We start from the raw sequence: 56617 nt of genomic DNA, 5'->3' as shown, positions 1-56617 counted from the left end.
CCGAGCGCAGGCCGTTGGCGTTGAAACTGATGATGCGCATGCGCACTCCACTACGATGTGCCGGCGATCATAGCCCCTCGCGCGGCGCCGCACGGAACGGCTCGAATCGGCTCGGGGCTATCATGAACGCCATGTCCGCCGTCACCGCCCGCGTCCGCGTCGAACCGATCGTGGATCCCGATTCGCCCGCCGCGCATTCGGTGCGGGCGCTGCGCGTGGCTCCGGACCAGTATCGCTACGTCGGCGACACCGCCTTCAACCTCGGCGACACGCTGCGCGATCCGATGAGCGAGGCGATGTCGGTGATCGCCGACGACGTCGTCGTCGGCTTCTACCGGCTCGATTTCGCACCCAATGCCGTCGTCGGGCGTTCGCTCGGCGCGCCCAGCGTGGGCCTGCGTGCGTTCGTGATCGACCACCGCCACCAGGGTCGCGGCTACGGCCGCATGGCGATGGAAGCCTGCTGCGAGGACCTGCGCCGGCGCCATCCCGATCGCGAACTGCTGGTGCTGACGGTGAACTGCATCAACGCCCCGGCGATCGCCGCCTACCGCAAGGCCGGCTTCACCGACACCGGCGAGCTTTTCCACGGCGGCAGCGCCGGCCCGCAGCACGTGATGCTGCAATCCCTCCATCCGCACCCGACGACATGACCCAAGACCACCGCGCCCGATTCCTCGACCTGGCCCTGCGTGTCGATGCCCTGCGCTTCGGCGAGTTCACCCTCAAGTCGGGCCGCCAGAGCCCGTATTTCTTCAACGCCGGGCGCTTCGATTCGGGCGCCGCGCTCGCCGGGCTGGCCGCGTGCTACGCCGATGCGATCGACGCGCACGGTGTCGGCTTCGACCTGCTGTTCGGCCCGGCCTACAAGGGCATCCCGCTGGCGACCGCGCTGGCCTGCGAGTACGCGCGTCGCGGTCGCGACCTGCCGGTCGCATTCAACCGCAAGGAAGCCAAGACGCACGGCGAAGGCGGCAACCTGATCGGCGCGCCACTCGCCGGCCGGCGCGTGCTGATCGTGGACGACGTGATCACCGCCGGCACCGCGATCCGCGAGGCGCTCGGACTGATTCGTGACGCAGGTGGCGAAACGGCGGGGATCGTGATTGCGCTCGATCGGCAGGAAGCCATCGACCCGGCCAAAACCCGACGCTCAGCGGCACAATCGGTCGCGGCCGACCATGGGTTGCCGGTCATCGCGGTCGCGACCTTGGCCGACCTGCTCGCCTTCGCCGGCGGGCATCCGGAACTCGCCGCGCAGCGCGAGCGCCTGCTGGCGTATCGGCAGGCTTACGGGAGCGATGAGGCCGCCTGAGCGTGACGCAATACGCCGGCAGCGACGCTGGCGTGACTCTTGCATGTTTCTGGGGGAATTCCCGACGGCTCCTTCGGACTTTGCTGACGTCATGAACCGCACTCTGCCGCTGCTCGCCTGCACGTTGATGCTCGCCACGACCGGTGTCGCCATCGCCCAGAAGAAATCCGGCGAAGGCGCCGCCAAGAAGCTGTACTGCTGGAACGAGAACGGCGCCCGCGTGTGCGGCGATGCGCTGCCTGCCCACGCCGTGGACAACGCGCGCACCGAGATCAATGCCAGAAGCGGCCTGGCGACCAAGGAAGTGGCGCGCGCGCTGACCGCGCAGGAGCGCGCCGCGGCCGAGGCGCAGGCGAAGCTGGACAAGGAAAAGGCGGCGCTCGACGAAGCGAAGAACCGTCGCGATCGCGCCATGGCCGAGTCCTACGCGACCGAGGACGACCTGCGGCGCGCCTTCGGCGAACGCCAGGCGGTGATGGACGAATCGATCAAGGCCTCGCGCCTGGGCGTGGAAGGTCGTCGCGACACGCTCATCGCGCTGCTGCGTCGCGCCGGCGAGAACGAACTGTCCGGCAAGCCGGTGCCCAAGCCGGCGCAGCAGAACGTGCGCATCCAGCACGACCAGTTGATCCGCCAGCAGGAATTGCTCGTCCAGCAGCTGGCCGAGCGCGAGGTGATCGACGAGGAGCTCGCCGCGGCGCTGGAGCGTTATCACGCGCTCAGGCAGCCCAGGAGCTAGGAACCAGCGGAGAGGAACCAGAAACGGGAGCAGCAGGCGTCTCGCAGGACCGACCCCGAACCTGTACTGGGAACCCGGAAAACAGAAGGCCGACGGTGACAAACCGCCGGCCTTCTTCTTCGGGGCAAGGAAATCAACGAGTCCGCTGCGAACGCCTGATCGAAGCGCCCATCACCCGGTTCTCGTTCCTCTCCCCTCGTTCCTCGCTCAGAAAGGCAGTGCCAGGTCCGGCCGCAGCGCCAGCAGCTGCGTGCGGAATTCCGCCTTGATGCGCGCCAGCGCCTCCGGCGAATCCGCATCGAAGCGCATCACCAGCACCGGCGTGGTGTTGGACGCACGCACCAGGCCCCAGCCGTCCTGCCAGTCCACGCGCAGGCCGTCGATGGTCGACAGGCGCGCGCCCTCGAACTTCGCCTCGTCGCGGAACCACTCCACGAAGCTGTGCGGGTCGCCGTCCGGCGCATCGACCTTGATCTCCGGCGTGGAGATGCCGTTGGGCAGCGCGGCGAGCGTCTCGCTTGGCGAACGCGGTTGCGCGGCGAGGATCTCCAGCAGGCGTGCGGCCGAGTAAATGCCGTCGTCGAAGCCGTACCAGCGCTCCTTGAAGAAAAAGTGGCCGCTCATCTCGCCGGCCAGTTCCGCGTCGGTCTCGCGCATCTTGGCCTTGATCAACGAATGGCCCGTCTTCCACATCAGCGGGCTGCCGCCGTGGCGCAGGATGTGCCCCGGCAGGCGCCCGGTGCACTTCACGTCGAACAGGATCACCGCGCCCGGGTTGCGCTCGAGCACGTCCGCCGCGAACAGCATCAGCAGGCGGTCCGGGAAGATGTTCTCGCCCTCGCGCGTGACCACGCCCAGACGGTCGCCGTCGCCGTCGAAGGCGATGCCGACGTCGGCCTCCAGGCGCTGCACCATGCGGATCAGGTCGGTGAGGTTGTGCGGCTCGCTCGGGTCCGGATGGTGGTTCGGGAAGGTGCCATCGATGTCGCAATACAGCGGCGTCACGTCGGCGCCGATCGCCGCCAGCACGCGCGGTCCGATCTCGCCCGCCACGCCGTTGCCGGCGTCGACGACCACGCGAAGCGGACGGTCGATCTGCACGTCGGATGCGATGCGCTGGACGTAGTCCTCCGAGATGTCGCGCTGGACCAGCGACCCCAGGTCGCCCATGTGCAGGCGGTCGTCGGCGATGCGGGCGTACAGGTCGGTGATGGCGTCGCCGGAGAGCGTCTCGCCGCCGACGACGATCTTGAAGCCGTTGTAGTCCGGCGGATTGTGGCTGCCGGTCACCGAGACGCAGGAGCCGGCGCGCAGGTGATAGGCGCCGAAGTACACGACCGGCGTCGGCGCGAGGCCGATGTCGATGACGTTGCGGCCGGCCTTGCGCAGGCCGGCGATCAGGCCTTCCACCAGCGCCGGCCCGGACAGACGGCCGTCGCGGCCGACGACGATGTCGGTCAGGCCCTTCTCGTGCATCAGCGAGCCGATCGCGTGCCCGATCAGTTCCGCCACGCCCGCGTCCAGCGACTGGCCGACGACACCGCGGATGTCGTATGCGCGGAAGATGCCACGGTCGATGGTGACGGACGGGACGGGGGCAACAGGCTTCGGGGGAGTCACGGGGGCGGTTACCGGTTCAGGGGGATTGGCCTCAATGCTCTCCGCCAGCGTCTGAACGGCCCCTTCATCTTCCTGTTCAGGGAGGTTGCGCTTTGCCGCGAACTGCGGAGCACGCCACGCCAGGAACGCCAGCAGCACAAAGACCGCTGCGGCAATGAAGCACCCCAGCGCGCCAAGTCCGAACGGGCCGCCGGCCACGTCCGGCACCGCGGCGGCGACGCGCAGGTCGCTGCCCGGCACCTTCGCGGCCAGCGCCTCGGCGCCGCCGGACAGGCTCCTGTCGCCGCGCTCGATAGCGCTGAACCCACCTTGGCGCAGCGCCAGGTAGCTGTCGTCGGCGACATTCACCTGCTCCAGGCCCGCTGCGATCCGATTGATCGGCAGTCGCACGTAGGCCACGCCGACGACACGATCGGCGACGCGGGCCGGCGCGGCCAGCGCCAGCTGCGGCCCGCCGTTGTGGCGGACCAGGCCGGACACCGGGCGATTGGCCGCGATCGCCGCTTCGATCACGCCCAGCCGCCCGTAGCCGCCCTTCGGCAGCGCGGCGTACTCGGCGGTCAGGTCCAGCGGCAGCACCGCGACATCGCTCGCGCCGTTCCAGCCCTTGCCGAGTTCCTGCGCCGCCGCCGCCAGGTCGCCGGCGGTCAGCGCGGCCTGCAGCGTGGGTGCGGCGAGGCGTTCGGCGAGCTGCTTCTGTTCGGCGCCAAGCGCCTTCGTCGCGCCTTCGACGGCGGCGTTGCGCGCCTGGGCGATGGCCAGCTGGCGCGCGCTGTCGCGATGCAGCTGCCAGCCGCTCCAGGCGAAAAATGCCGCCAGCAGTACGAACAGCGCGACCACCAGCGGCAGCACCACTTTCAGGTGCGCGGCGCCGGCCGCGAGTTGCCCTTTTTCCAGACCCTTCATCCCCATCCCCTTTGTCAACGGACGCCGGTGTGGCCGAAGCCGCCCGTGCCACGCGCGCTGGTTTCGAATTCGTCCACCACCGCAAGCTGCGCCCGCACGATCGGCAGGATCACCAGCTGCGCGATGCGGTCCCCCGGCTGCATCGTAAAAGCCTCCCGACCGCGGTTCCACACGCTGATCAGCAGCGGCCCCTGGTAGTCGGCATCGATGAGCCCCGTGCCATTGCCGAGCACGATGCCGTGCTTATGCCCCAGGCCCGAACGCGGCAGGATCACCGCGCACATCGTCGGATCGCCCAGGTGGATCGCCAGTCCCGACGGCACCAGCGCGGTGTCGCCGGGTTGCAGCGTCAGCGGCTCGTCCAGCGCGGCGCGCAGGTCGAGGCCGGCGCTGGCGGGCGTGGCGTAGGTCGGCAGCGGCCATTCGCCGCCGAAGCGCGGGTCGAGGATCTTCAGTTCGAGCGTGTGGTTCATGCGGTCCGTCGTTGAGGGTTCGCGCCGGCATCGATGGGCGCGAACGGGTGGATCGTCGTTCGGCGGTCAATCCGGAAACGCTCCGGGAAGCATCCTGCGAAAACGACGCAAGGGCCGTGCCAACCGCGGCGTCAGCCCGGAAGGCGCGCGGCGATCAGTCCGAGCAGGTCGTCGGCCAGCGCGGTCTTCGGTGCCGGGCCGAGCACGTGGCTCGCACCATCGGCGGCGTAGACGGCCAGCGTGTTGTCGTCGCTCTCGAACCCGCTGCCGGCCACGCCCACGCGATTGGCGGCGATCAGGTCCAGGCGCTTGTTCTGCAGCTTGTGCCGCGCGTAGGCCTCGACGTGGTCGGTCTCGGCGGCGAAACCCACCACCAGCCGCGGTCGATGCTCGTGCGCGGCGATATCGGCAAGGATGTCGCGCGTGCGCACCAGCGTCAGGGTCAGCGTGTCCTGCCCGGCGGTCTTCTTGATCTTGTTCGCGGCGGCCTGCATCGGTGCGAAATCCGCCACTGCCGCGGCGCCAATGTAGATATCGGCCGGCAGCTGCGCGAGCACGGCCTCGTGCATCTGCGCGGCCGAACGCACGTCGATGCGCGTCACGCCCTCGGGCGTGGGCAGCGACACCGGTCCGGCCACCAGCACCACCTGCGCGCCGGCGCGGGCCGCGGCCTGGGCGACGGCGAAGCCCATCTTCCCGCTGCTCCTGTTCCCGATGAAGCGGACCGGATCGATGTCCTCGTACGTGGGGCCGGCGCTCACCACGATGCGCGTTCCACGCAGGCGTTGGGTGGCGCTCATGCGAAGGCCTGCTCGAGTGCGGCCAGGATTTCCGCCGGCTCGCTCATGCGGCCCGGGCCGGATTCGCCTTCGGCGAGCGGGCCGTCGTTCGGTCCGACGACCTGCACGCCGCGTTCGCGCAGCGTCGCGATGTTGGCCTGCGTGGCCGGATGCAGCCACATGCGGTGGTTCATCGCGGGCGCGATCGTGATCGGCGCCGTGGTCGCCAGGCACAACGTGCTGACCAGATCGTCGGCGAACCCGTGCGCCAGTTTCGCCAGCGTGTTCGCCGTGGCGGGCGCGAGCACGATGCGATCGGCCCAGCGCGCCAGTTCGATGTGCCCCATCGCGGCTTCCGCGGCGGCATCCCACAGCGAGGTGCGCACCGGCCGGCCCGACAACGCCTGGAACGTGGTCGTGCCGACGAAGTGCTGCGCGTTCCCGGTCATCGCCACCGTCACCTCGCAACCGGCGTCGCGCAGACGGCGCACCAGTTCGGCCGATTTGTACGCGGCGATGCCGCCGCACACGCACAGCAGGATTTTGCGTCCGCGCAGGGAGCCGGGCTCGACCATCTGGAAAATACCTACCGCCGAATCGGTGTTTAGCTTACCCGAATGACCTGCCCAGCCCGCCTGCGCCCGCCGCGCCGACGCGATGCAATACGCCCATGGCGGGCGGCCGTCACACGAGTGCGGTGGTGCGGGCTCGTGATGCGGCGCGGGTCGGTGCTCAGTGGTGCATCGCCCCGCGCAACGGCGGCCGCCCGCCCTCATTCCTCCCTCACCCCTTGCGCCCATGCACATCCGCGAATGGCCACCCGACGAACGCCCGCGCGAGCGCCTGCTCGCGTTCGGCGCGAGCGCGCTTTCCGACGCGCAACTGCTGGCGATCTTCCTCGGCTCGGGCCTGCGCGGACGCGATGCCGTGACCACGGCGCGCGAGCTGCTGCAGGCACACGGCCCGCTGCGCGCGCTGCTCGAACAGCCGCCGGACGCGCTGACGCAACTGCCCGGTCTGGGCCCGGCCCGCGCGTGCCGGCTGGCGGCGGCGCTGGAACTCGGGAACCGCATGCTCGGCGCGGAACTCGAGCGCGGCGCGCTGCTCAGCGATCCGCCCGCTGCCGGGCGCTATTTCTCGCAGCGGCTGCGCGGGCGATCGCGCGAGGTGTTCGCGGTGCTGTTCCTCGACACGCGACACCGCGCGATCGCCTTCGAGGAACTCTTCCACGGCACCATCGACGGCGCCCACGTCCACCCGCGCGAGGTCGTGCGCCGCGCGCTGGCGCTTAACGCGGCCGCGGCGATCTGCGGCCACAACCACCCCAGCGGCAATCCAGAGCCCAGCGGCGCCGACCGCAGCATCACCGTGCGACTCAAGGAAGCGCTGGCGCTGGTCGAGGTGCGGCTGCTCGACCACATCGTGGTCGGCGACGGGACGCCGGTCTCGCTGGCCGCCCGGGGCTGGCTGTGAACGCCCGGCCCGGCACGCCCGCTCGCGTACAATGCGCGGTCCCGCAGCACCCCGCCCATTCCCGTGAAATCCACTCTCCGCGCCCTGGTGGCGCAGGCCATCGACGCCCTCCGCGCCGCAGGCACCCTGCCGGCCGACCTGGCCACGCCCGAGTTCGTCATCGAGCGCCCAAAGAATGCCGGGCAGGGCGACTTCTCCACCAACGCCGCCATGCTGCTGGCCAAGCCCGCACGCTCGAACCCGCGCGCGATCGCGCAGGCGCTGGTCGATGCGTTGCCCACGACCGCGGACCTGGCCAAGGTCGAGATCGCCGGACCCGGCTTCATCAACTTCCACGTCGACGAAGCCGCATGGCGCCGGCAGATCGGCGACGTGCTGGCGCGTGGCGCCGCATACGGCCGCAACGAGAGCGGCAAGGGCCATCGCGCCGGCGTGGAATACGTGTCGGCCAATCCGACCGGTCCGCTGCACGTCGGCCATGGCCGCGCGGCGGTGATCGGCGACTGCATCGCGCGCGTACTCGATGCCAACGGCTGGAACGTGGCGCGCGAGTTCTACTACAACGACGCCGGCGCGCAGATCAACAACCTCGCCATTTCGGTGCAGGCACGCGCGCTCGGCAAGGGTCCGGAGCATCCGGACTGGCCGGAAGACGGCTATCGCGGCGACTACATCAAGGACGTCGCGGCGTCCTACCTGCGCGGCGACAGCGTCGAGGTGGAAGGTCACGTCGTCACCGGCGCGAAGGACGCGAACGATCTCGACGCGATCCGTCACTTCGCCGTGGCCTATCTGCGTCGCGAGCAGAACCTGGACCTGGAAGCCTACGGCGTCTCCTTCGACGTCTACTTCCTGGAGTCCTCGCTCTACACCGACAACAAGGTGGACGAGACGGTGCGCGAGCTCGTCGCCCACGGTCACACCTACGAGGAAGGCGGCGCGCTGTGGCTGCGCACGACCGACTTCGGCGACGACAAGGACCGCGTGATGCGCAAGTCCGACGGCACGTACACCTACTTCGTGCCGGACGTGGCCTACCACCGCAGCAAGTGGCTGCGGGGTTACGAGCGCGCGATCACCGAACTGGGCGCCGATCACCACGGCTCGCTGGCCCGCGTGCGCGCCGGCCTGCAGGCGCTGGATTGCGGCATCCCGGAAGGCTGGCCGGAATACGTGCTGCACCAGATGGTCACCGTCATGCGCGGCGGCGAGGAAGTGAAGCTGTCCAAGCGTGCCGGCAGCTACGTCACGCTGCGCGACCTGATCGACGAGGTCGGCCGCGACGCGACGCGCTGGTTCCTGATCGCGCGCAAGCCCGACTCGCAGCTGACCTTCGACATCGACTTCGCGCGCAGCCAGTCGCTCGACAACCCGGTGTACTACGTGCAGGTTTCGCACGCGCGCATGCACGGCCTGATGCGCCAGCTGAAGGAGCGCGGGCTGTCGTTCGACGCCGCCAACGGCCTGGCCCAGCCGCTCGACCTGGACGATGCGCCCGCGCGCGAGCTGATCGCCACGCTGCTGCGCTACGCCGATGTCGTCGAAACGGCCGGCCGCGACCTGGAACCCCACCAGATCGCCGCCTACCTGCTCGAGCTGGCGCAGACCTTCCAGACGTACTACAACGACCACCAGTTCCTGGTCGACGACGCCAACACCCGCGACGCGCGTCTCGTGCTCGCGATGGCGACGCGGCAGGTGCTGGCGAACGGTCTCGAACTGCTGGGCGTAAGCGCCCCCGAGGTGATGTAAGTGGCGGCAAAGCGAGGCAAGTCCCAGGCGCGGCGCAAGTCCGGCGGCGACAGCAGCCTGCCCGGCTGGGCGTGGATGGTGCTGGGCGTCCTGCTGGCGGTGGTGGCGATCCTGGTCGCGCCGAAGTACTTCAAGTCCAGCGGCGACGGCTTCTTCCGCCCGCAGCCCAACCCCGACGCCGAGCCCGCGACGGTGAGCGGCGCCGACGAGGAGCCCATCGCCGACGAAGCCGCGCCCGCGCCATCCAAGGGCAAGCGCGAGCCCGCCGAAACGCCGGCGAAGAAGGACACCGATTACGACTTCTACACCCTGCTTCCGGGTCGTGAAGTGCCGATGTCGGACGCCGAACTCGCCGCCAGCGAGAAGGCGGAGGCCAAGCGCGCCGCCGAGCGCGAGAAGCAGGCGCGCCAGGCCGCCGAGGATGCCGACGCGGCAGCCACGCCAACGCCGATCGCGCCGACCGCCGCGCCGCTGCCGCGTCCGGTGGAAACCGATACCGTTCCCTCGCGCACGCCAATCCCCGTCAGCACGCCGAAACCGGCCACGACCACGGCTTCGACGCCGACGAACACCCCTTCCGCCAGCACGTCCACGGCCCCAACGGCCGCGACAACGCCGGCCGCTGCGAGCGCATCCGCCGACGACGGAACCCGTTACCTGCTTCAGGCCGGCGCGTTCCAGGCGTCCGGCCAGGCGGAGGAGATGAAGGCGCGCATCGCGATGCTCGGCCTCAGCGCGCGCGTCGAATCGGCCAGCATCAACGGCAACACGGTCTACCGCGTGCGCATGGGCCCTTACGGCACCGCCAGCGACCTCGCCGACGCCAAGCGCAAGCTCGCCGGTGGCGGGCTGCAGGCGATGGCGATCAAGGTGAAATAAGGGCGTGGCGCTCTCCGGCTTCGCGCCGGCGAGGCCGCTTACGATGAGCCCCTTGCAGCGGGACCGGCTGCAATTCACCCGTCGTCCTTGCCGGCTATTGCGGCGAAAGTGGAAATCCCGAGCGCTACGGTTTCCCTAGCCAAGAGAGGCGCAGCCGCCTGAATGCCCGCCATGCATGAAAGGCGCGGATGGGGCCGCGGATCGGCCGCCCAAGCTGCCCGCATTCGCGGGAGTGACACAAGGCACGGGTTGTCGTCCGCGAGCGCCCGACGTCCAAGCCATCGTCGCCCATGCCCCCGCACTGCTCCCCACATCGCGACCCGCGACCGCGATCACCGCCTCCGTCGCATTCCGAAGCTAGACTGCCGCGATCCCGCAACGGGATCTCTGGGGATCGGATGGACAAGCGCATTCTGTCGGGCTGCATCGCCTCGCTGGTCGGGCTGATGCTGTTCGCCCTCGTCGGTTTCCTGTTCGGCGCGAAGCTGCACCACGTGCAGGCCACGCCGTGGGGCGAGCTGCCGCTGCTCGACCTCTCGGGCGTGTTGCTGTCGATGGCCGTCGGCGGCGCCATCGCCGGACGTCGCTATGCGTGGTATGCCGTGGGCATGGTCGCCCTGCTCTGGGCCGCCACCGTGTTCGTGCTGATTTCGGTACAGCCGGAGATGGCGCTGTCGAAGGTGCTGCGCTTCAACCGCCTCGCGATCGGCGCCAGCCTGCTGCTGGCGTGGCTGGGCGCGTTCGCGGGCGCACGGCTCGGCGAACGCACGCGGGTCCGGCGCGCATCGGCCTGAGTTCGCCCGAACCGTCGTTTCTGCGAAAGCTGGGACCCACCGGATTTGCCCGGACACGGCGCACGTCGCCGTTGAACGATCGCCCCCGCAACAAGGCGATCCTTCCAACGCCCCGGCAGAAGCCCTCAAGCCGCCGAAACGGCGTAACCCTCACCCGCCCCGCTTCAGCGTGATCAGCGCCGACGTATCCGCCTCGCCCTGTCCGCGCTCGATCAGCTCGGCGTAGTCGGCCAGCGCCTGTTCGACGGTGCTCATGCGCACGCCCGTATCGCGAGCGATCGCCGAGACGATGCGCAGGTCCTTCAGCATGTGCGCGCACTTGAAGCCCGGCGTGAACTCGTCGCGCAGCATCGTCGCGCCGCGCTTGTCGAGGAACCAGTTGTTCGCCGCGCCCGCCATCAGCGTGGGGAGCAGCTTTTCCGGATCCAGGCCGAGCTTCTCGCCCAGCGCGAGCCCTTCGCAGACAGCTTCGTTGATGCCGGCCACCAGCACCTGGTTCACGGCTTTCGTCGCCTGGCCGGCGCCGGTCGCGCCCATGTGGCTGATGCGCGCGGCGTAGCTTTCGATCACCGGGCGCGCGGTTTCGAGTACGTCCGCCTCGCCGCCCACCATCACCGACAGCTTGCCGTTGCGCGCGCCTTCCACGCCGCCGGACACCGGTGCGTCGAGGAAGCCGATGTTGTGCGTCGCCAGCATCGCGGCGCAGCGGCGCGCGGTATCCACGGCGACGGTCGAATGGTCGATCACGATCGCGCCCGGCTTGAGCACGTCGGCCAGCGCGGTGACGTTTTCCAGCACGTCGGCGTCGAGCGACACGCACAGCACCACGACGTCGCAGTCGGCGAAGTTCGCCGCCGAACGCGCGGCACGCACGTTCAGTTCGGCGGCGCACGCGTCGGCCTTGGCCTGGGTGCGGTTGCCCACCGCGGTGAGCAGGCCCTTGGCGTGCACGTAGCGGGCCATCGGGGCGCCCATCGCGCCGAGGCCAATGAAGCCAACTTTCATCTGCTTGTTCCGTTTGTTGATAAGGGGAACGCGTGTGCCGCTCAGGGCGCGGCGTTCCATTCATGCACGGTGACGTCCGACGCACCGGTGGTATGCAGCGGATCCGCGAACGCGATCGATTCGGCCTCGGCCAGGTCGTCCGCCCTCACCACGTACGCGCCCCCGCTCCTGTCGGAAAACGGCCCGGCCAGTTCCAGCCGGCCTTGGTCGCGCAACGCGTCGAGGTGCGCATGATGCGGCGCGATCACCGCCGCGTCGAAGCCCTCCGTACGCCACGCGAGGACCAGGTACCGCTTTCGCCCGTCGCTCATGCCAGCGGCACGTCGTCGAGGTAGGTGTAACCGGTGAGCCCGCTTTCCAGCGCGGCATCGAGCCGGGCCGCCTCCTCCGCCGGCAACGCGGCGGCGGCGACCTTCTCGCGATACGCCGCGCGCAGGTCGTCGAGCCGGTAGCCGACGTAGTCGAGCATCACGTCCGTCGTGTCGCCGCGGCGCTGCTGGGTGAGATGGTAACCGTCGCCTTCGATGCGCACTTCCACCGCGTCGGTGTCGCCGAACAGGTTGTGGATGTCGCCGAGGATTTCCTGGTACGCGCCGACCAGGAAAAACCCGATGCGGTACGTCTCGCCCGGACGCTGCGCGTGCAGCGGCAGCGAGGTGTCCAGGCCTTCGTTCTCGACATAGGTCTTCACCGTGCCGTCGGAATCGCAGGTCATGTCGGCCAGCACGCCGCGGCGGGTGGGTTCCTCGTCAAGGCGTTCGATCGGGAGGATCGGGAACACCTGGTCGATCGCCCACACGTCCGGGATCGATTCGAACACGCTGAAGTTGACGAAGTACTTGTCGACGAGGCGGTCGTTGAGTTCGTCCAGCAGCTCGCGGTGGCTCTTCTCGTCGTAGCTCAGGCGCTTACGCACCGAGTGCGCGATCGCGTAGAACAGGTCGTCGATGCGCGCGCGATGCACCAGGTCGAGCTGGCCCAGCGCATAGAGCTGCAGGCCTTCGGCGTGGTGGTGCTGCGCCTCGTGGAACAGCTCCACCGGCGGGCGCTGCTCCAGCTCGCTGTAGACCTCGCGCAGGTGGCGGATCACCGCCGGCTCGTCGTCGTGCACGTCGGGGATGCGGCCTTCGGGCGCTTCCTCGACTTCCGCCACGTTCGCCACCAGCACCGCGTGGTGCGCGGTCATCGCGCGGCCGCACTCGGTGACGATGCGCGGCGGCACCAGCCCGTGTTCGGCGCAGGCGTCGGAGAGCGGCTGCACGATGGAGTTGGCGTACTGCTGCACGCCGTAGTTGATAGAACAGAAGCCGCGCGAACGCGTGCCTTCGTAATCGATGCCCAGGCCGCCGCCGACGTCCATGTAGCGCACGTTGGCGCCCAGGCGCGAGAGTTCGACGAAATAGCGCGTCGCCTCCCGCATGCCGTTGGCGATGTCGCGCACGTTGGAGATCTGCGAGCCCATGTGGAAGTGCAGCAGCTGCAGCGTGTCGGTCATGTCCGAATCGCGCAGCTTCTTCCACAGATCCAGCACCTGGCGCGGCGAGAGGCCGAACTTCGCCTTGTCGCCGCCGCTGTTCTGCCACTTGCCCGCGCCGAGCGAGGCCAGCCGCATGCGCACGCCGAGGCCCGGCTTCACGCCGAGCGCGGCGGCTTCATCCATCACGAGTGCGAGTTCGGAGGGCTTCTCGATGACGATGAAGGTCTCCAGCCCGAGCTTGCGGCCGATCAGCGCCAGGCGGATGTACTCGCGGTCCTTGTAACCGTTGCAGACGATCAGGCCGCCCGGCCGCGACAGCGCGAGCACGGCCATCAATTCAGGCTTGCTGCCCGCTTCCAGGCCGAACCCTTCGCCGGTGTGCGACGCGAGCGTGCCGGCAACGCCGCGATGCTGGTTCACCTTGATCGGATACACCGCCGTGTAGCCGCCGGCGTAGCCCCAGTCGGCCTGCGCCTGCGCGAAGGCGGCCTGCAGCTTGCCGAGGCGGTCGCCGAGAATGTCCGGGAAGCGCACCAGCAGCGGCAGCTTGGCGCCGTTGGCCTTGGCGGCGTCGACGACCTGCGGCAGCGAGATCGCCGGGCCCTTCTCGCCGCGCGGCCGCACGACGACCTGCCCGTTCGCGCCCACGTCGAAATAGCCTTCCGACCAGTGCGGGATCGAGTAGGTCTTGCGGGCCTGATCGAGCGACCAGTGGGACATCGGCGCGGTTCCGGGGGAGGCGGGGGGACGCGCATTCTACAGCCCGGGGGCGGACGGTCCCGTCCCCAGGGCCGATCGGCGACGAATCCGGCCCGTAACACGCTCTCCGCTACAATGCCGCCCCTTTTCCCGCCGCCCCGGCCCGTCGACGACGGCGATCGGACGGCCTTTCCCCTGGGACGCGCGCATGAGCACCAACACTTCCTGGCATTACGAGAACTTCGACCCGACCGGTTCGGCGATCGGCTACCGCATCACCCGGAAGCTGGACGAAGTGCAGTCGCCGTTCCAGAAGATCGAGATCTTCGAGAGCACCGACTGGGGCAACCTGATGCTCATCGACGGCGCGATGATGCTGACCACGAAGGACAACTTCTTCTATCACGAGATGATGTCCCACCCGGCGCTGTTCACCCACGCCAGGCCCGAGAACGTGGTGATCATCGGCGGCGGCGACTGCGGCACGCTGCGCGAGGTGCTCAAGCACAAGGGCGTGAAGAAGGCCGTCCAGTGCGACATCGACGAGCAGGTCACGCGCATGGCCGAGAAGTGGTTCCCGGAGCTGTGCGACGCCAACGACGACCCGCGCGCGACGCTGCTGTTCGACGACGGCATCGCCTACATGAAGAACTGCGAACCGGGCTCGCTGGACGTGGTGATCGTGGACTCCACCGACCCGGTCGGGCCGGCCGAGGGCCTGTTCAACAAGGCCTTCTTCGAAAGCTGTTTCCGCGCGCTGAAGGACGACGGCATCCTGGTCCAGCAGTCCGAGTCGCCGCTGATGCTGCTCTCGCTCATCAAGGAAATGCGCGCCGAGATGGGCAAGGCCGGCTTCAGCACGTTCCAGACGCTGCCCTTCCCGCAGCCGTGCTACCCGACCGGCTGGTGGAGCTGCACGCTGGCGCGCAAGGGACAGGGTTTCGATTTCCGCGTGGCGGACGCCCGCGCGAAGGACTTCGATACCAAGTACTACACCGCCGACGCGCACCAGGGCGCCGCGGTGCTGCCGCCGTTCGTCGCGGCGGAACTCGGCGAAGGCTGAGGCGCCGCGCACCCGCTCTGGTAGCCCGGGTAAGCGAAGCGCACCCGGGAGACGTTGCGCGGCCTGGACCCGGGTACGCTTCGCTTACCCGGGCTACAAGAACGTCGCACCGAAGCCCCGCTATCGCGGGGCTTTTCGTTGTTGCAGCTATGCCGAATCGGGCGCGCCCGTGAAACGGTGAGTGCCGCATACCCCGATCGGCCCGGCGAATCCGCGTCGTTAAAATTTCGCTACTGAATCGTCCGGTTCAGTGAACCGCCGCGCCGCCCTCCCCCGAGCACGACGCGCGTCGCCGGATCGCCATGAACGCCAATGCCCTGCCGCGCGACCCCCGGTCGCTGCCGCCCGACGTTCGCCTGCTCAAGCGCGGCGAACGCTTCCTCGAACCCGACGTCTACGTCCTCGACGTGGATGGTCGCCCCGCCGTGGTCAAGGATTACGGCCGCTACCGCTGGACCCCGCTGTCGCCGCTGGCGCGGCTGCTGGTCCGGCGCGAAGCGCGCGTGCTCGCCCTGCTGCGCGGCTGGCGCCATGCGCCGGCGCTGCTCGGCACCATCGGCGGCCTCGCGCTGGGCATTGAATTCATTCCCGGCGTGGCGCTAGGCGAAGTCGCGCTGGAGGCCGGCTCGCACGTGTTCCAGCAGCTGCGCGGCGCGGTCGCTTCGCTGCATGCGGCAGGCATCACCCACAACGACCTGCACCCGGCCAACGTGCTGGTGGCGGGATCGACGCCGGTGCTGATCGACTTCGCCTCCGCCATGCGCACCCCGCGCTGGCTGCGATGGGTGCCGCTGGTGCGCGAACTGCGCCGCAGCGACCTCGCGAACGTGGTGAAGATGCGCCAGCGCCTTACCGGCGAGCCGCCGAGTCCGCGCGAAGCCGAACTGCTCGCCGCGCCGCGCTGGGTCGATGCGATCCGGCTGGGATGGAAGCGGATCTATCGTCGTATCAAGGGCGGTTGACTCGCGTCACGAACGCACGCGCTCAAAGCGCATCCGCATCCATCTCGCCGGTCCGGATGCGCACCGCGCGTTCCAGATCCCAGACGAAGATCTTGCCGTCGCCGATCTTGCCGGTGCCGGCGGCCTTCATGATCGCCTCGACCACCGCGTCCACCTGTTCGTCGGTCACCGCGACCTCCAGCTTGATCTTCGGCAGGAAGTCGACCACGTACTCGGCGCCACGGTAGAGCTCGGTGTGCCCCTTCTGGCGCCCGAAGCCCTTCACCTCGGTCGCGGTGATCCCGGCCACGCCGGCCTCGGCGAGCGCCTCGCGCACGTCGTCGAGCTTGAACGGCTTGATCACCGCCATGACCATCTTCATCGCTTCGTTCTCCTGCCAGCGTGGGCGGCAGGATAGCGAAGACGGTGCCGTGCCGGGTGGCCCTGGGGTAGAGTGACGCCACTTTCGGACTTCCCCCACACGCCGCCGCGGCCCGCGCCGACGGCGTCCTCACGGCCCACCCCGCACTCTTCGGTGAACGCCCGAGGACCTTCCCTCATGATCGACCTGAACCCCATCGACGACCTCGCACGACGCCTCAGCACCCTGGTTCCCCCGAGCGTGCGCGAAGGCCGGGAAGAACTGCAGCAGAACTTCAAGGCCGTCCTGCAGACCGGACTGGCCAAGCTCGACCTGGTCACCCGGGAGGAGTTCGAGGTCCAGCGCGCGGTGCTGCTGCGCACGCGCGAGAAGCTGGAAGAACTCCAGCGCACCGTGGCCGAGCTGGAAGCACAGCTCGCGCAGTCGCCGACGCTGCCGCACCACTAAGTCGCCGTCCCCATGAATCTGGCACTCGTGCACAGCCGTGCGCGATCGGGCGTCCGTGCGCCCGCGGTCCGGGTCGAAGTGCACCTGGCGGGCGGCTTGCCAACGATGTCGATCGTCGGCCTGCCCGAAGCCGCGGTGCGCGAGGCGAAGGACCGCGTTCGGGCGGCCATCCTGTGCGCGCAGTTCGAATTCCCGGCGCGGCGCATCACCGTCAACCTCGCGCCGGCCGACCTGCCCAAGGACGGCGGGCGCTTCGACCTGCCCATCGCCTTGGGCATCCTCGCGGCGAGCGGGCAGATCCCGCTGGAGGCGATGGCCGACTGCGAATTCCTCGGCGAGCTCGGCCTCACCGGCGAACTGCGCGCGGTCGATGGCGCGCTGCCGGCGGCGCTCGCGGCCGGCGACGCGGAGCGCCGGCTGATCGTGCCGGCCGGGAACGGATCCGAAGCCGCGCTCGCCAGCCGCGTCGAAGTACGCACCGCGCGCACCCTGCTCGAGGTCTGCGGCCACCTCACCGGCCGCAAGCCGCTACCGCACGCGCACGCGCCGGCACTGCAACGGACGCCCGGTCCCGACCTCGCCGATGTGCGCGGCCAGGCGCAGGCGCGACGCGCACTGGAGATCGCCGCGGCAGGCGGTCATCACCTGCTACTGTTGTAGCTGAATACTAGTCTCCGGAAGCTTACCCAGTTTCGCCCCCCGCGAGCTCGTCCAATCCGAATTCAAGGCTGCAGTGCGGGCAACTCACCTGCCCGTCGTAGATCAACATCATCAACTGGTCCCGACCTGGCGGGACCTCCGCCGCGCATCCAGGGCACTCAATTCCAGCGTCGTAATCTTCATCAGCAGGCACAGCGTTCTCATCCCATTGAACGACGTCGCGAGCCCACGCCACGAAACCGATCGAACGCTGAATCGTTGCTCGACGGTAGTCCTGCATCGGACGCTTCCCAATTACCGTGACCAACGACTCCACGACCTCAGTGGCGTAAAAGAGCAGAAGCGGTAGGTACCTGTACATCTGCTCCCATTGCGCATAGCGATCTTCATCATTGGAGAAGATGAAGTTGAAGTTCTGCTTTATCGTCGCAATTGGAGGCTTCGTCGTGATCAGGTGCATCGCTTGATTGCACATACCATCGAAACCATCTGGGAACTCCCTGTCGTACCTCAGCTCATAGAGAAGCTCCGCGTCTAGCGCCCCACGATTGGCACATCGAGCCAATGCGGCGGCGACTACCGCCTTGACCTTATCGGGCTGCCCGATGTGACTAAACGAAAGTGCAACTGACTCCTTTGCGTACAGCGTATTGAGGAAGTCAGCGGGGTCCGCAAGGAGCCATTCGATGTAGTGAAGGTTCTCACGAAGCGGCTTCCGCAGTAGGGCGTACGCGACCGTGAGCTTGCCCTTCCTTGAGCACGTCAGCGCTTCGAAAATGAAGTGGCAGAAATCTGAAAGCAGCGCCGGCAGCACGGCTTTAAGCAGCACTTCGCCTAGCAGGTCCCCCCGATCGTACTTTTCAAACCAATCGAAGATGTGCGGGAAGTTTTCGGGACGGTCCGCTTCCTCGACTTGATCCAAGCTGAAATGGGTGAGGAACAGTCCTGTCCGCTCACCTTCAACCAGTAGGTACGTAAGACGATCATGCAGAAGAAATGCATAGTCGTGGGCGAACCGAAACTCATCAGGAAGGAAGTCAGGCTGATTTGTCATTATTTCGGCAACCTATCGACGCCCAGCTCCACGGATCCGAATGAAATGGTGGGCTACAGCAACCACGTTGCCGTGCCTCTTGACTTCGCACGTCATGCGATGCGTGCCTTTGAACTTCGTGCTAGTCCAGCAGTCCTGTTGATTCCGGTCCCATCGAAGCTGTCCTGCCGCTGCCGCTTCGTCGCCTGAGTTCTGAATTCGCCACGTGACTTCGTACGGCTGAGGGACGTTCGTTGACTCAATGCTAAATTTCAGCCCAAGTCCTTTAGGAAGAAGGTACTGAGCCGATCTGTACTGACCGTAGACCTGCCCATTCTCTCCGCCTCTCGCAAGCTCGCAACGAAGCCGGAGCGTGTACTGCGATGGAACGACTGGCGGCTGGCGAACCGAGGCGCGCTGTAATTGCGGACAACGTTTCATACAACGCAACGTCATCTCGGTATCTGTTCGGGCGGTAGCACTCAGCAGCCAGCGCTGACATGACCATTCCACCCGGCAGACTCCACGACTCCCGTGATTTGCAGAACCATTTAAGGAACCGAACCATCCGGCGAAACTGGTTTGGAAGTACGGCAATGTCTGGCAGGCCAGCCTGATTCTTTGGACTGAGCGCAGCAACCCGATCGTTGAACCATCGGTTGACCTGATTCGGGTCCCGCACCACCCAGTCCGTACTCGCGTGCTCAATCACAGTCGCACCGCCCAACACCGCCCGCCGCCGGAATACCGCGAAGTCAACGTGGTAACCCTCTTGATACCACAGCGTGACTGCGTTCGTTCTCAGGTCGGGCGCTTCCTTCATGTGCTCCGTCCGCTTCGACAAAGCATCCCGCACCCTTTGGCGCGCTGCCAACGCTGCAGCCGGCAAATCAGCCTCTTCAAAGACCACTGCGACGTCAATGTCGTAATCATTGAGGTCAGATGGATCCTGATTAAGCGTGTGCATCGCAAAGCCGCCTTGCGTGATGGCTTCACGGTAATGTGGACGGGGACGCCCCACCTCCTCGGCAAGATCATCCAGCCCTCGATTCAACTTTGCCAAGTTGAGGTCGCGAATCTCTTGGAGACGCGCTCTTCTTTGCGCACCAAGCCTGACGTGCGTGTTGTAGAAGTCGGCAAGCAGCGCAGTGACGTTAAACATGCTGACCTCCGACGAATCGAACGGTCGGCTCTGCGTTGTTCACCAGTATCGCCCACGCATAGGGCGGTAGTGCTTGTCGCTGATAGTTGTAGACCAGCGTGGAATTGTGAATGTTGTGGCTTACCTGCCGCCCCAGCGAAACCCCAAGCGAGACTGGACCAGCATAGAAGAGGTGAACTTCTGCCCTTGGCGAAAGCGCGTCTCGAATCCTATCGATGACATTGCGAAACTCCCGCGCGATCTCGTCAACCTGGGAGTAGGCAGTGACCGAATCGATCCTTGGCTGCGCAATTGAAATATGCGCCTCGATGTAGTTTCCGTCAGGTAGCGCCTGACGCACCGAGTCCTCCTCAATTGTGTAGCTAACGCTTACGCGGACAACCGCACTGGTTGCGCCCTGCCTTTCCACCCACTCAGTCCTGACGCCAAGCGACTCCGCGGTTTCGGCTAACTCAGACTCCCACCCACGCTGCGCACATACGCCGCGACCGCCGCCTTTTGCGCGTCGAGCCCCAGCCCGCTGCGCTCCTGAGCTCGAGTTGATACCCGGTAATACCCCACGAACCCCGCCATCGGACGCCCCTTATACGACCCATATGACCGTTTGGTAATTATACGCTCGGGGTGACGGCTCCGCTTACGGAAAAACATTGGGTTTCTGGTTGCCTAACCTGCCTCGGTGCCGCCGGCACACCGCGCCACAGTCGCGGCTTAGGACCACCCCGAGGAACCCACCGATGCCTACCCATCCACCTCCACCGCACGCGCAAGCGCGCGCCCATAGCTCTGGCCTGCGTCCCGCTGGGGGCAGCCCGTTGAGCCCGCCTCGCGTCGTCGCGCCAGTAAGTAGTCCGAGAGGACCTTCCGCCCGGGAGCTCCAAGCCGCATACCAAGGCTGGTGCAAAGAGGCTTCTTTCGACGGAGTGGCGTTGACACTGACGTTCAAGCCCTCCTGGCAGGGTCAACTCCTTACGGAGTCGATAGCCGAATCGACCGTTGGGCACTTCCTGCATCGATTGAACCGCCGCTTCATTACGCGCAGGAAAGCCAGCGAGCGTCTTCGGGTGATTGCGGTCCGGGAGGGTGGCATTGGGCTAGGCAACAAACGCCTCCACTATCACCTCAAGGTCGAAGCCCCTACCGGTGTCGATCCTGACCAGTTCTGTATTTCTTGCCTTCACATCTGGCGGAAGCTCGACTGGGCAAGCCTGAGTCAGAATCGAGCAACCGCTAGAAGCGACGAACATTGGATCAGCTACATACTAAAATTGCGGGATAAAGCGGATTACGCGACTGCGATCGACATTAACAACACCTACCTTCGATCGCCCTGATGGCAGCTGATGGCACCTTCTTGACTTCCGAGCTTGGCGACTCCGGTCGCCTTGATAGGCGAAGCATTGCCTGATGTTTTGGTTGAACTTGAAAACTAATCTAGTTCGGGCTGCCTGACCTATCTCTTCGCCAGCGATCTGCTGATGAACAAAATCCCGTTTAGGACTAACTAGCCCTGCCGATCCAGCTACTTCGCTCGATACTCAAGCGACTTCATCCTCAAGCTTTTCTTCGCCCTGAAGAACTCGCCATCCAACGCGTCCACGCTGACCGTGTCCCCACTTCGATACACCAAGTGGAGATCGAACGAGTGCTCCTTGCACAGTCGCTCTAGCTGCGCCAGTGATTTGACCCCGTACTTCGCCATCCAGTCGGGATTGTCATCGGCGATCTCCCACGCGACTCGCTCGTTGATGGAAATTGTCACCTTGCGGAGTACTCGATTCAGCTCGCCGGCGAGCGCCCTCCTTGTCTCAACCTGGTCTTCGGCATCGCCGAGATGCTCCAGAAGCCTGCGCAGCTCTTCCTTTCGCTTTTCCGGGTCGGCTTTATGCAGGTCCTCAATGTCACGATCGATCTTCGCGAGCTCCAGTCTCGCGGCGGTCACGCTGTTTTCGATTCGTGTCAGCTCTGCTCCGAGCATTCGACTTCCTGCGCCGCCCCCCCTGCCTGATCGCATCGAGGATGTTGGTCGCCTCGATTTCCTCGCGGATCAGCCGGTCGGCTAGCTCGGCTCTTTGCGCCTTTAGCTCCCGCAACCTATCCGGCAGCTTACCTTCGCCAAGAAGCCCACCCACATCGAGCGTCTCGACTACATCTCGCAGGGGATCGTAATCACCCTCCCAGGGGCAATCGCGAGAGTGAGGGGGAAGGTGCCAATCGGCGCAACAAGCTGAAGACACCTTTCAGTACCGATGAGATCCCGCAAGATCTCATGCTCGCGCCGGAAAGCGGCGATACGGTAGGTGTCCATCATCGCGTCAGGGTCAAAGAACTTGATGGCGACCGGGCGCTGCTCTACCTCGTCGAATCCTTTGAAGACCAGCGAGAAGCACCCGCGCTTCTGACCGGTGGCAGGATCGAGGTTCATAAGCTTGAGACCCGAGAATCGGCCTTCAAACAGCGCTTGGGCTTCAAGCGTGTCCTTCAGTAGCTCAGCATTTCCGTGCAGCCCCATATCTTCCCCTGATTCTTGACCCACGCCGCTCGGGGTGGCGTAGCAGCCCGCCCCTCACCACGCCCGTTTCGTGGCGCGCACCCAAGAATACTCCGCGACCGGCGTTTCGTGACAAGGCGTCCGCTGCGGGGCGGCCACTAGTACTCTACCTGGAGTGGAGACGTGCCTACTCACTGTTAAGAATTCTCTAGGTATCGGGGTGCATTCCGCGCTTTACACGAGCAGCACCGGCGGTGAGCTGTACGACGCTTATCGCGCTAATCAGGTCGACTAGACCGCCTGGGATCGGGCACGTCGTCCCAGGCCCGTAAGCGGGCGCTGCATCGAGCCTTGTCGCGGCAAGTTGCTGCGACGCTGATCGCCGCAGCAGATCACCAAAGGCTATTGGTCTTTTACGGGGGGGAGGGGGGAGCCCCGGGGGCCGATTAGTGCGATCAGCATACTCCATACATAAGTATGTTGATTCACCGGCGAGGATCACTCCGTTCGTCAGCATAGGTGATCTCAAGAGACGTGCCAATGCGTCTCTATGCAACTATGCTCGAACGTAAGTCTACTCAGTTCTGAGGCTCAGCATGCCACTCAACTTACAACGCTTGCGCAACTATCGATTCATGCGAATGGTGTCTTGGGGCAGCCTCGCTCTCTTTGTCGGCTCACTCGCCTACGACGCAACTACACTCATATTCCTCTTCGGCATCGGCTTCGCTATCACTTCAATCGCATCCGCCTACATGCCATGTCCGTATTGCGGCAGAAAGGTCGGCTACATATCCATCGGTCCAGCCTTTACGATCTGGCCCTTGGGTGGTTGGTGCGTAAGCTGCAGGACGCGCCTATTCTTGCGATCGCCTTAGAGCTGCTACGGGGCAGCTCAAAGGCTGTCGAATGGCGTGTCAATTGGCTCACATTCATCGCACTGGCTCCATTTGACTCGAACCAGAGTCGATTGTCCTACCAGATAATTTGCGCCCAGATCCAGACCCGCACCGCCTGTGGTGCACGGGACAACGCCCCGAGTTACTGCTGGGGTCCAGTGACTGCCTAACTGATATCCAGTACATCCGGCGCCCCAATTAAGTGCATTCAAGCTCACACCCAACGTATGGAAGAGGCCGTTGAAGTTAGCGGGTAATATCTCTGGCAAGTGATCTTCAAGCGTCACGTTATCCGCTGTCATGTTGATTGGAGGCAGGTACTTAATCCCCCAACCGACGCCAGCGCCCCAAGCACGCACCAGCACTCGCGCCCTTTTGCCCTTCACACATTGAGAAGTTAAATCAAACACGAACAAACCGCCTGCGACGAGGCCCCCAGCACTCGACGGCAAAGCCCTGCCATCCCAACGCACGAGGCCACTGGGATCTCGCCACTGGAGGGGGCTAGCGCCGACATATGAGTAGGTCGAGATTGATGCCCCCAAACCGATCGGATCACTCTCAATATACCTACCAGAAGCAGCATCGTAATCTCTGAAGTAGTTATAGTTGAGGCCGCTCGCTGGATCGAAAATCTGCCCCGGGAAGCGCATATTCAATTGAAATGCGCCTCCATCGAAATCGGGGTCTTCGGCGGGACTACTATTTCCGAACGCTTCGCTCGACAAAGCTAACTCCCAAACTGCCACATCTAGCTGTGCGTCGATTACCGTACGCGGAGTGCCCAGATGGTCAGCTTCCACGTAGTTCATCCGGCCATTGGCAATGACACCCACCGGAAGGCTGTCAAGCCAGACGATCTGCTGGGTAGGCGCGGAGGCACTGTGGTACTCGCCCATCCTTAGCCCTGACTCGTCGTGAACCGCGTAGGTATTGCTCGTGCTCAGGTACCTGCGCACCTGCTCGCCCTTCGCGTTGTAACCGTATTGCATCACCACCGCGTTGTCGCGCTCCGCTAGACTCATCCGTCCGGCCGCGTTGTACGCGAATTCACGCTGCGTACCGCCAATTGACGTGGTGTTGCCTATCGCGTCGTAGCTGCGGGCCACGTCGTTCACAGCGCTCAGCCGATGGCTGTCGGTTGGATAGTCGTACAGCTGCGTGCCGCCGGCGTTCGTGAAGCTGGTGCGGTTGCCCGTCGCGTCGTAGGCGTACTGCTCGATGACCGCTCCGGTAGGTCCGTCCTGGAACGTCGTCAGACGGCCCAAGGCGTCATAGCCGAAGGTGATCCGCGGCGGCTGCTCCAGTCCGCTGGTGTGCAGGCTGGCCAGGTTGCCAACCGCGTCCCAGCCGAAGCCAAGGTTCAACCCGCCAGCCCCGGTGCCCGTGCTCAGGATCGTCTTGGGCCTGTAGTCCAGGTCCAGCGTACGGGACATGGTGCGTCCGTTACCGAACGTCCAACCGGCGACTGGGCCGAACGGGTGATAGGTGGCACCGGTCAGCAGGACCTGGCGGATTCCGCCGCTCAGCGTGACGCCCACCTCCGTGGCGCGGCCCAGACCGTCGCGGACATAGTCCACCAGCATCCCGTCCGGATACTGGATGGCCGCCACTTGGCCTGCCTTGGTGTAGGCATATCGCAGCGTGAAGGACTGGCCGTTGGTCACCTGCACCTTGCGGGTCAGATTGCCGAATCGGTCGTAGCAGTACTGGGTGGAGCCGCTGCCGTCGTCCATCCGTGTCAGGCGACCGATCGCGAACGTCTCGTTGGGGTCGCATACCGCCTGCACTGCATCGTAGGTGTAGCTCACGTTCAGCGCGGCATCGCTGTAGGCGATCCCGGTGAGCCGGTTGAGCGCATCGTAGCTGTAGGTGCTCTGCTCGCCGCGGGCGTCCAGCGCGCTGATACGGTTGCCAGCCGCGTCGTAGCCATAGGTGGTCACACCCGTGTCGGGGCTTTCCAGACGGATCAAGTCGCCAAAGGCGTTGTACTGGTACTTGGTGCTCAGGCCCTTCGGGTCGACAATCTCGGTCAGGTTGTCCAATGCGTCGTACTTGAACCTGGTCTCGGCGGCGATGCCGGCGACGTCTTGAAGGGTCCGGCTCAGCCGGTTCAGCGGATCGTAGTCCCTGTCCGACACGCGGCCCAGCGCATCGGAGGCGGTGTCCAAGTTGCCATTCGGGTCATAGGTGAAGCCTGTTGGTTGGTTGGCGGCATCCTTGGACATCTGCAATTGGCCCAGCTGGTTGTACACCCGCGAAAGCGTGCGCTTAAGGCTGCCATCACTGTCCTTCACCTCTTCCTTGATCCGGTTCCCGGCATTGTCCAGCGTGTAGTGGATCGCGTTGCCGTCGGCATCCACGACGTTTGTCAACCGATGCGCCGCGTCGTACACGTAGGAAGTGAAGCTGCCGTCTGGCAGAGTCGTGCTGCTGACCAGCCCCGTAGGGTAGTAGTCGATGCGCATGATCTGGTCATCCGACTCGGTGCCGTTGTCCGCACCGCGCACCTTACGTGCGGCGAGCCATCCACGTGGGTGATACTCGAAGTCTGTGATAACGCCATTAGGATCTTTGACCGACAGCGCGCGGCCTGCTCCGTCGTAGCGCAGGGTTTCAGTAGTCTGGCCGAGGGAATTGGTAACTTTCCAGAGGTCGCCTTTGCGCCAATCGCATGCCATCAGCGAGGCCGCACAATTGGCATGGTCAGCGGCGAAGTACTCGTAAGCTGTGACGTCGTCAGCGCCGTTACGCGCTCCGTCAACGGAGAGCACGAGACCAAGAACCGGACACGCTCCGGAATCGACGCCAGATTGCTCACAATAGGTCGTCCGAGATTGCCTCACGCCAATTGGCGGGCTAGCGCTAGATCCGCAGGAGTAGTGGATCGCGCCCTGGACGGCGGGATCAATAAGACACCTTGCGACTACTCGGCCCGCGCCGTCGTAACTAGACGTCTCCATGAGCTGCTCAACCAACACACCCGCAATACGGCCCTGCACCGTACGTTTGGTTATCTTCTTGCTTGTGTTGCGTTCAATTGAGACAACTCGCTCCTGAGCGGTTCCGGCGGCTTCGTGCCTTGAGGTCTCGTATCCCTCGACGTACCCGAGATTCGTGATGCGGCCCGTCCGATCAGTCTGCTGCTGCAGAGTTCCATCGCTGTTGTAAACGCGCGTAATCGAGCCAACCTCACTCGCAATGCCTACCACAGGACGGAATGGACCTGCACCCATGGTGTACGTACGTACCCCTGCCGGTGAAGTGACAGTTACTTTATTCGCGGCGTCGTAGGCGAGCGATGTCTCCGAGGCAAACCCTACCCCTACATGAAGGCGACTTGATGTGACTCTCCCGAATCCGTCGTAGCCAAAGGAAGCATGCCTTTGACCGTCTTCGTACGTGATTCCGGTCAGGTGGTGGCGGAACACTTCTTCAGCCAGCCCGGGCTCGTGGTAACTGTAAAGCTTTGTACGACCAGCGATCTGTACCGAAACAAGGTTCTCGTCGCTGTCACGTCCATAACCGACAGCAGCTCCGTCGGGAAGAACAATTTGCACGAGCCGCGCATTCTCGTAGCGGAAGGCCAGGATTCTTCCATCTGCGCCTATAGCCTTGGAAAGGAACGCGCCATTGTACTCAAGCCGGACGTCCACGCCTGGCCTTGCCGTGTTGACAACCCGAATCAGCCTCCCGTTTGAGTCGAACTCTTTGATGATGCCGCCGGGCTCATGCATTCGATGAGCTACGCCACCTGCGTTGACAGTAACCAGGTATCGCCCATCGCTTCCTTTCAGACGATATCGCCCGCTCCCTATTGAGACGATAGATTCGTAGTGCCCCTCCGCACTGACAGCGTACAACGATGGCACATCGATTCGTTCACTGAATGTGTGGCTCCAACCTGGGGCCAGCGAAGGGTCGTCAAACTGTTGCAACGAATGGTAGTAGCGGATGAAAGAGAGACCTAAAGCGTCAAAATCATGCTCCGCTCTGGATTTATCTCCGGTACTCGGATGACAGGGATTCTGATTGGCCGAGCAGGACTTCACCTGCTTTGTAATACCGATGATAGTAGCTCGAACTCCGCTACCGCAGACATACGGCCAGTCAATGGTTCTCGATGGGCTAGCGACTGGTTCGATGTCCTTGTACTTCCTCTCTCTTCCGGCGATCACGGCGTAGCCAACGGGACAATAGAATCTTTGCCCTTTGAAGATCCCAAAAGTATCGGTCCTTGGCGGCAAACTGCCCCACCCGGAGCAATAGACTTTGTACTCTCCGGATCGGGCATTCTCTCCGGTCAACCCAAATGCCATGGATCCGATAGCGTCGTTGTTTGTGCGATAAACCTCAAACACTGGCGTCGCGTGCTGACCTATGATCCTGAAATCATAGGTATCGCACCACCCTGCGTTTCCATCAACCACCATCTGAAAGAACTTCTGAGCCCCTTCCAGCTCGTCGGCACAAGAATTTGAATCCCAAGCAGATGCCGTACAGCCCACCCTTGCCGCGCTCCATCCTCCGATATTGTATGCGGGCGGATCATATGAGCTTGGAGCGACATTAGGCATGGCATAGCTAAAGGAGACGACACTTCCGTCTGGCGAACCTTGGGATTTGATTCGCCTCAACCGAGCCCCGTTCTGACTTGCGAGCGACGTTCGCATTGCACGCTCGGCTTGAGATAGCGATTCAAAACACTGCGACTCATAACAGAAATTCTTCTGCTCGATGTACTCCGCGGATGCAGTAGCGGGCACCAGAGATAGGCCTGTTGCAGCGAGAAGATGCGCTGCCAACCGCGGCCAACGAAAGAGGGCGCACAGGATGCTACTTGCCGAGTTCGAAAGCTGCTGACGAGTCCTTGCGCTAATCCTTGACATACATCTTCCTTAGTCCGATGCCGCATAGTCGAGGGCGCCGCGAGAGTCCTCTGCCGCCCGCAACCATTGTGTCAGTGGCAGCAATCTTCAAGCTGCTCCGGCGAGCCGTTCAATCACGAGGATGCGGAAGCATGAACTTCCCAATCACGCGCACAGTGGGCGCATGACTCAGCAGGTTTACAGCTGAGCAATACTGACACTCGGGCATGCGTTTCCATACGCGTCCATCCCATCTTGGTTGATTCGCGAAGACTGAGCTTACGTCTTCCGACTCTTCAAAATTTCGACCCGACTTTAGCCGTCTAGGTGAGACCCTGCGCGAAGCATTCGAACACAAAGCAGGTTTGTCAAGAGCCATTTCGATAGCCAAGCCCCGATCTGGGGCACTCGTCACAGAGAGATATTACGATCCGATTCGTCAGGGACGCGCTGAGCCAGGTTGCATATCGCTTGCCGACAGATCCTCCCCTCCTCATCCGTAATCCACGACCCCTCTTCAAAGTCGAGGCCCCGCATGCGGAACACCGACGCTCGCAGCAAACGTTGAGCCGGGCGGAGCGCGAGGAAATCCCGTCCGGTGTGGCGAGGTGTCGGCAGTAGATCGGATTAGCCCGGCCGTCACTTCCCGTCTCGGGCGGTACCGTGGCTCGGGCATCGCCGGGCGATGTCGACAAGGGTTTTGTGGAAGCTTGGGGCCTATCGAGATTGTCATTGCTAATGCGAGCGGTCGCGCCGGCCGGCGGTGTGGGTCAACGTCGGAGCAGGCTATGACGTGTTCACTGCTACGGTCTCGGAGATCCCGGCAAACGGGGCAGTCACCGTGAGGGCTCCTTGCCGCCAGCCAAGCCATACACCAGATTACTTCCGCCGTATTCGCCGCCCAGCACGCCCGGGACGCGCAGGCAATACGCATACCCTATGCACCGAATGCAATCGCAATCACGGCCATCAGCAGTGGAATCGCGATGAGGGCCGGGTTGAGATAAAACTTGAGCACCACACCTATCGCCGCTATGCCGATGAAACCGGTCACGCCGATGACCATCAGGCTCAGGCTCAAGGTGTTCATCCACCTTCGTCACCGTTTCGAGGAATGGCCGCAGATAGGTGAGCAGCGCGAACTGTCCGAAGGTGACTCGACCGGCGAATGCCTCAACCCAGTCGTAGCTCGATTGCAGGCGGTTCGTCGCTTCGTGACTGGAACGCTGATGCGCCGTTATCGGCGCCCTTTTTTCGCTTGGGTGCTGAGGAGATGCGGGAGACGACCAAATCCCCTAGCAATCGCGGGGAAGAGGGCGATGAGGGGCTGAAGGAACTAGACGGATACCTTCCATCGCCCAGCAAGCGCTAGTACGGGTGCCTCCGAAGCATTGACGTCGCCTCAAATGCCTTTGGCTTTCGTATTTATTGCCCCGTCGAATGCCCAACGCAGCGCTTCTGCATCGACCAGTGCGTGATGGCGTCTCGCCCTAGCAGGCGAGAGGCCGCGGCTCACCTGCATGCACCTGGGCTGGCCCACTACGAAGTGACGTGACGCGCGGAGCAGGCTGTGCGCTACATGACGGCTCGGGCGACGAATTTGGAGGTATGAGTCGGCGAGGTGGGCCTGAGCATCGTTGACCCATTCGCCGACCTGATGGCGCAGGGTAAGGCGATCTCGACACCCCACGCGCGTACGCCGGTCTCGCTTCGGCTAGCGACCACTTTCCGGAATGAGGTCGCCCTCAGCCAACTGCGTCCAAGCGCAGACGGCGACGTACGGTCTGGGGAATGATGCGAGCTCTTTGCGCGGAGCGCCGCCTCGTGGGCTCGGTCCGGGGCGCTTCCAGCAAGCGCATAGACGATACGAGCGCCCGGACCGAGCACTCGCGACCAAGACAGGTGGTAGAGGTCGGTTGAGCCTACCTACCGTTCTTATCCTTCTTCTCTGCGTTATCGGCACAGGCAACATCCACGGAGCACTGATGCTTGTCACCTCCAGCGAATGTGCCCTCCTCGCAGCTACATTCGCCATATGACTTCGCCTTTCCGCTTGTACATTGCTGAGCGGCCTGCGCCTTCGCGTTACTGCACGCTTCCAGCTTACTCTTGCCGGTTGAGATAGCCGTAGCCCCTTCTGAGGCCGCTATCGAAGGGAGCGCAACTAGCAGTATCAATAGTGCCATCACGGTCTTCATACGCAACCTCTCAGGACTGTGCGCAAATGCACGATCGTTCATAACGTGGTGCGCGCAGCACGGGACCGACCGTTCGTCGGAAATGGGCCTCTTGAATCGGCCCCTTGGAGCGACATGACAAGCCCGTCAAGTTTCGAGCCATTAACAGTACACCTTGCGACCATCGGAACCTGGCAGAGGGTGGCCGCGCTCGCAAGGTTCGCTCGTTGCCAACTACACGGACCTAGTTACATCGAGTCACGAGAAAGCGCTTCCCATCCTTCGGAGCCACTTGAACTTCGGTGGCAAATCTCAAGGCCCTGGCAATGTCGAGGAGTAGCCTAGGAGTGTTCTTGCTTCTGCTGATTGCGGCCCACCCCGCAAACGCAGACCGTTTGATGGCGCAGTATCCCATCGCCGCCGTGGAAGCTGGGTTCGACCCAGTCAGCAAGAGCCCAGTCTACGAGCTGGTAGTAGCTGGACTTGCTCTTCCCGAGCCCGCCTCCCTGTCGCAGCAGGCGAAGACCGGGCTAGAGAATTGCACCCGCTATGCCCTCGGCACATGGGGCAGTCGGCTAACCGACATCCTCGCAGACCCGCAGAACGACCTTCCTTACGATTCAGGTTCGATCCCCCGCGCAGACACCGTGGCGATCGATCTTGCTCGGGAGTACGCCGCTGAACCTACCTCACATGAGCTGAGCGCTGCGGCAGTCACTAAAGAGACCAAGCGTCGTATCGGTCTAGTGGATTCATGGCTCCGCAGCCAGCCAGATGCAGTTAGGAACAGACTTCATATCCACTGCGGAAACGTGATCGTCCCTGAAGCCATTCGCAAGCAGGCGCGGCTTCTGATCTCACTCCGCCGATGCCCCGTGCCCACGCCGCGAGAAGATCGGCACCCCTGCAACATGAAGGGGCTTGAAGGTAGCGGCCGGATAAAGGTCCGTGAATACGGGTACACACAGTTGTATGCATGGAGCCAAAGCCGCGGCGCTCGACCGCATGACGAATGGTGGCATGTCGGCGCCGCGGAGCCGGGAGACGTCGTACCTGCACAGACATCAACCGCTCCCGGCGCAGCTGACTGGCCCAAAATCGATGAAGCCTCACGACTTCGGCAGTTCGAAGCACTGGTCCAGATTCTCAGGAAGCGCAAGGAATCCAAGGGCAACGGCCTTGCGGTTTCCATATCGTCCAGCGTGCCAACGACCATTGGTCTAACCCAGGAAAGCGCAGCCCGCGTTATCGATCTTATCCAATCACCCATGTACGCAGCTTCAACCCTCCCACGGGGCAATCAAGCACTGCTCTCGATCTCCGACGAAGTGGCTCGAACGCGGATAGTGGAGTGCGTTCGCCTGAAGCGACTCGATGGTCTTAGCCTAGGAAAGATCGCCTCATGTTCTGGATACGTCGTGACTGATGCTGACATTGGGAAATGTCTGACAGGCGACCGTTGCATGCCAGCGATTGCCACTGGCGCCATGGCCAACGTACTTCAGATCACGGAAAGCTTTGACGTTAAGAAGCTCGCGAGCAACACACGTCTTCCTCGCGTCAGCGACGTCGACTTTGATACGTATGAACTGGTTGCCAAGCAATGCGCGTTGGATTCGCAGGGAGCGAATTCAGATGAACGCTATCAGCAGCTCGCCATGCAATGCACTCTCAAGAAGGTGCTCAACTCCGAAAGCTCGAAGACTCTGGAGTGCATTACGCGAAACGCGTCGGATAGAAACTCGCTTCTCTCAGAATGCGTCGCTGGAAACGCGCCAGGGCTAGTCTGCTATCAAGAGAACGCGAGCGACCTGAAAGCCACGGCATGGTGCGCAGCGAGGTCTGAAGTACCACCCGATCTTGTCGCTTGCATTGAAGGGTATAGAGTCAGCAAGACTGCCGGGGGCCTTCAGTCCTGTGCATTGCGCGCTCTTGGCGGCGACGCACAAAGGGCCGCAGAGGTCCTAGAGTGCACAACCAAGCACAAGGCCAGTAATGCGCAGATGGCGCTCTGCATGGCAGGCCCGAGCATTCCAGAGAATCTGCGCGGGGCTGCCGAGTGCGCCCAAACCAACTCTGATTCGATGGAGTCGTTCGCAACATGCTCTGCATTGAAAGAGGTGTCGCTGGGCCTTGGTGGCGACCTTGGCCGGCTAGCGGCATGCGCGATCCAAGCGCAAGGAGATCCTTTGGGAACTGGTGTTTGCGTAGCGAGTCCGGGCCTCAATCCGAGTCAGCAGATACTGCTACAGTGCGCGGTCGCATCCGGCGGCGAGCCAATTACATTTGCTACTTGCTCCGGCGGACGCCTTGCGCTCCAGGAGTTCATCCAATGTAAGAACGTTAGATTTGCTGACGGGAATTGCTTCGGCAGAAACAACGAGATTCGTCGCTTTGTACGGGCGTTAGGCTTGCCTGACATTGGACCAAACTCTGTCGTCGCCGACATTGCCGACAAGCACCTCGACGTTCTCAAGTTCCAGGTTCGCTTTGCCGAAGACGCATTTGAGTTCTCTGGAGACCTGTTGGAAGGGGCTGGCGATATCCTCGAGGGCTTCGGTAAAGGCATCAAGGATATTGGCGACAGCATGGATGAGGCTATATCGAAGGCTGGCGGTGCTATCGCGAGCGCTCCGAAGAAGGTATGGAAGGAAACGTTTCGAAAGCTATGAACAGCGCGGGTCTCATTACTAGTGTGCTGCTGAGCGTGGCGCAGAGCGCTCCTTCTGCACCTGTCTCAACATCTCCAATCAATGACACGCTCACCCTTGCGCGGTCAGAAGGAGCATTTCGCGAACGCCTATCGATGTGCCCAATGGCCGAGGAAGTTCGGCGCCACGCCCTAGTTCTATCGAAGCGTACCGAGGAAGCCATGGCGACGGTGTTTCGAATCTCGGCCAGCGAGCTCGCCCAGCAGATTTCGGAGGGCCGACTTCGCGCACGCCAGATCGCAGCCGAAACTCCGAACTTAGACTGGTGTGACGAAGCACAGCAGCAGTGCCTGCTTCAAGTTATCGGCGAGCGCGATATCGCGATACGCGAGTTGCTTGGCCCCCCATCTTCAGTGACGCCGGCCTCCTGGCCCGTCGCGGAGGCCAACAGTTGCAGTGAGAATGCTGCTCCATCTGCGAATGATTCGAAGGCTTCCAGCGAAGCACAGCTCTGAGCATGAGCTCTCGGATGCCCGTCTATTGGTCATCCAGCAGCTTACCGAGGATCGACCTCAGCTCTTCCGCAGTAAAAAGATCGATTTTTCCGCTAAGCAAGTCGGACACGGCCGCCGGATCGACCTTGACCAGGCGCGCAGCTTGCTCGACGGAGATGGCGCGCGAGGTAAGCCGCTCTTGTATCAGAATCATCAGATCGGATCTGGCTCGTAGATCAACTGAGGTAGGACCCGAGTACAGCGCGTCCCAAACATCACCGATCTCGCTCATGATGGGCTGCCCTCACTCTCGTTTGAGCGCCCGCCTCTAGCTGACGCGTTAAGCGATCAATCTTATCCTGCGCCTGGAGCTGATTGCTCGACAACTCAGCCATAAGCTCCGCGACCAACGTGGCAAGGACGCGGACCTTCTCCGACTCTGACGCCAGTCGCCGCCTTAGCCCAAGCACCGACGCAGCGTTATCCGTGGCCGTGCGACTGCGCTTCTGGCGGAGCTCACGAACTCGCTCAACTACAGAAGGATACGTCTCATAAAGGGCTTGGCGAGAAACGCGCGCCTCCCTAGCGACACTTGCAACTGAAATGCGTTCGCCTCCTCTCGAAGCACGGGCCGCCTGAACCTCAAGAATCGCAAGAATGCTTTCGAGTCTAGTTGCCGTTCGTCGAGCCGTCATCTGTTCCTCCTCCTGCTCTGGCGACTACTTGGAGAGCTTTGGCTAGTCGAGACTCGACCACAAGCCTTTGTTGCTCGGACATACCCCTCAGACGAGAGAATCGCTTAAGGTCCTCGACACGGTGCTCCCACCATGGCAGCCAGCTAGGTGGAACGACAAAATTCAAGCAATCAACACAGACGTCGGGAGACCGACGAGCATCACTGGGCCCAAGTGAGGATCCCTTGCAAGCACTAGTATCCTGCTTGTACATACAGACGCCCCAGTCACAAGGGGCTAAATTTGCGCCCGCGCCGAGCATGCGCCGAATCTCAAGGCTCTTCCTGGATCTGGATGTGATAAGCGAGCATTTTCCGCGCAGCTGCGCTTCAACGGTTGACCCTAGGTTCGTGTATACGCTCGTCCCATGAGCAATCTCGTTAAGTACGGCCATGGCATCGTCGTGCGAGAAGTCACTAATCAGCCTTGCGTACTCGCCGTCACCGCTTCCGTAGTATCGGTCCGTGACCGCTCGCGACATATGGCCAAAGTGATGGGCTAGGTCTCCCAATGCGGCCTTGTTTCTCATCGTCACAAAGCGAGCGAATGCCCGTCGCCCATGTCTGGCGGTGATGGACTTGCTCAGTTGCTTCTGATTTTCCCTCGAGACATGCTCTGTGAAAAGCGTCAGCTTGTTACTGACGGCCGAGGCCGTGACGAGTTGGATTCGATCGGCGGTCCACCGTGCCGACCAAAGCATTGAGCCAAGCCCCCCTTGCAACACTGCCTTTCGGCCACTGATCTCTGCGAGCGGAGCCGAAATACGCTCAAGCACCCGTATAGCCTTCACCACTGGCTCGCAGGCCACCCACTCGTGTGCCCTGCCTGATTTCGCAAGCCGCCCTACGATGTAGCTATAGGTAACGCCGTCCTCCTCTTCTCGAGAAACCAGGCTGGATGACTGAATAGCGCGAATCTCCGAAGTGCGCGGGGCGCAGGCAAACGCAATTATGTATATGCATGCTCCTTGCAAGACTCTGAGCAGCCTTGCTACTTCGGGTGCATTCGTTGGGTCAACGTCGGTCCACGGCCGCCCGGTCACCTCGTCTATCGAGAACTTCTCGCCGACCAGCTCCTTCCTTCCGTAAGCCCTTCTTGCCGTGTGCCCTAGGTGCTTAACGGACATTACTCCGTGCCGATACTTGTCCCTCAGCCGAATGAGGTCATCCGCAGGCGCTCCTGTCCAACGAATGGCCTCGTGTAAGAGCTCCAGAATCAATGGCTCGGGAGGCGTTCTCCCTATTCTTCTACCTGACCGATCGATCGCCAAGCTGGAGACGAGCCGTTTCACTTGCGGTTCGATCATGCTGCATCCGTTGGGCTGAAGCGCCAGCGTGATGCATATGTGCTTTGCCACGCCCTCTATGTACGCTGCGCTCGGCTTGATGCTACGCCTTGCTGTGCTCGACTCAATTAATTCTCTCAGATACCTTTCAATGTCGCGGGGCGAAACATGGGCAGGCGTTAGCAGTCCTTCGTCGATCGCCCACGCCGCGAATCTTCTAACTTTGCTGACGAACTCATACACAGAGTGTACGTCGCGCGCACAGACTTCGTCCGTGCCATTTAGCAAGGAAACAACCGCTCTCTTCAACGCTGATATCCACTGAGATCCGGCACCCAAGCGGACTTCGGCCAGAGGAGCAAAATGCAGTCGCCATTCCTCCCACCTCCCATCGATGTGAGGGCGACGGAGAGACCAGGTCAATCCCTTCGGATCCAGGCCAAGCGCTGACGCGAAAGGCCACCAATCTTCGCAGTCGACCTGCGATTCGCGTACGCGGTTCCGCTGCATGTACCTTCCTATTCGACAGGGAAAGCTGGAAGCGATCGCGCGATCTTCCTCGCGCGGCTCAGAACCGGAGCTTTCACCTTCTTCAGAATTGCATCAGCTACTGCCAACGTTGGCGCGAACGCGTAGTTGAACCTCTCCATGGGAGCAGCCCCCCGTGCGCACCGCTCGCGAAACGCTTCAATCGCGTCCCTTGCCACGATAATTCGCGCGACGTAAGTTGCATCATCGATTACAAATATGGCGTTCTCGCAGGTGGCACATTGGGCGAACTCCAAGCACGGCTCACCCTTTCTTGAGCCGATCGCGGTGCCCTTAACTGGGTCCGCACAGATGAAACCGTAGGCGGTCTCGTATCGCGCGGCTCTGTGCGCTCTTTCGGCGGCCGCCACTATCTGGCCCTGATAATCGAGCGTTCGAGCTTTAACCTTCCCGAGCACTCCTGGACTATCGAGGTACCTTTCTGTTGTACGCACTGAGTTGTGCTGCAATGTCCTTCGAACGGCCTCAATACCTTCGCCCCTTGAAGTGATGGCAGCTGCAATTCCTCGGCGAATGTCCGTGAACGTGAAGTATGGCAAACGGTGCGCCGCCCTGAACTCGGTTAGAGCGTTATGCCAACCCTGGATCGATGGAGTTCGTGACGACTTGTTGACCCTAGCAATGAACACGTGGCGCGCGTATCGCTCGATAGCGACGCACCGTAGAGCCATCGTGCCGCGTTCAAGGTCGCTAAGTAGAGTCGGCAACGCGTACGTGCCCGCCCTCAGCACGTCAGAGAACTGCTCGCGGGATGCACGCCCTTTTGTCCAGTAGAACCGAGCCATGAGCGGATCTGTAGGATGTTGCTCCAAGCATCCGGACTCCAGGTTCATGATGGACCATGGATTTGCGGCGGTTCCGATGAGGATGAGCAGGAGGTATGGAAGTAGCGTCCTAGTGGTGGGCTCCTTGTAGCGTTGGAGCGCTCGGATTCTCTTTCCCCGAAGTTTTACACCGCGCCTCCTCAGCTCCTCCTTCGTGTGGATGCCCTGTCGACCTAGGGAGATCATCTCGGCAAGGAGCGCAGCTTGGGTATGACCTAGCTCCGCTTGTGCACTCTTGATGTCGCGACCGAGGAGAATTTGGCGCCTGCTAATTACGATCTCGCCTTTACACGCTGCAGCAATTTTCCGAAGCGTTGATTCATTGAGCTCATTTGAGCGAACACGAAGCTCCTCGCGCCTGAATCTCTGTCTCACGAGGCGGACATTTAGCCACCTGACAGGCGACGCCCCATATGCCCCGAGCCATTTGTATAGTGCTGATATGAGGTTGAAGTGTGAGCCTGCCGTCTTCTCCATGAGGCCTGACGCAAGGTACCTTCCGAATCGCTCCAAGATATCGGCGGCATGAATCGCAGACGAAGGGTTCTCGAGGCCCGCCAAGAAGGCGCAGAACTTCCTCACGGATCTCCACGCCTGTCGCCGACTGACGATCTTGTAGTGCTCAGTAACGCCTCTGAAGGCTTCGGCTAAGTGCTCTGCGCACTCCTTTGGCACACCGAGCATTGCGAAGTCGTATGTGTCGACGAGCCCAGGGGTGGCGTCGGAGCTGAACTCCAGGAGGAGTGAGCGGCCTCTACTCATCATCGCCGCCCCCTTGGAGACTACTGAGAACACCGAGCACGTCTGATGATGGCGCCACGATCTGCTCTAGATAGAGCTCTGTGCTCGCCACGTTCCGATGGCCCAGCCAATGCTGGATCACCTTAGTGACGTTTATGTTCGACCCGGGCTCAAGGCATGCCGTTAGCCCGGCATGTGCTCTGGTTGCAAACGTGTGCCGCGTCATATGCGGATGCGCTTTGATTCCTACTCGCTGGCACGCTCTCTTGAATGCTTGATAGTAGGCTGATGCGGTAAGCGGTCGCCCGTCTCGAGCGAGGAAGAGGCAGGGCTGCGCTGCCAAGCCGGCTTTCAGCGCCCTCGCCTGGGCCACTCTCCGATCTGTGTCTATGTAATCCAGAGTTCGGGCGGCAAGCGACTTGGTCACCGGAACATCGATAATGCCACCTCCCTTTACATTCACCGAGACGTATTCGATTGGGTGTTGGGGAGCTGGGACGTCCTCCTTTTTTAAGCTAATGAGGCTTGATCGTCGGAGACCCGTTGCGAGCGACCAAAAGAAGACCAGCTTGTGCACCCCGTTTAGCGCCGTGAGGATCGCTTCCGACTCCGTAGGCGTGAGGGCGCGGGGACGTCGTGATCGCGCTCTGAGCTGAAGACGCCGAGCTTGGAACCGTCTTGCGTCGATAAGATTCTTTGGCGTTGCAGCTGCTGGATTGCAGCCGAGGACTGTTTGTATGAATGGTGCGGCTTCGATCGCCCCTAAGTATCCGTAGAAGCTCAAGACGACTTGTAAGCGCAGGTTTGCAGTGGTTCGGGCATTCCTCCTTCGACCTCTGTTCAGTGCGCCTTCGAGTATTTGCGTTCGGTATTTCGGCAGCGCGTCCCTCGCCGGTGCGTACCAAGACTGCCCACTCCGCTCAAGGTATAGAAACCAGCTAAGAAGCGATTCCGCGTAGGTCCGCAATGTCGAGGGAGCGCTGGCTCCATTTCGTCGATGAATTTCTAAGAGGTAGGCGAAGCTTTCGCGCTGGAGGCTTCCGTCCTCGTAGATCAGGAACGGGAACTTTGTGTCCAGGAGGTATGAATCCGGACACGCAGGCACGGTGACGCGGAGTATTCGTTCCGCGGCCAATAGGAGCTCAGCCTTCGATCCAGCGGGTGAAGACCAAAGCAAGCGCATGGAATTCTCCCAAACAGGGTGACACTGACAAACCATAACCTAATGCCCGAATGGGATCGCCGCGCGCTGGAAGTCCTTCGCGAACCGCTGGAGTCCGGCGTCATCACCGTTTCGCGTGCGGCGCGCAGTGCGGAGTTCCCGGCGCGTTTCCAGCTGGTCGCGGCGATGAATCCTTGTCCCTGCGGCTGGGCGGGCGACCCGTCCGGCCGCTGCCGCTGCAGCCCGGATGCGGTACGGCGTTATCGCGGGCGGGTGTCCGGACCGCTGCTCGATCGCATCGACCTGCACGTCGAAGTCGCGCGACTGCCGCCGGCCGAGCTGCGGCCCGACGCGCCCGCGGGCGAATCGACCGCAACGGTACGCGCCCGCGTCGTCGAAGCCCGGGAACGCCAGTACGCGCGCGCGGGGAAGACGAACGCGGTGCTGGATCAGCCCGAGACCGCCTCCGCGTGTCGCCTCGCCGACGCCGACCGGCTGCTGCTCGAACGCGCGGTGGAAGCGCTGCAGCTGTCGGCACGGTCGATGCACCGCATCCTGCGCGTGGCGCGCACGATCGCCGACCTGGAAGGCGCCGATGCCATCGGCACCGCGCATCTCACCGAAGCAATATCGCTGCGACGGGCGACGCGCGGGATCGAAGCCGCGGCGGCTTGAGTGCAGCGCGACAGAGGAATCGCATACAGATAAGCGCGTCGCCACGAACGCGACGACGAGGAACGGGCGCTGATGGATCGCCACACGCGATCCCGCCAGCGTATCGCTCCTGCGTTTCCGCCAGCGCGTGCAAGCGATCAACCGCAGCGGTCGCCGCAAACCTTCGGTCGTTCGAGGAAATCGCGTGCACCTTCACGCGCTTCGCGCATCTCGGCTTCCGTGCCGCAGCGCGTGACCTTCGTGTTGGTGCCGGACATGCGCTCGCGCCAGCACACCTGCTTGTCGTCGCGACCGGCGCGGGTGTTCTTCACTTCCGCGTTGATGCGCTCCAGCGCGTTCTCGAGTCGCACCTTGTCGTCCATCGAAAGCTCGTCGAGCGAGGTTTTGCCCTCCGTCACCGCGAACACTTCCGCCTGCGACTTGCGGATGGCATTGACCTGCCGGGTCGTCATGCCCTCGGTCTTGCCGGCGTCGAGGTCGCGCTTGAGTTCATTCTGCTGCGCGAGGATGCGGTCGAGTTTCTCGGGCGGCGCGGCCTCATCCTGCGCGAATGCGTCGAACGGCAGGACCATCGCCAGGGCGAGCAGCAGCGCCATCAACGAATGCGTCTTCATGCCACTGCGCTCCAATCGGGGAATGCCGCCATGCAGCGGCCTGGGATGCCGCGATCAATCGCTCTTGCAATCCATGCAGGCGCCGCGCGAATCCATCATGTTGCGCGCGGCTTCGCGCTCCTCGCGCCATTGCGCGGCGGTCTTGCAGATGCGCTCCTTGCGCGTGCTGCCCAGCACCGGGCGGCGCTCGCAGATCATGCGCTCGTCGTCCTGGTTGTTCACCACGGCCTCGATCCATTCCAGCGTGTTGAAGACTTCCGTCTTCTGCTGGTCGTTGAGCTCCTCGGTGGAGCGCTTGCCGTCGATCGTCTGCAGCATGCGCGCCTGCTTGTTCAACAGTTCGCTGCGCTGCGAGGCGGACAGGTCCTTGTAGCGACCCGTGCGCGCTTCCACGCCGTCGCGGATCTCGTACTGCTGGGTGCGGATGTCGTCGAGCATCAGCACGCGGCTGTCGACGGACGCGAACGCCGGGGCGGCCAAGGCCAGGCCCAGGACAACGGCGGAAACGAAGCGGAGGGCGCGCATTTCGACAGTCCTTGTGACGAGTCTCCAACGATATCGCGCCAGATTCGGCAATGTCGACTGCCTTGGGCGGCAAATAACCTCGTTCAGCCACCCCCCGTTTTGTAGCCCGGGTAAGCGCAGCGCACCCGGGGAGCGCGTGCCTTCGCGCGCCACTTCCCTCTCCCCAACCCTCCCTGCTGGCCCCTCGCCTGGCACTACGGGCCCGCCGGCGCCGCCCGCCCTGCTCACTCCGCCCGCTGCCACACCCTTTCGGCCGGATCGAGCTCCGCCGTCTCCATCACCGGCCCGCGCCAGCCAAAGCCGCAGATCGCCAGCGCGCCCTGGTGGATCGGGTCCAGGCCGAAGGCTTGCTCCAGCTCGACCTCATTGATCGCGCCGGTGATGAACGCGCCCAGCCCGGCGTCGGTCGCGGCCAGGTAGAGCGTCTGCGACAGATGGCCCCCTTCCAGCGCGATCACGCGATAGCCCTTCGCGTGGTTCCGGTATTTCCAGAAGGTCCGATCGAAGCGCGGCGACAGCAGGACGACGACGTGCGCATCGGCGAACCAGTGCTGTTGCGCGACCATGTCCATCACGAACTCGCGCAGCGGCTTGGCCGGCGCCGGCAACGGTTCGAGTGCGTGCTCCTGCGACTGGTAGTGATACAGGCCGGGCGCGACGCCGTCGACGTGCTGCACGATCAGGTAGCACTCCATCGGGTGCAGGCCGCCGCCGGAGGGCACGTTCTTCTTCAGGAACACCGTGTCGTCGGTGACGCGCACTTCCGCCTGCGCGGCGAACACGCGCTGCAACACCTGCGCGAACGTGTCGAACGGCAACGTACGCGACGCATCGAAATTCCGGCAGGTCGCGCGACGGGCAAGCAGGTCGTCGAACGAGGTCGGCGCGATGCGCGGAAGCCGCACGCGCGCATCGTCGTCGACGCGGCGCGCGGCTTCCACCGGCGGCGCACCGAGCACCTGCCGCATCGCGACGGCGGTTTCGGTGCCGCTGTCCTTCTGGTTCTGCACGGTATCCACGCCGCTCCATCGCGTGAACGCGTGCAGCGTTGCCGCGAGCGGATGCCAGTACGTGCGACGCAGCGATTCGTCGCGTTCGCGCATGTCGGCGTGTTCGGGCGCGTCGCTGACCACCAGCCCTTCGCGCAGCAGGCGCGCGAGCGTACCCGCGTCGGCCTCTATCGAATCCGCGTCGATCCATTGACCGGGGCTAAGCACACCGAGCAGTTCGCGCTCGTCGCCATCGACCTCGACTTCCTGGCCCAGATGCGGCGCGAGCGCGAGCCAGCGCCGCTCGCGATTGAGACCGTCGCCGCCGGTCAATAGGAGGGAAAGGTCGAATTCCACCTGTTCGCGCGGCTCGAAATACACCACTCCACAACGACGGATACGCATGCCCGGGTCCCTGTTGGCGAAGCGGCTACTTTGCTTGCGGCCGGGCCAGTTGGGAAGTAGGTTGGCGTGCCGGCGCGGGATCGCCCGGGTCGCCGGCCAATGCCAAGCAGTCACTCAACGGAAGGAAAGGACATGCAAGCGATATCGACCGAACAGGAAGTACGGACGGAGACGTCCGGCAAGCCCCGCACTGTGCCGATGACCCACGCGGCTGCCATCAAGCTGGTGGACCTGCTCGCGACCAGCGATGAGTTCCGCGAAATCTTCATGCGCGATACGCGCACGGCGCTGGAAACCTGGCAGTTCGACCAGCAGACCCAGGACTTCTTCTGGTGGGATTGCAGGATGGGCATCCGGCAACTGGCGTCGAAAGAAGTGATCGGCGCTGCGCGGAATGAAATCCTTTCGATGCTGACGGCAGGCCTGTCGCAGGTTGCCCCGAAGCTTGATGCGGACTACTCAAGTCAACACCGCCTGCATCAGTAACGTCATGGCGCGCCGGAGATCGCTGTGAGCGCGGTGCCGCTCCAGCGCCACCGCGCGCCGGGAAATGCTGCCCATCAACGCAAGTCACTCAACGGAAGAAAGGACATGCAAGCGATATCGACCGAACAGGAAGTGCGGACGGAAACGTCCGGCAAGACCCGCACCGTGCCGATGAACCGGCCGGCGGCGATCAAGCTGGTGGATCTGCTCGCGACCAACGACGAGTTCCGCGACGTCTTCATGCGCGATGCGCGCATGGCGCTGGAGACCTGGCAGTTTGATCAGGACACGATCGATTGGTTCTGGTGGGATTGCAAGATGGGCATCACGCAACTGGCGCCCAAGGAGGTCATCCGCGCTGCTCAAGAGGAAATCCTCTCCATGTTGCTGGCGGGCCTCGGCCAGACTGTGCCGCAGCTGGACAGCGGTCTCGAAAGCAGCCGCCGCCTGAAGCAGTAGTCGGTCTCTCTGCTCTCGCCCCCGCCGCGAAAGCGGCGGGGGCCAACCAAGCATCCGACACGCGGTTGTGACAGCAAGCACAAACCGGTTAGATTTTGCCGGATTGGCCCGCAACGGGCTCTTTGACGGGGAAGATTGGGGATGAACAAGCCGCTGACCGCACCGCTGGACCCGGCTTTGGCCGACCGGCTCCTGGACCTTTTGAGCACCGACGACCTGTTTCGCGAGCGCTTCCAGCGCGATCATCTCGCCGCGCTGCGCACCCTCGGCTATGAATCGCCGTCGCCGGGACAAATGACGGCTTGTGGTGAAGTGGCTCCGGCCACTGAACTGGAGCCGTTCCGCGAGTGCAAGGTCAAGAATCTGGTGTCAAAGGACGTCATCAAGGCGGCGCGGGACGAGATTCGCGCCATGCTGATGCGTGGCCTCGATCAAACAGTCCCCAACCTGGACGTCGCAACTGCGGACGTGCGCTGGGTTCGCAAGTAATCCGGTAGAGCTTCGGTTGGCCAGAACTGATCGAAGCTCTGCATTTTCTGTTCGAACTCCTTGGTGTTCCCCTGCTTCTTTAGGATCTGGGCTTCGACCAAGGCTGCGATGTTGCTGTCTGCAATGTTCAGACTCTGCAGGCACTGACCACAACGAAGCTCCATGAATGCCACACCCCGCTTGCGCTGCAGCCATCGGGCGTGGTCGAGCGCCTGAGGCAGGTTCCCCGCATCGAATTGGGCGCGCATAAGCACGACGCGCGTCTGGTAGCGCTCACCATCGTCCAGATATGGCGTCAGGAGCGCCACGGCCTCGCCTGGACGTTTCTGGAGTCGCAGCACCTCCGCGCGCATTACATCGCGGAGTTCCGCCAGGCTCCTCACCTTCATCAGATCGGGCCGCGTCACCAGGGCGCGGTCCACGTCTCCGGCGACTGATGGTTCACCCATGCGAAGCGCGAGCAGAGCACCTCCCACTGCTACGGCGACGTCCTCGTCTGCATAAACATTCGTCGTCGATTCAAGCGCCGCGACCGCGCGCCGGGACGCCTCGCGCGCAGAGCGCATCGCTGCGGGCTTGTCGCCCGCCAGCCAACTCGAAGTCGCGGCGGGGAGCAGGAACGCGCGCGCATCGAAGCTATCCGGATCATCGATCATCGCCAGCGCGGTCCTGGAGGCCTCCTGGGCCTGCTTCCAGCGTGCCTGGTCAAGCGCGATCGTGGTCTTCTCGATCCAGCCGTGGAGGTCGTCGCCGGGCACTTTCGCGAGCATCTGCTCGGCGCTCGGATACTTTCGCTGGGTGGCTTCCAGCGCCGCGAGGCGACGGAAACTGCCGTTACGCCCCCGAGCCACGGCACGCTGGAACGATGCGCGCGCATTCTCGTAGTCAGCGGTCGCAAGTTGCAGCCTGCCGAGGATGTCCAGGTTCATCGGCGCATATTCGTACTGGTCGGACGTGGCCGCCTTGGCGAATCGTATCGCCTGTGCGTAACGGGCGTCCCGATAATGCGCGATCGCAAGGTTGCCCTGTGCCGGGAAGTAGTCTGGATAGAACTTCGCCAGCTCCTCCCACTTCTTCACTGCCTGCGCCGGATCCTTGATCCTCGCGGTCCAGGCGTCCAAGTACATGCGCTCCCTAGGGGAGAGGTGATCCTTCAGCTGCTCCGCCTTCGTCAGCGGTTCAAGCGCCGTCTGCAGATTCTCGGTTCCGAACGTGACACGAACCTGCCCCAGCCAAGCCAAGGCGAACTTCGGATCCAATGACGTAGCCCGCGAATAGAACTGCTGCGCTTCGGCATAGTTGGCACGCGCCATGGCCTGTTGACCTAGGGCATAGGCCCTGAGGGCATCCAGGCTGCTAGTGGTCACCTTCGGAAGTGGTATCGAGTCGTTTTGAATTGACGGCAGCTCTTCACCCAGAGTTTCCCGAAGCGTTGCCGTCACCGCATCTATCGAGGTGAGGGTCGAGTCGGCACCGATGCCATCCGCCGACTTGGCATAAATCGTCGTCTGCGTATGCGGGTCGATAATCTCGGCGCTGACTCGCACCTTGCCACCGACTTCGGCGACCGTCGGTAGGATCACCGCACGCGCTCCATCACGCAGGGCAATTTCTGACGCGATGGCGCGGTCGAGGATGGTGTCGGGCTTTAGCTGCATGCGCGTGAGCGTGTCGCGCGCCTTCAAGTCGCTCAGCACGTTGACGTAGCGCGACTGCTCCAGGCTGATGCGGAATGCCTGTTCGAGCGAGTCGTCGAGCACGCTCTGGCCGGTGAGGTTGCGAAGGTCCGCAACCACCACCCAGTCGCGCTGGTTAAAGGCGATCGCCGGCGCGGGGCGCGTAGCGAACCAGACACCCACGCCGATGCCGGCGATGATCGCGGCCTCCGCGGCGAGCGCGGCGGGGCGACGCCACAACGGAAGATCGCGCCAGGCCTTGGGCGTGTTCGGCGGCATGCGCAGCGGCGCGATGCCGGGCTCGCCGACTTCGTAGATCTGCTGCCCGTCGGGCACGCCCTTGAAGCGCCAGCGGCCGTGCGATTTCCACAACAGGTGCTGGCCGCGTTCGCCCAGTTCGCGCGCGGCGCGATGCGCCAGCGGTTCGGCGACGGCCGACAGCAGGATCTGCCCCGGGCGCGCCATCGCCATCAGGCGCGCGGCCATGGGCTTGGCGAGGCCTTCGACTTCGAGCGGCTTGGCGCCGACCTGCACCGCTTCGTCGCTGTTGCGCCAGGTGAGCACTTCGCCGACGTGCAGGCCAGCGCGCGCGCGCAGCTCGAGCCGGCGCGCGTCGCCCATCTCGCGCAGTTCGCGCACGTAGTCGAGCGCGAAGCCCAGGCCGTCGATGGGGCGTTCGAACAGCAGCAGCAGACCGTCGGAACGGTCGATCAACCGGCCGCGCCAGCGCTGTTGCAGATCCAGCACCAGTCGATCGTGGTCGCGGAACAGCGTGGCCGCCTGCACGTCGCCGATGCGCTCGACCAGCGTGGTCGAATCGCAAAGATCGGTGAGCAGCAGCGTGCGCAGCTGTGGCGCTTCGATCGAGGGGCGATGGGTCATCTCGTTCATCGCGTCCTTCCGCTCCGTCGGCTCAGGCCGAAGTCAGTTCCATGTCGTGCCAATGCACGCGGTTGCCGCCCAGGCGCTTGGCCTGGTACAGCGCCGCGTCGGCGTGTGCGTATGCGTCGTTCCAGTCGCGCGCGGGGTCGATCAGGCAGGCGCCGACGCTCAAAGGACACATCAGCGGCGTGCCGTGCGACATCTGCATCAGGCCCTGCGCGGTGGTCACGATGAAGTCGGCGAAGCGCATCACTTCGCCGCGCTGGTCGGTCTGCACCAACAGGCAGAATTCGTCGCCGCCGAGGCGGCAGGCGAAATCGTCCGGCCCCGCGACCGAACGCAGGATGTTCGCCACGCCCTGCAGCACGCGGTCGCCGATGAGGTGGCCGTGGTCGTCGTTGACCTGCTTGAAGCGGTCGCAGTCGACCAGCAGCAGCCCCATGCTGCGCGGCGTGCCCAGGTCGCGGCATTCCTGCAGGTGCAGGGTGAGTCCGCGGCGGTTGTACAGGCGGGTGAGTTCGTCCGTGCGGACGAGCTCTTCAGTCTGGTTGAGCTGGTGCGTCGCCGCGTACAGGCTGTCGAGCGCCGACTGCAGTTCTTCGTTGCGACGACGCAGGCGGCGAATCAGGCTCTGCTCGTTCAGCACGACGCGCAGGATGGCGCGGCGCAGGAAATACGACACCAGGCCCGGATCGCGATCGACCAGGCGCTGGAATTCCTCGTGGCGCAGTTCGATCAGCAGGCCGTCGCTGGCAGCCACCGCATCCGCGCTGCGGACGTGGTCGCCGATGAGCAGGCCGAGTTCGCCGAAGAATTCGCTGGGGCCCAGGCGCTTGCCGACGAGGTCGTCGCCGAAATCCAGGTCGACGACACCGCGTGCGATGACGAACATCGTCGTGCCCAGCTCGCCGCGACGGAACAGCAGCTGGCCTGCTTCGACGCGACGCGGACGGCCCAGTTCGGCGAACAGCTCGTATTCCGCTTCGGTGAGCACCGCCGTCGCCACATCCGCAGGCGCCGTGCTGGAGCTACCGGAGTTGATGGAATCGCGCGTCCGGAGGGACGCCACGCTGTCACGAGTCATCCAACGAGGGCCCAGACCCTGGGGAGGCTGGAGAATAGCACCTGAATTGGATGTCTAACGGAGGACACGGGCGAGGGCGGACAAGCGGTGCTGAATGGGCGCGCGTGGCGGTTTCCGCTGCGGGTTTGGGGGCTTTTGAGCCGCTCTCCCCTCGGCTAGGGGTTTGGGCAAGGGTCGGGCGTGCGATGTGATGCGTGGCCCGCACGTCGCGGTTCTGTCGCGCTGCGGTGCCTATTTCACCCCTCCCCTGCATTTGCAGGGGAGGGAGTAGCGGCGCAGGTCTCGGGAAGGCTTACGCCGCCGCAGCCCGCTTCTCGTGGAACTGCTCTTCCTCCGTCGACCCCTTCAGCGCGACGGTCGAGGACTGCCCGCCCTGGATCGTCTGCGTCACCGCGTCGAAGTACCCGGTGCCGACCTCGCGCTGGTGCTTCACCGCAGTGAAACCCTTTTCGGCCGCAGCGAACTCGGCTTCCTGCAATTCGACGAACGCGCTCATCTGCTGGCGCGCGTAACCGTGCGCCAGGTTGAACATGCCGTAGTTCAGGCTGTGGAAGCCGGCCAGCGTGATGAACTGGAACTTGTACCCGTACGACGCGAGGGCCGATTGGAACTTCGCGATCGTCGCGTCGTCGAGGTTCTTCTTCCAGTTGAAGCTCGGCGAGCAGTTGTACGCGAGCAGCTTGCCGGGGAACTTCGCGTGGATCGCCTCGGCGAACCTGCGCGCGAACTCCAGATCCGGCTTGCCGGTCTCGCACCACACCAGGTCCGCATACGGCGCGTAGGCGAGGCCACGACTGATCGCCTGGTCCAGGCCCTTGCTGGTCTTGTAGAAACCTTCGACGGTGCGTTCGCCGGTGCAGAACGGCTTGTCGTTATCGTCGATGTCGGAGGTGATGAGGTCCGCGGCTTCGGCATCGGTGCGCGCGACGATCAGCGTCGGCACGCCCATGACGTCCGCCGCCAGGCGCGCGGCGACGAGCTTTTCGATGGCCTCGCGCGTCGGCACCAGCACCTTGCCGCCCATGTGGCCGCACTTCTTCACGCTGGCGAGCTGGTCTTCGAAATGCACGCCCGCAGCACCGGCCTCGATCATGCCCTTCATCAGTTCGAACGCGTTGAGCACGCCGCCAAAACCGGCTTCGGCGTCGGCGACGATCGGCTGCAGGAAGTCGACATCACCGGTGCCTTCCGCGCACTGGATCTGGTCCGCGCGCAGCAGCGTGTTGTTGATGCGACGCACGACCTGCGGCACGGAGTTCGCCGGATACAGCGACTGGTCGGGATACATCTCGCCGGCGATGTTCGCATCCGCCGCGACCTGCCAGCCGGAGAGGTAGATCGCCTTCAAACCGGCCTTCACCTGCTGCATCGCCTGGTTGCCGGTGAGCGCGCCGAGCGCGTTGACGAACGGCTCGCTGTGCAGCGAATTCCACAGCTTCTGCGCGCCGAGCTTCGCGAGCGAATGTTCCACCTGCACCGTGCCGCGCAGGCGCACGACGTCCTGCGGACAGTACGGGCGCGTGATGCCGGCCCAGCGTGGATTCGTCGCCCAGTCGTGGCGGAGTTGTTCGGCGGTTTGCAGCGAGGTGTTCATGGCGGTGCCCTCTGCTTTCGATTTTGAAGCCCTCCCCTTCAGGGGGAAGGTCGGGTGGGAATGGTGTTTCGCGGCGCTTCAATCCAGCCGCGCGTACGCGGGCAGCGTGAGGAAGTCCTCCAGCGTGTCGGAGTGCGTCAGTCGATCGAGCACGCCGATCGCCTCGTTGATGCGGCTGCCACCCGCGATGCGCGAGCGATCGCCCAGGCGTGCCGGGAGATTGAGGAAGGCGCGTTCGAGCAGCGCGAAGTCGACCGGCGTTCCGTCGTCGAGGTGCAGTCCTTCGCTGTGCAGCCATTGCCACAGCTGCGTACGCGCGATTTCCGCGGTCGCCGCGTCCTCCATCAGCCAGTGGATCGGCACGCAGCCGTTGCCGTCGAGCCATGCGGCGAGATAACGCACGCACACCTCGACGTTGTTCTCGAAGCCGGTGCGCGTGATCGTTCCGAGCGACGGCTTGACGAGGTCGTCGCGCGTGACCCACACGTCCTCGCGCAGCACGTGGCGCTGGTTCGGCGTGGGCATGCGTTCGTCGAAGATGGCTTGCGCGAGCGGAATCAGCGCCGGATGCGCGACCCACGTGCCGTCGTGCCCGGCGGTGACTTCGCGCAGCTTGTCCGCGCGCACCTTCGCGAGCGCGGCCTCGTTGGCCTCTTCGTCGCCGCTGATCGGAATCTGCGCCGCCATCCCGCCCATCGCGTGTGCGCCGCGCTTGTGGCAGGTCTGGATCAGCAGTTCCGAATACGCCTTGAGGAACGGCTGCGTCATCGTCACCTGGGCGCGCTCGGGCAGCACCTTGTCGCGGTGCGCGCGGAAGGTCTTGATGTACGAGAACACGTAATCCCACCGGCCGCAGTTGAGGCCGGCGATGCGCGTGCGCAGCGCGTGCAGGATCTCGTCCATCTCGAACACCGCTGGCAGCGTCTCGATCAGGACCGTGACTTTCATCTGTCCGGGCGGCAGGCGCAGCGCGCGTTCGATGTGGTCGAGCACGTCGTTCCACAGCTGCGCCTCTTCCATCGACTGCAGCTTGGGCAGGTAGAAGTACGGGCCGCGATCGATCGCCGCGAGTTCGCGCGCGTTGTGGAAGGCGAACAGGCCCAGGTCGAACAGGCTCGCCGACATCGCGATGCCATCGATGCGCACGTGCTTCTCGTCCAAGTGCCAGCCGCGCGGACGGACCATCAGCACGGCCTGCTCCCCGAACGGACGCAGCGCGTAGTGCTTGCCGGCGTCGCTGGTGAATTCGAGCGTGCCGCGCACGGCATCGATCAGTGCGCGCTGGCCGGCGATGAGGTTCGGCCAGGTCGGCGCGGTGCTGTCCTCGAAGTCGGCCATGTAGACCTTCGCGCCGGAGTTCAGCGCGTTGATCACCATCTTCGGGTCGACCGGGCCGGTGATCTCGACGCGACGGTCGAGCAGCGCCTGCGGCAGCGGGGCGACCTTCCAGGAGCCGTCGCGGATGGCCTTCGTGTCGTCGCGGAAATCCGGCAGCCCACCGGCGTCGAAGAAAGCCTGGCGTTCGCGACGCGCCTTGAGACGCGCCTGGCGGGCGGGTTCGAAACGCGCATGGAGATCGGCGAGGAAGGCCAGCGCGGCCGGGCTCAGTACGTCCGCCTGGCCGGCGACTTGGGCGATGACTTCGATCCCGGGCTGTTCGGGTGCCGCCTGCTGGGGCTGCGCCATGACTGCCGACATGCTGTAACTCCGTGGTAACCGTGGAGGGCCACCATGCGCCGGCGTTTGTTATTTGACAATGAAGCTTTGTCAATGTATATCATTAGTTCTGCTAATACGGATCGCCAAAGATGGCCTCCAACCCGTCCAGCACGCCCCGTTTCGCGTACAAGGGCGACCGCCTGAAGCCGCTTCGCGCCTTCTGTCAGACGGCGCGGCTGGGGTCGGTCTCACGGGCCGCCGAGGCGCTGTACCTCAGCCAACCGGCGGTGACCCTGCAGTTGCAGGCGCTGGAACGGGAGATGGGCGTGCGCCTGCTCGAGCGCAGTGGCCGCCGCATCGCGCTGACCCGGGAGGGGCAGGAGCTGTACGACCTCGCCCGGCCGCTGGTCGAAGGGCTCGACGGCCTGGATGCCGCCTTCCACGAGCGCATCCGCGGTCTGGATGCGGGCGAACTGAACGTCGCCGCCGGCAGCTCGACCATCCTCTACCTGCTGCCGCCGATCGTGGAGGCCTTCCGCGCCGCGCATCCCGAAGTGCGCCTGAGCCTGCACAACGTCACCGGCGCCAGCGGCCTGGACCTGCTGCGCTCGGACGCCGTGGACCTGGCGGTCGGCTCGATGCTCGACGTGCCGGCGGACCTGAGCTACGAGCCGGTCTACCGCTTCGAGCCGATGCTGATCACCCCGCGCGACCACCCGCTGGCGCAGAAGGAGAAGATCGCGCTGGACGACCTGTCGCCCTACGGCCTGATCCTGCCGCCGCAGCGCCTGACCACGTATCGCCTGATCGACCTGGTGTTCCAGCAGAACCGCGTGCCCTACACGGTCGCGCTGGAAGTGGGCGGCTGGGAGGTGATCAAGCAGTATGTGGCCATGGGTCTGGGGATCAGCATCGTCACGGCGATCTGCCTGACCGAAGCCGATCGCGAACGGCTTTCCGCGCGCTCGCTGGCCGAGTATTTCCCCTCCCGCACCTATGGCGTGGTGGTCCGGAAGGGCAAGTATTTGTCGCCGCAAGCGCGGGCATTTGTGGAGCTTATAAAACCCGCGCTGTTCGAACGCGGGGATTATTACTCGACCGGCCAGTCCGAGCGCTGACGTTCAAGCCGGGATCAGCGACCTCAGCGAGGCGTGATCGTCAGGCGTCGTGGTTCTTGCCGTTGGACACGCTGCGATACCACTCGCGGATGCGCGCGACGTCGGATTCGTAGTGGTCGGTCAGCTCGAACGGCGCGCCGATGCCGATGATCCGGCGCCCGTAATGGAAATACGCCGGCACCACCGGCACGCCGGCGGCCTTGGCGATGCGCCAGAAGCCGGGCTTCCACTTCTCCACAACCTTGCGCGTGCCTTCCGGCGCCAGCCCGTACCAGAAGCGGTCGGCGCTGCGGATCATCTGCGCCGCCTGTTCGACCACGCCCTGCGCGGCCTTGCGGTCCACCGGGATCACGCCCAGGCGCTTGAGCACGGGGCCCATCACCGGGACCTTCAGCAGCGTGTCCTTGCCGAGCACCTTCAGGTCCAGCCCCAAGGCCATCAACACCGCGAAGCCCCACACGCCGTCCCAGTTGGAGGAATGCGGCGCGCCGATCAGCACCACTTTCGGCAGGTCGGGGAACGCGCCTTCCATGCGCCAGCCTCCCAGTCGGAGCACGGTCCTGCCGATCCAGCGGACGAATGCGTTGCGATGGATGCGCGGCGCGCTGGGCGGCAGCGGCAGCACCGGAGAAGCGGCGTCGGACATGTCCCCTCGTGGGTCGTGCGGTGGTGGTGCGGTGTTCGTGCGGCGGTCGGCCCTTCGCAGGCTCTTGCTTCGATCAGTCCCAGTCGCGCCGGGACCGCTCGCGCTTGATCGTACCGCGTTCGCGCTTTCCGCTGAGCCGTCGCTCCTTCGACGCGCGCGACGGACGGGTCGCGATGCGCGGCGCGGCGACCTGCAGCCCGCCCGCGATGAACGCCGCCAGCCGCTCGCGCGCATCCTCGCGGTTGCGCTCCTGGGTGCGGAAGCGCTGCGCGCTGATCACCAGCACGCCATCGTCGGTGATGCGCCGGTCGCGCTTCGCCAGCAGCCGCTCGCGCAGGGCTTCTGGCAGCGACGGCGAGGTGGCGATGTCGAACCGCAACTCGACCGCGGTGGCGACCTTGTTGACGTTCTGCCCACCCGGCCCGGACGAGCGCACGAAGCGCTCGACCAGTTCGGCGTCGGGAATCGCCAGGCGGGGCGTGATCTGGAGCATGGGGCGGGACTTTAGCGGGATTCGGGATTGGGAGTCGCGGAGCTTCTGTAGCCCGGGTAAGGCGAAGTCCCACCCGGGTTGCCGCGGCGAGTTCCACAAGGACGCGTGCACGTCGAGGGTGCAACGCGCTGCGGCCCGTTCATCACTGCCGCAACTGAGTTGCACCGAGGCGCGGTGCGGCTTCGCCTTCCCCGGGCCACAGAGGCGACACCTCTCGCCCCCCGCCCTAATCCGCCACGAACCCCTCGAACAACGCCAACGCCTTGCCGAATTCCGCATCGACCGGCGCCCGCACCTCGACCCGCTCGCCCGTCGCCGGATGCACGAACGCCAACCGCCGCGCATGCAGCAGCATGCGGTGGATGCCGAGCATGCGGAAATTGCGGTTGTGGCGTCCGTCGCCGTGGCTGGTGTCGCCGATCAGGTGGTGCGACAGATGCTTGAGATGGCGCCGGATCTGCCGGAAGCGCCCCGTCTCCGGCTGCGCGCACAGCAGCGCATAACGCGAGGTTTCGAATCCCGCCGACGGCATCGCCAGCTCGGTCGTCGCCAGCCGCGTGAAGCGCGTCACCGCCGGCTTCTTCAGCGGCTTGCCGGGGCCGCCATCGAGCGGGTGGTCGACGGCGAACGCCTCCTCCGGCCAACCGCGACACACGGCCCAGTAGTCCTTCTCCACTTCGCGCGACATGAGCACCTTGCCGAGTGCGGAAGCCGTCTCGCGATCGAACGCCAACAACAGGCAGCCGCTGGTCGCGCGATCGAGCCGATGCACCAGGAAAATCGGCCGGCCGAACTGCTCGCGCAGACGGTCGGCCGCGAAGTCCGTCTCGCCGCGCGCCAGGGCGCTGTCATGCACCATCAGGCCCGCGGGCTTGTTGACGATGGCGAGCGTGTCGTCGGCGTGGATGACCTCCAGCGCAGGAGCCTCGGCGCTACGCGCCTCGCACCCCCTCCCAACCTCTCCCTGCAGGCAGGGGGAGGCGTCAGCTTCTGCTCCCTCCCCTGCTTGCAGGGGAGGGAGCGAAGAACAGTGGGGTTTTTTCCTATCGCCCACGCGGCCACGCCGCCAGCAGCGCCCACAGTCCACCCAGCCCCGCGATCCACGCCGACGCCGGCACCGACCAGAAACGCGGCCCGCCCGCTTCCAGGCCGTACAGCACCGCCGCGCAGATCAGCAGGCCGACGCCGAGCACCGCGGCTACCGCCTTGCGCTGCGCGGTGCGGATGGTGCGGTTGAGTTCAACCAGGTCGCGCGAACGCAGGTTCAACTCGTGCTTTCCCTCGACCTGCTGCGTCAGCCACGCGTGCAGCAGGCGCGGCATTTCCGGCGCGTGCGTGACCAGTTCCGGCAGGCGTTTGCGGAACTCGCTCGCCAGGCGCTGCGGGCTGTAACGCTCGATGAGGATGCGCTGCAGCACCGGACGTGCCACCGCCCAGATGTCGAGCTTCGGATCGAGCAGGCGACCCACGCCCTCGATGTTCAGCAGCGTCTTCTGCAACAGGATCAGCTGCGGCTGCAGCGTGAGTTCGTAGCGCTGCGCCGTGCGGAACAGCTTGAGCAGCACCTCGGCCAGCGAGATCTCGCTCAGCGGCCGCGTGAAATACGGCTCGCACACTGCGCGCGCGGCGGCTTCGAGTTCGTCGATGCGGATGTGCGACGGCATCCAGCCCGCGCGCACGTGCAGTTCGGCGATGCGGCGGTAATCGCGGTTGAAGATCGCCATGAAGTTCTCGGCGAGGTAGTACTGGTCCTCGTCCGAGAGCTGGCCGACGATGCCGAAATCCAGCGCGATGAAGCGCGGGTTCGTACGGCGCGCCGGATCGCTGTCGACCCAGATGTTGCCGGCGTGCGCGTCGGCGTGGAAGAAGTTGTCGCGGAACACTTCCGTGTAGAACACGCGCACGCCCTTGGCGGCGAGCGCGTGGCGATCGATGCCGGCGTCGTCCAGCGCGGCGATGTCGTCCGACGGAATGCCGTACACGCGTTCCAGCGTCAGCACGCGCTCGGCGGTGTGCGACCAGATCACCTCCGGCACGTACAGGTCGTCGCTGTCCTGCCAGAAACGGCGCAGCACGCTGGCGTTGGCGCCTTCGCGTTGCAGGTCGAGTTCGGCGGCAAGGGTGTTCTCGACCTCCTCGACGATCAGGTGCGGACGGATCTTGTCGGCGGCCGGATGCGTGCGGTTGACGACGCCGGCCACGGCCTTCAGCAGCGCGATGTCGCCGGCGATCTGCTTCTCGATGTCCGGCCGCAGTACCTTCACCACGATCTCGCGCGAGACGCCGTTCGCGTCGGGCGGAAGCGTCGCGGCGTGCACCTGTGCGATCGACGCCGACGCCAGCGGCGTGGTGTCGAAATGCGCGAAGGCCTCGCTCACCGGCCGCTGCAATGCGTTCTCGACGATCAGGCGCGCCGTCTCGCCGTCGAACGGCTGCACGCGATCCTGCAGCAACGCGAGCTCCTCGGCGATGTCCGGCGGCACCAGGTCGCGGCGCGTGGAGAGGATCTGCCCGAACTTGACGAAGATCGGCCCCAGTTCCTGCAGGGCCATGCGCAGCCGCGCGCCGCGCGAAAGGCTGGCGACTTCGGCGGACGCGCGCGGCACGAACGGGCGCGCGAGTTTCAGCCAGCCTTCGACGGGCGTGTCGTCGAGCAGGTCGTCGAGGCGGTAACGAATGAGCACCCGGCCGATGCGCCAGGCGCGGAACACCGGCTTCATGCCACGCCTCCGGCACGGACGCGCAGTCGCGACACGCGTGCGGCCAGGCGTTCGACGTCGTCGCGCAGGGTGTCGACGTCGTCGTGGAAGGCGTTGAGCTCCTCGCGCGGCACGACGTCGCGCGACTCCTCGGTGACGAACTCGGCCGCGTTCGTCGCGAACGCACCGGCGGCGCCGCGCGCGTGACGCAGGCCGGCGCGGACCGCGTTGGCGATCTGCACGCCGGCGATCTCGCCGAACACGCGCACGAACGGCTGCTGCCAGTCCGGATCGAAGCGTTCGGCGAGACGTTGCAGGCGTCGCGCGAGATCGGCGTCGCCCTCGATGCGCAGCTTGCCGACCGGCGGCGCGTCGTCGTTGCGAAGGAACGGCAGCTGCGACAGCAGCCCGCCCAGCGTGGCGCGAACGGACAGGTCGGGCTCCTCGTCGGCGACCGGGCCGACCTCGAGCCGCTCGCCCACCACGCGCACCTGCAGCGCCAGCGCGGGCGCGGGCACGCGCAGCACGACGCGGCGCCCGTCGAGGGCGCGCAACTGGTCGCGGGTTTCGGGATCGAGCGCGAGGGCGCGGTTGAGGGCGGTTTCGAGGGCGCGCCCGGCCAGCGGCTTCAGTGCGGCCAATGGCGAGGAAGTCGGGTCGGTCATGCGGCCATTGTAGCCGCGCCCCGCACCCGCTCCTGCCCTGGCCTTTCGCGCCGGACGGCCCCCTCGAACCGGCCGTCCGGCGCGGGCATTACGTGAGTCGGATCAGGCGGTCAGACCCGGCGACCGCGCAGCATCGAGATGACGGCCAGCACCAGGAACACGACGAACAGGATCCAGGCGATGTTGCTGGCGGCGCCGGCGATTCCACTGAAGCCGAGGACCGCGGCGATGATCGCGATGACGAAGAAGATGACGGCGTAGCTGAGCATCGGTGCACTCCGTGGCGCGGTGCGCCTGACTGGGTGTAATCGATGCTAGGCACGGAGCGGTCGCCGAAAGGTGACGATCCGCGCCGCCTCAAGCGCCCATGCAGGCCGCCTTCAGTCGGGTGAGTCCCTCGTGAATGCTGACCGATGGCACGTAGCCGAAATCGCGTCGCGCAGGCGCCATGTCGTACCAGTGCGTCGTGCTCAACTGCTCGGCGAGGAAACGCGTCATCGGCGGTTCGCCCTTCAACGGCAGCGCATGCCACAAGCCTTCGCACACCACGCCCGCGGCGTACGCGACGCCGAACGGAATGGTCTTCGACACCTGCGGCGCGCCGGCGGCGTCGAGCAGGCCGTTGACGATCTCGCGCACCGTGCGCGGCTCGCCGTTGCTGATGAAGTACGCGCGGCCGGCGCACGCGGCGCCGGGGCGCAGGTGTTCGAACGCGTCGAAATGCGCCTGCGCGGCGTTGTCGACGTAGGTCGTGTCGATGCGGTTGTTGCCGTCGCCGACGAAACGCAGGCGCCCCGCCTTCGCGCGTTCGACCAGGCGCGGCAGCAGCTGGTTGTCGCCCACGCCCCAGATCAGCCGCGGACGCAGCGCGACGGTGGCGAGTGCAGCGTCGTTGGCGGCGATGACGAGCTTCTCGGCGATCTGCTTGGTCGCCGCGTACGGCGCCTTGAGGTGCTCGCCATAGGGCACGGTCTCGGCGGTGCCG

General features: G+C 64.4%; 48 protein-coding genes and 5 pseudogenes (2 of these 53 only partly in view). 19 read left to right on the top strand and 34 right to left on the bottom strand.

All coding sequences use genetic code 11. From position 1 onward, the window contains the following. Positions 1–40, bottom strand: partial view of an exodeoxyribonuclease III gene (locus tag I4U41_RS15755; RefSeq protein WP_206862105.1) — the start only. It extends 734 nt beyond the left edge of the window; only the first 40 of its 774 coding nucleotides appear in the window; it begins with the start codon at positions 38–40; its stop codon lies off the left edge, out of view. A gap of 82 nt (positions 41–122) precedes the next feature. Between I4U41_RS15755 and I4U41_RS15750 the strand changes: the two genes are divergently transcribed. The 3 genes from I4U41_RS15750 (at position 123) to I4U41_RS15740 (ending at position 2054) form a co-directional block, all read left to right on the top strand. Next, positions 123–653, top strand: coding sequence for a GNAT family N-acetyltransferase (locus tag I4U41_RS15750; protein WP_206862104.1), 531 nt, complete (start codon positions 123–125; stop codon positions 651–653). Continuing rightward, positions 650–1315, top strand: coding sequence for an orotate phosphoribosyltransferase (pyrE, locus tag I4U41_RS15745; protein WP_206862103.1), 666 nt, complete (start codon positions 650–652; stop codon positions 1313–1315). The genes I4U41_RS15750 and pyrE overlap by 4 nt, the downstream gene beginning before the upstream one ends. A gap of 91 nt (positions 1316–1406) precedes the next feature. Further along, the gene (locus I4U41_RS15740; protein ID WP_206862102.1) at positions 1407–2054 is read left to right on the top strand and encodes a hypothetical protein; all 648 of its coding nucleotides are present in this window, start codon (positions 1407–1409) and stop codon (positions 2052–2054) included. A 207-nt stretch (positions 2055–2261) separates the two neighbouring features. On the opposite strand, the gene I4U41_RS15735 is transcribed toward I4U41_RS15740, so the two are convergent. The 3 genes and pseudogenes from I4U41_RS15735 to coaBC all read right to left on the bottom strand — a co-directional run bounded on the left by I4U41_RS15735 (position 2262) and on the right by coaBC (position 6407). Continuing rightward, a complete protein-coding gene (locus tag I4U41_RS15735) occupies positions 2262–4580 on the bottom strand; it encodes a phosphomannomutase/phosphoglucomutase (protein ID WP_206862101.1) in 2319 nt (772 codons plus the stop codon). 14 nt (positions 4581–4594) lie between these two features. Beyond that, positions 4595–5053 (bottom strand): dUTP diphosphatase, encoded by a 459-nt coding sequence (gene dut / locus I4U41_RS15730; RefSeq protein WP_206862100.1) that lies wholly within the window; start codon positions 5051–5053, stop codon positions 4595–4597. Positions 5054–5184: 131 nt separating this feature from the next. Continuing rightward, a pseudogene (coaBC, locus tag I4U41_RS15725) lies at positions 5185–6407 on the bottom strand (bifunctional phosphopantothenoylcysteine decarboxylase/phosphopantothenate--cysteine ligase CoaBC). A gap of 223 nt (positions 6408–6630) precedes the next feature. Between coaBC and radC the strand changes: the two are divergent. From radC to I4U41_RS15705, 4 genes are all read left to right on the top strand, one after another. Beyond that, positions 6631–7305, top strand: a complete 675-nt coding sequence (gene radC / locus I4U41_RS15720) for a RadC family protein (RefSeq protein ID WP_206862099.1) — start codon at positions 6631–6633, stop codon at positions 7303–7305. 63 nt (positions 7306–7368) lie between these two features. After that, a complete protein-coding gene (argS, locus tag I4U41_RS15715; protein WP_206862098.1) occupies positions 7369–9057 on the top strand; it encodes an arginine--tRNA ligase in 1689 nt (562 codons plus the stop codon). Further along, the gene (locus tag I4U41_RS15710; RefSeq protein WP_206862097.1) at positions 9058–9936 is read left to right on the top strand and encodes an SPOR domain-containing protein; all 879 of its coding nucleotides are present in this window, start codon (positions 9058–9060) and stop codon (positions 9934–9936) included. It abuts the gene before it with no gap. Between the two features lie 398 nt (positions 9937–10334). After that, on the top strand, positions 10335–10730 hold the full coding sequence (locus I4U41_RS15705; protein WP_206862096.1) for a hypothetical protein: 396 nt from the start codon (positions 10335–10337) through the stop codon (positions 10728–10730). 150 nt (positions 10731–10880) lie between these two features. Here I4U41_RS15705 and I4U41_RS15700 read toward each other — a convergent pair whose 3' ends face one another. The 3 genes from I4U41_RS15700 to speA are packed head-to-tail and all read right to left on the bottom strand — an operon-like array spanning position 10881 to position 13932. Continuing rightward, entirely contained in the window at positions 10881–11795 is a 915-nt protein-coding gene (locus I4U41_RS15700) for an NAD(P)-dependent oxidoreductase (protein WP_206862095.1), read from the bottom strand. Next, positions 11777–12046, bottom strand: a complete 270-nt coding sequence (locus tag I4U41_RS15695) for a YciI family protein (RefSeq protein ID WP_206862094.1) — start codon at positions 12044–12046, stop codon at positions 11777–11779. Before I4U41_RS15695 ends, I4U41_RS15700 begins: the two co-directional genes overlap by 19 nt. Beyond that, positions 12043–13932, bottom strand: a complete 1890-nt coding sequence (speA, locus tag I4U41_RS15690; RefSeq protein WP_206862093.1) for an arginine decarboxylase — start codon at positions 13930–13932, stop codon at positions 12043–12045. The genes I4U41_RS15695 and speA overlap by 4 nt, the downstream gene beginning before the upstream one ends. A gap of 187 nt (positions 13933–14119) precedes the next feature. Here speA and speE point away from each other — a divergent pair, with 187 nt between their 5' ends. Both speE and I4U41_RS15680 read left to right on the top strand, forming a co-directional pair. Then, positions 14120–14974 (top strand): polyamine aminopropyltransferase, encoded by an 855-nt coding sequence (speE, locus tag I4U41_RS15685; protein WP_206862092.1) that lies wholly within the window; start codon positions 14120–14122, stop codon positions 14972–14974. Positions 14975–15276: 302 nt separating this feature from the next. Then, complete coding sequence (locus tag I4U41_RS15680; protein WP_206862091.1) at positions 15277–15936, top strand: phosphotransferase; 660 nt, start codon at positions 15277–15279, stop codon at positions 15934–15936. 22 nt (positions 15937–15958) lie between these two features. Here the strand turns inward: I4U41_RS15680 and I4U41_RS15675 are convergent, their stop codons facing one another. Beyond that, positions 15959–16297: a P-II family nitrogen regulator gene (locus I4U41_RS15675; protein ID WP_206862090.1), complete on the bottom strand. Its 339-nt coding sequence runs from the start codon at positions 16295–16297 to the stop codon at positions 15959–15961. Between the two features lie 177 nt (positions 16298–16474). Here I4U41_RS15675 and ubiK point away from each other — a divergent pair, with 177 nt between their 5' ends. Together ubiK and I4U41_RS15665 are read left to right on the top strand one after the other, a co-directional pair. Further along, complete coding sequence (gene ubiK / locus I4U41_RS15670) at positions 16475–16744, top strand: ubiquinone biosynthesis accessory factor UbiK (protein ID WP_206862089.1); 270 nt, start codon at positions 16475–16477, stop codon at positions 16742–16744. A gap of 12 nt (positions 16745–16756) precedes the next feature. After that, positions 16757–17401: pseudogene (locus I4U41_RS15665) on the top strand (magnesium chelatase domain-containing protein); the annotation flags it as partial. Between the two features lie 25 nt (positions 17402–17426). Here the strand turns inward: I4U41_RS15665 and I4U41_RS15660 are convergent. The 4 genes and pseudogenes from I4U41_RS15660 to I4U41_RS15650 form a co-directional block, all read right to left on the bottom strand. Beyond that, complete coding sequence (locus tag I4U41_RS15660; protein ID WP_206862087.1) at positions 17427–18458, bottom strand: hypothetical protein; 1032 nt, start codon at positions 18456–18458, stop codon at positions 17427–17429. 12 nt (positions 18459–18470) lie between these two features. Beyond that, positions 18471–18878: a nucleotide-binding domain-containing protein gene (locus tag I4U41_RS18720; RefSeq protein ID WP_206862086.1), complete on the bottom strand. Its 408-nt coding sequence runs from the start codon at positions 18876–18878 to the stop codon at positions 18471–18473. 313 nt (positions 18879–19191) lie between these two features. Further along, positions 19192–19599: pseudogene (locus I4U41_RS18715) on the bottom strand (cyclic GMP-AMP synthase DncV-like nucleotidyltransferase); the annotation flags it as partial. Next, the gene (locus I4U41_RS15650; protein WP_206862138.1) at positions 19592–20143 is read right to left on the bottom strand and encodes an SAVED domain-containing protein; all 552 of its coding nucleotides are present in this window, start codon (positions 20141–20143) and stop codon (positions 19592–19594) included. The gene I4U41_RS15650 and the pseudogene I4U41_RS18715, both read right to left, overlap by 8 nt. Positions 20144–20528: 385 nt before the next feature. Here I4U41_RS15650 and I4U41_RS15645 point away from each other — a divergent pair, with 385 nt between their 5' ends. Further along, the gene (locus tag I4U41_RS15645) at positions 20529–20933 is read left to right on the top strand and encodes a hypothetical protein (RefSeq protein ID WP_206862085.1); all 405 of its coding nucleotides are present in this window, start codon (positions 20529–20531) and stop codon (positions 20931–20933) included. 188 nt (positions 20934–21121) lie between these two features. Here I4U41_RS15645 and I4U41_RS15640 read toward each other — a convergent pair whose 3' ends face one another. The 4 genes from I4U41_RS15640 to I4U41_RS15625 all read right to left on the bottom strand — a co-directional run bounded on the left by I4U41_RS15640 (position 21122) and on the right by I4U41_RS15625 (position 28947). Beyond that, the gene (locus I4U41_RS15640) at positions 21122–21577 is read right to left on the bottom strand and encodes a hypothetical protein (protein WP_206862084.1); all 456 of its coding nucleotides are present in this window, start codon (positions 21575–21577) and stop codon (positions 21122–21124) included. 168 nt (positions 21578–21745) lie between these two features. Continuing rightward, positions 21746–22111, bottom strand: a complete 366-nt coding sequence (locus tag I4U41_RS15635; RefSeq protein ID WP_206862083.1) for a hypothetical protein — start codon at positions 22109–22111, stop codon at positions 21746–21748. Between the two features lie 874 nt (positions 22112–22985). Next, positions 22986–27422: an RHS repeat-associated core domain-containing protein gene (locus I4U41_RS18460; protein WP_242525268.1), complete on the bottom strand. Its 4437-nt coding sequence runs from the start codon at positions 27420–27422 to the stop codon at positions 22986–22988. 1372 nt (positions 27423–28794) lie between these two features. Beyond that, positions 28795–28947, bottom strand: coding sequence for a hypothetical protein (locus tag I4U41_RS15625; RefSeq protein ID WP_206862082.1), 153 nt, complete (start codon positions 28945–28947; stop codon positions 28795–28797). 1440 nt (positions 28948–30387) lie between these two features. On the opposite strand from I4U41_RS15625, the gene I4U41_RS15620 reads away from it, so the two are divergent. Together I4U41_RS15620 and I4U41_RS15615 are read left to right on the top strand one after the other, a co-directional pair. Further along, the gene (locus I4U41_RS15620) at positions 30388–32706 is read left to right on the top strand and encodes a hypothetical protein (RefSeq protein WP_206862081.1); all 2319 of its coding nucleotides are present in this window, start codon (positions 30388–30390) and stop codon (positions 32704–32706) included. 143 nt (positions 32707–32849) lie between these two features. Further along, the gene (locus I4U41_RS15615) at positions 32850–33200 is read left to right on the top strand and encodes a hypothetical protein (protein WP_206862080.1); all 351 of its coding nucleotides are present in this window, start codon (positions 32850–32852) and stop codon (positions 33198–33200) included. 22 nt (positions 33201–33222) lie between these two features. Here the strand turns inward: I4U41_RS15615 and I4U41_RS15610 are convergent, their stop codons facing one another. The 4 genes from I4U41_RS15610 to I4U41_RS18710 form a co-directional block, all read right to left on the bottom strand. Then, entirely contained in the window at positions 33223–33471 is a 249-nt protein-coding gene (locus tag I4U41_RS15610; protein ID WP_206862079.1) for an XRE family transcriptional regulator, read from the bottom strand. A gap of 377 nt (positions 33472–33848) precedes the next feature. Then, a complete protein-coding gene (locus I4U41_RS15605; protein ID WP_206862078.1) occupies positions 33849–35441 on the bottom strand; it encodes a hypothetical protein in 1593 nt (530 codons plus the stop codon). Between the two features lie 275 nt (positions 35442–35716). After that, positions 35717–37366 (bottom strand): hypothetical protein, encoded by a 1650-nt coding sequence (locus I4U41_RS15600; RefSeq protein WP_206862077.1) that lies wholly within the window; start codon positions 37364–37366, stop codon positions 35717–35719. Then, positions 37326–38495, bottom strand: coding sequence for a tyrosine-type recombinase/integrase (locus I4U41_RS18710; RefSeq protein WP_206862076.1), 1170 nt, complete (start codon positions 38493–38495; stop codon positions 37326–37328). Before I4U41_RS18710 ends, I4U41_RS15600 begins: the two co-directional genes overlap by 41 nt. Before the next feature lie 9 nt (positions 38496–38504). Here I4U41_RS18710 and I4U41_RS15590 point away from each other — a divergent pair. Next, positions 38505–39149 (top strand): annotated as a pseudogene (locus tag I4U41_RS15590) (ATP-binding protein); the annotation flags it as partial. Between the two features lie 137 nt (positions 39150–39286). Here I4U41_RS15590 and I4U41_RS15585 read toward each other — a convergent pair. The 3 genes from I4U41_RS15585 to I4U41_RS15575 form a co-directional block, all read right to left on the bottom strand. After that, the gene (locus I4U41_RS15585; RefSeq protein WP_206862074.1) at positions 39287–39763 is read right to left on the bottom strand and encodes a hypothetical protein; all 477 of its coding nucleotides are present in this window, start codon (positions 39761–39763) and stop codon (positions 39287–39289) included. Positions 39764–39817: 54 nt separating this feature from the next. Next, positions 39818–40288, bottom strand: coding sequence for a hypothetical protein (locus tag I4U41_RS15580; RefSeq protein WP_206862073.1), 471 nt, complete (start codon positions 40286–40288; stop codon positions 39818–39820). A 224-nt stretch (positions 40289–40512) separates the two neighbouring features. After that, positions 40513–41682 (bottom strand): putative peptide maturation dehydrogenase, encoded by a 1170-nt coding sequence (locus tag I4U41_RS15575; RefSeq protein ID WP_206862072.1) that lies wholly within the window; start codon positions 41680–41682, stop codon positions 40513–40515. A 132-nt stretch (positions 41683–41814) separates the two neighbouring features. Here I4U41_RS15575 and I4U41_RS15570 point away from each other — a divergent pair, with 132 nt between their 5' ends. The 3 genes from I4U41_RS15570 (at position 41815) to I4U41_RS15560 (ending at position 43116) form a co-directional block, all read left to right on the top strand. Next, the gene (locus tag I4U41_RS15570; RefSeq protein ID WP_206862071.1) at positions 41815–42168 is read left to right on the top strand and encodes an NHLP-related RiPP peptide; all 354 of its coding nucleotides are present in this window, start codon (positions 41815–41817) and stop codon (positions 42166–42168) included. 24 nt (positions 42169–42192) lie between these two features. Further along, positions 42193–42627 carry an NHLP-related RiPP peptide gene (locus I4U41_RS15565; RefSeq protein WP_206862070.1) on the top strand — a complete coding sequence of 145 codons (435 nt, stop codon included), beginning with the start codon at positions 42193–42195 and terminating at the stop codon, positions 42625–42627. Between the two features lie 141 nt (positions 42628–42768). Next, positions 42769–43116 carry an NHLP-related RiPP peptide gene (locus tag I4U41_RS15560; protein WP_206862069.1) on the top strand — a complete coding sequence of 116 codons (348 nt, stop codon included), beginning with the start codon at positions 42769–42771 and terminating at the stop codon, positions 43114–43116. Here I4U41_RS15560 and I4U41_RS15555 read toward each other — a convergent pair. The 4 genes from I4U41_RS15555 to aceB all read right to left on the bottom strand — a co-directional run bounded on the left by I4U41_RS15555 (position 43059) and on the right by aceB (position 50050). Continuing rightward, positions 43059–45683: a putative peptide modification system cyclase gene (locus I4U41_RS15555; RefSeq protein WP_206862068.1), complete on the bottom strand. Its 2625-nt coding sequence runs from the start codon at positions 45681–45683 to the stop codon at positions 43059–43061. The genes I4U41_RS15560 and I4U41_RS15555 overlap by 58 nt on opposite strands. Positions 45684–45705: 22 nt before the next feature. Beyond that, positions 45706–46758, bottom strand: coding sequence for a GGDEF domain-containing protein (locus I4U41_RS15550; protein ID WP_206862067.1), 1053 nt, complete (start codon positions 46756–46758; stop codon positions 45706–45708). A gap of 292 nt (positions 46759–47050) precedes the next feature. Continuing rightward, a complete protein-coding gene (gene aceA, locus I4U41_RS15545) occupies positions 47051–48352 on the bottom strand; it encodes an isocitrate lyase (RefSeq protein WP_206862066.1) in 1302 nt (433 codons plus the stop codon). Between the two features lie 78 nt (positions 48353–48430). Then, positions 48431–50050, bottom strand: coding sequence for a malate synthase A (aceB, locus tag I4U41_RS15540; RefSeq protein ID WP_206862065.1), 1620 nt, complete (start codon positions 50048–50050; stop codon positions 48431–48433). A gap of 110 nt (positions 50051–50160) precedes the next feature. On the opposite strand from aceB, the gene I4U41_RS15535 reads away from it, so the two are divergent. After that, positions 50161–51129 carry a LysR family transcriptional regulator gene (locus I4U41_RS15535; protein ID WP_206862064.1) on the top strand — a complete coding sequence of 323 codons (969 nt, stop codon included), beginning with the start codon at positions 50161–50163 and terminating at the stop codon, positions 51127–51129. Positions 51130–51169: 40 nt separating this feature from the next. Here the strand turns inward: I4U41_RS15535 and I4U41_RS15530 are convergent, their stop codons facing one another. The 7 genes and pseudogenes from I4U41_RS15530 to oleD form a co-directional block, all read right to left on the bottom strand. Then, positions 51170–51775, bottom strand: a complete 606-nt coding sequence (locus I4U41_RS15530; protein ID WP_206862063.1) for a lysophospholipid acyltransferase family protein — start codon at positions 51773–51775, stop codon at positions 51170–51172. 73 nt (positions 51776–51848) lie between these two features. Then, positions 51849–52268 (bottom strand): alternative ribosome rescue aminoacyl-tRNA hydrolase ArfB, encoded by a 420-nt coding sequence (arfB, locus tag I4U41_RS15525; RefSeq protein ID WP_206862062.1) that lies wholly within the window; start codon positions 52266–52268, stop codon positions 51849–51851. 226 nt (positions 52269–52494) lie between these two features. Then, a pseudogene (locus I4U41_RS15520) lies at positions 52495–53166 on the bottom strand (pseudouridine synthase); the annotation flags it as partial. A 145-nt stretch (positions 53167–53311) separates the two neighbouring features. Further along, entirely contained in the window at positions 53312–54988 is a 1677-nt protein-coding gene (gene ubiB, locus I4U41_RS15515) for a ubiquinone biosynthesis regulatory protein kinase UbiB (RefSeq protein ID WP_206862060.1), read from the bottom strand. Next, positions 54985–55632 (bottom strand): ubiquinone biosynthesis accessory factor UbiJ, encoded by a 648-nt coding sequence (locus tag I4U41_RS15510; RefSeq protein WP_206862059.1) that lies wholly within the window; start codon positions 55630–55632, stop codon positions 54985–54987. Before I4U41_RS15510 ends, ubiB begins: the two co-directional genes overlap by 4 nt. Positions 55633–55742: 110 nt before the next feature. Then, a complete protein-coding gene (locus tag I4U41_RS15505) occupies positions 55743–55901 on the bottom strand; it encodes a DUF1328 domain-containing protein (protein ID WP_115844375.1) in 159 nt (52 codons plus the stop codon). Between the two features lie 88 nt (positions 55902–55989). Then, positions 55990–56617 carry the 3' portion of a 2-alkyl-3-oxoalkanoate reductase gene (gene oleD / locus I4U41_RS15500; RefSeq protein WP_206862058.1) on the bottom strand. It continues 368 nt past the right edge of the window, so 628 of the gene's 996 nt are visible here — the last part of the coding sequence; its start codon lies beyond the right edge, outside the window — the gene reads right to left on this strand; it ends in the stop codon at positions 55990–55992.

The organism is Lysobacter changpingensis, from assembly GCF_017308985.1.
Classification (GTDB): Bacteria; Pseudomonadota; Gammaproteobacteria; order Xanthomonadales; family Xanthomonadaceae; genus Lysobacter_J; species Lysobacter_J changpingensis.
The sequence above is the reverse complement of the archived record's forward strand: the minus strand, read 5'-3'. Positions and strand labels throughout refer to the sequence as shown.

Bases quoted from the DNA above. Each gene is read 5' to 3' on its own strand.
- I4U41_RS15575 (WP_206862072.1), bottom strand. From the start codon at position 41,682: ATGCGTATCCGTCGTTGTGGAGTGGTGTATTTCGAGCCGCGCGAACAG.
- I4U41_RS15530 (WP_206862063.1), bottom strand. From the start codon at position 51,775: ATGTCCGACGCCGCTTCTCCGGTGCTGCCGCTGCCGCCCAGCGCGCCG.
- I4U41_RS15660 (WP_206862087.1), bottom strand. From the start codon at position 18,458: ATGACAAATCAGCCTGACTTCCTTCCTGATGAGTTTCGGTTCGCCCAC.
- I4U41_RS18710 (WP_206862076.1), bottom strand. From the start codon at position 38,495: ATGCGCTTGCTTTGGTCTTCACCCGCTGGATCGAAGGCTGAGCTCCTA.
- I4U41_RS15535 (WP_206862064.1), top strand. From the start codon at position 50,161: ATGGCCTCCAACCCGTCCAGCACGCCCCGTTTCGCGTACAAGGGCGAC.
- I4U41_RS15505 (WP_115844375.1), bottom strand. From the start codon at position 55,901: ATGCTCAGCTACGCCGTCATCTTCTTCGTCATCGCGATCATCGCCGCG.
- I4U41_RS15635 (WP_206862083.1), bottom strand. From the start codon at position 22,111: ATGGGGCTGCACGGAAATGCTGAGCTACTGAAGGACACGCTTGAAGCC.
- aceA (WP_206862066.1), bottom strand. From the start codon at position 48,352: ATGAACACCTCGCTGCAAACCGCCGAACAACTCCGCCACGACTGGGCG.
- I4U41_RS15570 (WP_206862071.1), top strand. From the start codon at position 41,815: ATGCAAGCGATATCGACCGAACAGGAAGTACGGACGGAGACGTCCGGC.
- I4U41_RS15615 (WP_206862080.1), top strand. From the start codon at position 32,850: ATGGCCGAGGAAGTTCGGCGCCACGCCCTAGTTCTATCGAAGCGTACC.
- I4U41_RS15510 (WP_206862059.1), bottom strand. From the start codon at position 55,632: ATGACCGACCCGACTTCCTCGCCATTGGCCGCACTGAAGCCGCTGGCC.
- I4U41_RS15610 (WP_206862079.1), bottom strand. From the start codon at position 33,471: ATGAGCGAGATCGGTGATGTTTGGGACGCGCTGTACTCGGGTCCTACC.
- I4U41_RS15640 (WP_206862084.1), bottom strand. From the start codon at position 21,577: ATGCTCGGAGCAGAGCTGACACGAATCGAAAACAGCGTGACCGCCGCG.
- arfB (WP_206862062.1), bottom strand. From the start codon at position 52,268: ATGCTCCAGATCACGCCCCGCCTGGCGATTCCCGACGCCGAACTGGTC.
- I4U41_RS15555 (WP_206862068.1), bottom strand. From the start codon at position 45,683: ATGAACGAGATGACCCATCGCCCCTCGATCGAAGCGCCACAGCTGCGC.
- I4U41_RS15580 (WP_206862073.1), bottom strand. From the start codon at position 40,288: ATGCGCGCCCTCCGCTTCGTTTCCGCCGTTGTCCTGGGCCTGGCCTTG.
- I4U41_RS15705 (WP_206862096.1), top strand. From the start codon at position 10,335: ATGGACAAGCGCATTCTGTCGGGCTGCATCGCCTCGCTGGTCGGGCTG.
- pyrE (WP_206862103.1), top strand. From the start codon at position 650: ATGACCCAAGACCACCGCGCCCGATTCCTCGACCTGGCCCTGCGTGTC.
- I4U41_RS15735 (WP_206862101.1), bottom strand. From the start codon at position 4,580: ATGAAGGGTCTGGAAAAAGGGCAACTCGCGGCCGGCGCCGCGCACCTG.
- I4U41_RS15740 (WP_206862102.1), top strand. From the start codon at position 1,407: ATGAACCGCACTCTGCCGCTGCTCGCCTGCACGTTGATGCTCGCCACG.
- I4U41_RS15550 (WP_206862067.1), bottom strand. From the start codon at position 46,758: ATGACTCGTGACAGCGTGGCGTCCCTCCGGACGCGCGATTCCATCAAC.
- I4U41_RS15585 (WP_206862074.1), bottom strand. From the start codon at position 39,763: ATGAAGACGCATTCGTTGATGGCGCTGCTGCTCGCCCTGGCGATGGTC.
- ubiK (WP_206862089.1), top strand. From the start codon at position 16,475: ATGATCGACCTGAACCCCATCGACGACCTCGCACGACGCCTCAGCACC.
- aceB (WP_206862065.1), bottom strand. From the start codon at position 50,050: ATGTCGGCAGTCATGGCGCAGCCCCAGCAGGCGGCACCCGAACAGCCC.
- ubiB (WP_206862060.1), bottom strand. From the start codon at position 54,988: ATGAAGCCGGTGTTCCGCGCCTGGCGCATCGGCCGGGTGCTCATTCGT.
- speE (WP_206862092.1), top strand. From the start codon at position 14,120: ATGAGCACCAACACTTCCTGGCATTACGAGAACTTCGACCCGACCGGT.
- radC (WP_206862099.1), top strand. From the start codon at position 6,631: ATGCACATCCGCGAATGGCCACCCGACGAACGCCCGCGCGAGCGCCTG.
- I4U41_RS18460 (WP_242525268.1), bottom strand. From the start codon at position 27,422: ATGGTGGTTGATGGAAACGCAGGGTGGTGCGATACCTATGATTTCAGG.
- speA (WP_206862093.1), bottom strand. From the start codon at position 13,932: ATGTCCCACTGGTCGCTCGATCAGGCCCGCAAGACCTACTCGATCCCG.
- I4U41_RS15560 (WP_206862069.1), top strand. From the start codon at position 42,769: ATGAACAAGCCGCTGACCGCACCGCTGGACCCGGCTTTGGCCGACCGG.
- I4U41_RS15750 (WP_206862104.1), top strand. From the start codon at position 123: ATGAACGCCATGTCCGCCGTCACCGCCCGCGTCCGCGTCGAACCGATC.
- I4U41_RS18720 (WP_206862086.1), bottom strand. From the start codon at position 18,878: ATGAAACGTTGTCCGCAATTACAGCGCGCCTCGGTTCGCCAGCCGCCA.
- dut (WP_206862100.1), bottom strand. From the start codon at position 5,053: ATGAACCACACGCTCGAACTGAAGATCCTCGACCCGCGCTTCGGCGGC.
- I4U41_RS15680 (WP_206862091.1), top strand. From the start codon at position 15,277: ATGAACGCCAATGCCCTGCCGCGCGACCCCCGGTCGCTGCCGCCCGAC.
- I4U41_RS15695 (WP_206862094.1), bottom strand. From the start codon at position 12,046: ATGAGCGACGGGCGAAAGCGGTACCTGGTCCTCGCGTGGCGTACGGAG.
- I4U41_RS15625 (WP_206862082.1), bottom strand. From the start codon at position 28,947: ATGAACACCTTGAGCCTGAGCCTGATGGTCATCGGCGTGACCGGTTTC.
- I4U41_RS15700 (WP_206862095.1), bottom strand. From the start codon at position 11,795: ATGGAACGCCGCGCCCTGAGCGGCACACGCGTTCCCCTTATCAACAAA.
- I4U41_RS15675 (WP_206862090.1), bottom strand. From the start codon at position 16,297: ATGAAGATGGTCATGGCGGTGATCAAGCCGTTCAAGCTCGACGACGTG.